We start from the raw sequence: 56,138 nt of genomic DNA on the forward strand, positions 1-56,138 counted from the left end.
TCGTAGCCCCCCGGATCGACCGGGGGGACATCGTCGTCCGTGTCGGTTCCGCCCTCGCGGTCGGGGTCGCCGTCGGCGGCGGGCGTCTCAGTCATCGATCTCGCTGTCGGGGACGACCACCACTTTCCCGAACCCCTCCCGGTCCTCCAGCAGTTCGTGGGCGCGGGCGGTCTCGCTCATCGGCAGGCGGTCGCGCACGCGCACCTCGAAGGTGCCGTCCCACACCTTCGCGAGGACGTCGTCGACCTCGCCCGGGGTGGCCATCGTCGAGCCGATAACCGACAGCTGGTTCCAGAACACCCGGTTGACGTTCGTCTGGGGGCGGCCACCGGCCGTCGCGCCGCAGGTGACCAGCCGGCCGCCCTTGGCGAGGCTCTTCAGCGAGTCGTCCCACGTCTCGCCGGCGACGTGGTCGACCACCACGTCGACGCCGCGTCCGTCGGTCAGCTCGCGGACCCGCGCGGCGAAGTCCTCGTCGGTGTAGTCGATGGCGTGGTCGGCGCCGATCTCCCGCGCGAAGTCGATCTTCTCGTCGGTGCTGGCCGTCGCGAACACCTCGGCGCCGGCGAAGTCGGCGATCTGGACGGCCGCGTGACCGACGCCGCCCGAGGCGCCGAGCACGAGCACGGATTCGCCGGGCTCGATATCGGCGCGGGTGACGAGCATCCGCCAGGCGGTCTGGAAGACCAGCGGCGCCGCGGCGGCGGTCGCCCAGTCGACGCCCTCGGGGACGGCGACGAGGTTGTCCTCGGGGACCGCGGCGAGTTCGCCGTGGACGCCGCTGACGTGTTCGCCGATGATGTGGAAGTCGACGCACATCGACGCCTCGCCGTCGCGGCAGAACTCGCACTCGCCGCAGCTGACGCCCGCCGTGACCGCGACGCGGTCGCCGGGTTCGAAGCGGGTCACGTCTTCGCCGACCGACTCGACGACGCCAGCGGCGTCGCAGCCGGGGACGTGGGGCATCTCCAGGTCGACGCCGGGCAGGCCCTTCCGGGTCCACACGTCGAGGTGGTTCAGCGCGCCCGCCTTCACGTCGACGAGCACGTCCGCGCGACCAGCCTCGGGGTCGGGCCGCTCGGCGTACTCGACGACGTCGCGGTCGCCGTGGTCCGCGTACTGGACTGCGTACATACTCTTATCCACTCGCGGGGTGTGCAAAACGGTGACGAACCGGCCGAGCCGAGCGAGCCCGCCGGACCGACCGAGCCGAGCGAGCGGGTCACTCCCGTCCGTCCGAACCGATTCTCAGTTCGGATAACTCGGGGACAAGGTCATTATGGGGGTCGGACGGACGGTATCGTATGTCAACGGCCGTGGGCGGACAGCGCGAGATAGAGATCCACCACCACTTCGTGTGGGGGAGCGAGCAGGAGGCGATGGACGCGGTGCTCTCGGAGTACGCCGACCGAAACCCGAACGTGTCGTTCGCCGAGGAGCAGACGGCGATCAACGCGCTCCGCCTGATGATCAAGAGCCGGATCCTCCGCGAGGACCCGCCGGACGTGTGGGACGAGTGGCCGGGTGCGAACCTCAGGCCCACGGTCGAGGTCGGCGCGACGGCGGATATCTCCGAGCTGTGGGAGCGGACGGGCATGGAACGGGCGTACTTCGACGGGATGGTCGACGTGGCCCGCTTCGACGGGGAGTTCCACGCCGTCCCGCTGGACATGCACCGGATCAGCAACCTCTACTACAACGTCGAGCTGTTCGAGGCGGCCGGCGTGGACCCGGCCCGCCTCTCGGGTCCCGACGAACTCGCGGAGGCGCTCCCGGCGCTGGCCGAGCACGCCGAACAGCCGATCGCCGTCTTCGGGCGGAACCCGTTCGGCCTCCTCCAGCTGTGGGAGACGCTCTTTCTCGCCCACGAGGGGCCGGACGGCTACGAGGAGGCGACCGGCGGCCGGCCGTCGCCCCATCGAGCGGGTATCCGCGCGGGGTTCGACACGCTCGAGACGTACCTTGCCGCCGGGCCGGACAACCCGGAGTTCATGGACTCCAGCGACCTCGAGTTCGCCTTCTCGGACGGCGAAGCGGCCTGTATGAACAACGGGTCGTGGTCGACGGGACACATGGCCGGGAGCGACATGGAGTTCGGCCGCGACTGGGACTGCGTCCCGTTCCCCGGCACCGACGGCACGCACATCGTCAACACGAACGCGGTCGTCCCGGCGGCTCACACTGAGGGCGACGACGCCGTCTCGGCGTTCGTCGAGTACCTCGGGTCCGCAGAGACCATCGAGCGGTTCAACGCCATCTGCGGGTCCGTCCCGCCGCGCAGCGACGTGTCGGTCGCCGAGTTGCACCCGATGAGCCGCGGGCTCCACGAGGCGTTCGACGGCCGTGCGACCCAGCTCCCGTCGATGTGTCACGGCCTGGCCGTCCGACCCGAACAGGTGGTCCAGCTCAAAGACGCCGTCGCCACCTTCCTCCAGGACCGCGACGCCGACGCCGCCACCGACGCCGTCGTCGCGACGCTCTCCTGACCGCGGTCGGCATGCTGGCCTTTTTGGTTCGCTGTCGGGTAGCGATCCCATGGTCGATTTCCAGTCCCGCGACACCAGCCGCGGGTACGGCGACGACGAGGACGAGGAGGCCGACGCCGAGGGGGGCGGGGCGGAAGCCGCCGAGGACGAGCCGGCGGACGAGCCGGTCGAGGGGGAACCGGAAGCGGGAGCGGAGCCGACCGAGCCGGAGCCCGCAGACGAACCGGCCGTCGAAACCGAGGGGGTCGACGCGGGCGAGTCCGAGAGCGGGGACGCCACCGGATCCGACCCGGGAGCGTCCGATGGCGAGAGCGATGCCGACGCGGCCGAATCGGGCGGGGACCCGCTCGCCGGTTCGTCCGGGGGCGCGAGCGGGGACCCGCTGGCCCCGGACACTGCCGCCGCCGGGGCGGCGTCCCCGGAGGCCGATACCGAGACGGATCCGTCGACCGACGACACCGAACCCGAAACGACCGACGACGGCCGCGGCGCCGACTCGCCGGCGGACGACCCGCTGTCGTCGTCGAGCGGATCGGTGCAGCCCTCCGAGGTAGCGGACGGTCCCGACGACCACCCGTTCGCCGACGACGAGACCGACGCGGAGGCCGCCGTCGAGACCGACGCGGAGACCGCCGTCGAGACCGATCCCGGCGCGGCGGCCGAGCACGCTCCGAGTGAGACCGACCGTCGGGAGGTCGAGAACAGCGGGGGCGCTCGCACGGACGACCGTGCCGACTCCGGCGGTCACTCCCACGACACCGACGACCCCTCGCACGACTCTGGCAGTCACTCCCACGACACCGACGACCGCTCGCACGACTCGGCCGGTCACTCCCACGACCACGCCCACGGTGCCGAGGTGGGGCTACTCGGTGTCGCGGTCGTCACGGTCTCGTCGACGCGCACACGCGAGAACGATCCGAGCGGCGACGTGATCGAGGCGCTGATCGAGGCCGCCGACCACGAGGTCGTCACTCGCGAGATCCTCAGGGACGACCTCGACGGCGTCCAGACCGCGCTGTTGAACCTCACGGGTCGCGACGACGTCGACGTGGTCGTCACGACCGGCGGGACGGGCGTCACGCCGGACGACGTGACCGTCGAGGGCGCCCGCCCGCTGTTCGACCGCGAACTCCCGGGCTTCGGCGAACTGTTCCGCATCCTCTCCTACGAGGAGATCGGCACCCGCGCGATGGTCTCCCGCGCCACCGCGGGGATGGTCGACGGCGTCCCCGTGTTCTGCCTCCCCGGCAGCGAGGCCGCCGCCCGGCTGGGCACCGAGGAGCTCGTCGTCGAGGAGATGGCCCATCTCGTCTCGCTGGCGCGGCGCGACGACTGACTACCGAGTCGCCACCGCCACCACCCTCCGTCGCGCCCGTACCACAGTATTTCGGTACCCGACCGCCGCCGTGAGACGAACGTATTCGGGCCGCTCCGGGCCGCTCTCGCGGGAGCGTCTCTTTCACTTCAATCTTTCGTCGTTTCACGTCGGTTAAGTCGAGTTGGCGGCGGGCTCCGCTCGGACCGAAATCGGTCTGTTCGGCCGAACGAATACCGAGATATTCGGAGTTTCGGGCCGTTAAACGGCGTAAATCGGCGGTAAAGGCGACCCCCGATTAAGTGCAACCGGTCGCATGTCCCGGATGCAATGTCCGAACGCACCGACACTCGACGCAACGTGCTGAAAGCAGCGGGCGCGGCGCTCGGCGCGGCGGCCGTCCCGTCCGTCGCGTCCGCGTCGTCCGCCGACTCGGAGTGGACCGCGGTGAAGTCCCCCGTCGGTGGCACCCTCTACGACGTCGAGGAGACGAGCGAGGGCGCGTACGCGGTGGGTGACGCGGGAGTCGTCCTCGAACGGACCGCGAAGGGCTGGCGGAAGATCCTCGACGGCGGCCCGACCGGCAACGGCAACAACCTCTACGGCGCGGACGTGACCGACGACGGCGAGCGCCTCTGGTTCGTCGGCTCCTCGGGCGCTATCGGCGAGTACGACGTGACGACCGGCAATCTCGTCGACCACTCGGCGCCGATGGACGTGACCAACAACTTCAACGACGTGTCGGTCACGGGCGAGGCCGGCGAGGCCAACGTCTACGTCGCCGGCGACTCCGGGAAGATGTACTACAGCTTCGAGAACGGCGCGACCCAGACCTGGGACTACGTCACGCCGGGGTCGGGCTCGGCCATCAACGCCGTCGACTTCTACGACGACCGCGAGGGCCACATCGTCGACGGCAACAAGTCCGTCTTCTACACGGGCGACGGTTCGACCTGGGACAAGATCGGGCTGGCCGACGCCAACGTCAACTTCTACGGCGTCGACTCGGACGGGGCCGACGACGTGTGGGTCTCCGGCGGCGGCGGGATGGTCTTCCACTGGACCGGCTCGCGGTGGGTCCCGCGAGACACCGGCGACGCCGGCCTGCGCGACATCGAGGTCGAGGACGGCGTCGGCTACGCCGTCGGCGGCGGCGGCGCGGTCTACGACCGCGAGGACGAGGAGTGGAAGCCCGACGCCACCCCGACCGGCCAGAACCTGAAGGCCGTCTGCCGCGAGAGCGAGGTCGAGATCGCCGTCGGCGCCGGCGGCACCATCCTCGAACACTGACCGCCCCCGCCGGCGTCCACCCGGCGTTCGACCCTCCACCGCTCCCATCCGTTGCTCCGTCGAACCCACCCGACCTCCGCTGTCGGGCTGGCCCCCGCTCTCGCGACCGCCCGTCCTGCTGTCGGGCACCCTCCTCGCCTCGGACGGTGACGGGACTTCGAAGGCTGTGGAAACGGTTAAGTCTGTCCTGACTGAACGTCCAATCAACGATGACCGATACGGTCGACCGGCTCCTCTCGGAGCTCACACTGGCGGAGAAGGTACGACTCACGCACGGCGCGACGGACACCGAAGGGACGGCGACGGGGTTCGTCCCCGGCGTCGAGCGGCTGGACGTCCCGCCGGTCAGGTTCTCGGACGGGCCGCTGGGCGTCCGGACGGACGAACCGGCGACGGCGTTCCCCGCCTCAACGGCGCTGTCGGCGTCGTTCGACCCCGAACTCGCTCGCGAGTTCGGCCGGGCGCTGGGTCGCGAGGCGCTGGCGCGGGACCAGGACGTGCTGCTCGGTCCGGGGCTGAACCTGATCCGGGTGCCCCACTGCGGGCGTAACTTCGAGTACTACGCCGAGGACCCGGTCGTGACGGGGCGGTTCGCGGCGGGCGTCGTCGACGGTATCGAGTCGACCGGCGTTATCGCGACGCCGAAACACTTCGTCGCGAACAACCAGGAGACCGCCCGCGCGTCCGTCAGCGCCGAGGTCGACGAGCGCGTCCTCCGCGAGCTGTACCTGCCGGGCTTCCGCGACGCCGTCGACGCCGGTGCCGGCGCCGTGATGTCCTCGTACAACCGCGTGAACGGCACGTACACGAGCGAACACGGGGAGTTGCTGACGGACACCCTCAAAGACGAGTGGGGCTTCGACGGCGTGGTCATGTCCGACTGGTTCGGCACCGAGAGCGTCGTCGGCACCGCCAACGGCGGGCTGGACCTGCAGATGCCCGGTATCTCGGCCGAGGAGCTGTTCGAGTCGATGGGCGCACCCGGCGATGACGGCGACGGGCACGGAGACGACCGGGAAGCGCAAGCGGCCGACGACGACGCCGGCCCCGACGACCCGACCGACGGGTTCGACTACGCCGACGGGATGCCGGACCCGACGACGGGCGGCCTCTACAGCGAGGAGTTGGCCGGCGCCGTCGAAGCCGGCGACGTGCCCGAGTCGCGGCTCGACGACATGGTCCGCCGGCTGCTCACCCAGTTGGACCGCCACGGCCTGCTCGGCGGGAGCGGTGACGCGGACGAACCCGAGGGCGCGGTCGACACGCCGGAACACCGCGACCTCGCCGAGCGGGTCGCGGTCCGCGGGACCGTCCTGCTGGACAACGACGGCGTCCTGCCGCTGGCCGACGGCGCCGACGTGGCCGTGGTCGGGCCGAACGTCGACGAGGCGATCCTCGGCGGTGGCGGCTCCTCGGAGACGACGCCGTTCACCGAGACGAGCCCCGTCGAGGGGATCGAGGCCCGCGCCGAGGGGTCGGGCTCGGTCGCCCAGGGGGTCCCGCGGATCGAGGACATCTCACTGTTCGACGCGTTCGAGCCCGACGACGGGGGCGAGGAGGGCGACGAGGATGCGTCCGACGCGTCACTCGACGCGGCGGTCGCGGCCGCCGAGGACGCGGACGTGGCGCTGGTCTTCGTCCGCGACCAGGCGACGGAGGCCGCCGACCGCGAGACGCTCGCGCTCCCCGGCGACCAGGACGACCTGATCGAGGCGGTCGCGGCCGCGAACGACCGGACGGTCGTGGTCGCGAACACGAGCGGCCCCTTCGAGACGCCCTGGCGCGAGGACGTTGCGGCCGTCGTCGCCGGCTGGTACCCCGGCCAGTCCCACGGCTCCGCCGCCGCGGCCGTCCTCTACGGCGACAGCGACCCCGGCGGGAGGCTCCCCGTCACGTTCGCCCCCGAGGCGGCGTACCCCACCGCCGACGAGCGACGCTTCCCCGGCGTCGACGGCGAGGCACACTACGACGAGGGGCTGCTCGTCGGCTACCGGCACTTCGACGTGACCGACGCCGAGCCGACCTACCCGTTCGGTCACGGCCGCTCGTACGCGACCTTCGAGTACCGCGACGCCGAGGCGGTCGACGACTCGACGGTCGAACTGACCGTCGAGAACACCGCCGACCGCTCCGGCCGGGCGGTCGTCCAGGCGTACGTCGACTCGCCGGCGGCGCCCGACGACCTCGACCGACCGCCGCGGGAGCTCGGCGGGTTCGCCTCGCTGGCGCTGGACGCCGGCGAGTCCCGTCGCGTCACCGTCGACCTCGACGAGCGCGCGTTCGGCCGCTACGACGCCGAGTCGGGCTGGACCGTGGATTCGGGCGACCACGTCGTCTCGATCGGCCCGTCCTCGCGGGACCGCCCGCTCGACGTGACGATCGGACGGTAGGGCCCGATTCGACGGTCGGTCTTCGGTCGCGACCGCCGGTTTATGCCCTCGACGACCGTACGCGGACGTATGGTCACGAGACTCTCCGACGAGGTGTGGTGGATCGAACTCGGCGGCGTCAACGCGTACCTCGTCGACGACGGGGGGACGCTGACGCTCGTCGACGCGGGGATGCCCTGGCACGGCGGTCGCGTGCTCGACGCCGTCGTCGACGCGGAGTTCGCGCTCGACGACCTCGACCGGGTGCTGGTCACCCACTACGACCTGGACCACGTCGGCGGCCTCGCGCGCCTCGACGGTCTCGACCTCACGATATACGCCGGTCGGGGGGACGCCCCGCTGGTGACGGGTCGCGAGGCGCCGCCGTTCTCGGTCCCCAAGGGCGCGTTCCAGCGACTGGTCGGCCCGCTGGTCACGCCACCGGAGACCGAGGTCGTCCCGCTGGTCGACGGCGACGAAGTCGGCTCGTTCACCGCCTACGAGACGCCCGGCCACACCCCGGGTCACGTCGCCTACGTCAGCGAGGAGCTGGGGTTGGCGGCGCTGGGCGATCTGGTTCGCGAGTCCGACGGCGATCTGGACACGACGCCGTGGGTCATCACCGACGACACGGCGGCGGCCCGCGAGAGCGTGGCTCGGCTGGCGGCCGACGCGCCGGGGTTCGAAATCGCGGCGCCGGGCCACGGCGTGCCCTTCGAGCGCGGCGGGCGCGACCGGCTGGCCGCCCTCGCGGCGCGGTTCGGTCAGGTCCGCGAGCCCGCGCGGCCCCCGCAGTGACGGTCACCACCCGCCGTCGCTCATGTCGGTGGCCTCGTCGCTCCCGACGTTGGGCTCCGTGCCGCGCTCGTTCGACGCGTGGCCGGGCGAGTGACGGGCCGAGCCGCCGGTGAAGTCGGCGTCCCCGCCTCCCCCGCCGCCGGGGAACGTCCCGTTCTCGAAGTCGGTCGCGGTGACGCCGGACGGGCGGGCGTCCTCGGCGCGGGTCACCTCCGGCCCTTCGATCTCTTCCCCGGCGTGCAGCCGCTCGACCAGATCGGGGTCCGTCACGACCGCCGAGCGGGGCAGCGGTTCGTCGTCGGGCCAGCGCCGCCAGGCGACCCGTCGCTGCTGGAGCGCCGCGCGGGCCTCCGCCTCGTCGACCACTTCGACCCGGTCCCGGGGCGCCGGCACCCGCCCGCCGAGCGCGCGCTCGACCCCGTCGGTGTCCGCGAGGTGATAGAGCCTGACCGTCGGCTCGCCGGAGCGGATCAGGTCGTAACTTCCGGCACCGAGCAGCCGGTCGAGCCGTCCGTCGCGGCGGACGACGAGATCGATCGCCGCGATGTCGACGGTCTTCGGCCTCCCGACGAGGCCGCGCAGTCCGCCCGGGTCGTACTCCAGCCGGTCGCGATGGACGCGCAGCTCTGATCCGAGCGCGGGAACGGCGCCGGCGAACCGTTCGCTCGGGATCGGACCGGTCATCGCTCCAACTATTCGGGGGCCGCATATAAGCTTCGTGGCGCTGGGCCGACGGACGCCGCTCCGGTTCCGGTGTCACGGACGCTACTCGGCGACGCCGTCGCCCGCGGTCCCTCCGGTGAAGTTCTCGACCTCGCTACCACTTCCGTCGCGAGTGATCCCGTCGAGGGTGGCCGGTCGGTCCGGGCCGGGCGAGGAGCGACGCGGTCGTTCGTCGTCGTCTCCGCCTGTCGGCGTCACGTCCCCTTGTCCGTCGAGTTTTTCGACGAGCGCCTCGTCGCTCACGACCGCCGACCGGGGGAGCGACTCGTCGCTCGGCCAGCCCCGCCAGAAGACGCGGCTCCGCTGGAGCGCCTCGCGAACCGTCGCCTCGTCGACGGCGTCGATCCGCTCGCGGGGAGTCGGCACGCGGGCGTCGAGCGCGCGCTCGAACTCGTCGGGGTCGCGCAGGTTGCCGAGGAAACGGCTCGACTCCCCCGACCGGGCCAGTTCGTAGCTCGCCGTCCCGATCCGTCGGTCGCCCGCCGTCTCACGGCGGATCGCGAGGTCGAGGTCGTCGTACTCGACGGCGGTCGAACCGGGTCGGAGTCCGCCCTCGACGGTGAGGGAGTCGCGGTCGAACCGGACGGTCCGCCGGGCCGCGCCGACCGCGATCAGGCCGAGGACGCAGACGAGCGCAGCGAGGGCACCGCCGCCGACGAGCGCGGCCGTCGACGGTCCCGAGACGCCGTTGACCGCCAGCAGCGACCGGGCGACGGCCCCGAGCAGGGCGCCGCCGGCCAGCGCTCCAAGCCCCTCGCGCCAGGCCGAGAGGACCGCCGCGGCCGCCGACGCACTAGCCGTCGGGTCGGTCGACAGTTCGGTCATACTGTGTGAATTTCGTCCCTGGGAACAATAGTGTTGCCCCGGGTCCGACGCGGTCGCGGCGGTCGGGGTGGTCGAGGTAGCCGGCCCGGGCGTCAGTCGTCCGCGTCGGCCTCCGCGGTCAGTTCCTCGGCGACGGTGTCGGCGTCGAACAGCGCGGGGTCCATCCCGAGGACCTGCTGGCCGCTGACGAACTCCGGCAGGGAGTCGTCGGTGTACGTGACGACCCGCACGTCGGGGTTGAGGTCGCGCGCGACGACGATGGAGGTCGCCTGGCCCACGTCGGTCAGGACGAACAGGTCGGCGTCGTGGACGCCCGCCTCTTCGAGTGCCGGCCGGTTGGCGACGCCGTCGACGACCGTCACCGTCGCCCCCCGGTCGCGCAACTCGTCGGCCAGCCCCTCGGTGTCGCTGCCTGCGAACACTGCGTTCATACGGACACGGACGACGCCCGGGGGCTTGTGTCTCACGTTTCCGGCGGGCGGCTCACCGCTCCGCGTTCCCGGGCGCTCGACCGGGACGGCTCCGGAACTGATACGTCGATATCGCGTCTCCGCTCGGACGATGATCGAGTGGCTCGGCGGTCCGACGCACGTCGTCGATATCGCGATCCCCGCGTCGGGGCTGGTCCTGCTCCTCGTCCTCTCGAAGACGGCGGAGACGAACCGCAGCCGGCGGTACTTCGTCCCGGCCTTCGGCTGTTGGCTCGGCTCCGAACTCCTCCTCGGGCTCTACGCGGGGACCCTCCTCGCCGTTCCCCGCCCGGTCGGGATCGGCGGCGCGCTCGCGCTGCTGGTCGGGTTCCTCGGGCTGTTCGTCCAGGGGCTCCGATCCGTGTGGAACGCGCGGGGCTCGGCGTCCGCGTCGCCGTAGACCGGCGAGACGTCGCCGGCTGTGCTTACTCGTACTCGATGGTCGCCGGCGGCTTGTGGGTCACGTCGTACAGCACTCGGGAGACGTTGTCGTTCTCGCCAGTGATTCTGGACTGAATGCGCTGGAGGGTGTCCCAGTCCACGTCTTGGGCGCGGGCGGTCATGCCGTCGCGGCTCTCGACCGAGCGGACGGCGACGACCCAGCCGTGGACGCGGTTGTCGCCCTTGACGCCGGTGGCCTTCCCCAGCACCGCGGCCAGCGCCTGCCACGGGTCGTGGTCTTCGAGTTCCTCCTCGACGACGTGGTTGGCCTCGCGGGCGACTTCGAGTTTCTCCTCGGTGACCTCGCCGATGATACGGACGGCGAGACCGGGCCCGGGGAACGGCATCCGCTCGGCGGTGATCTCCTCGAGGTCGAGCGCGCGGGCGACCTCGCGCACCTCGTCCTTGTAGAGGTCCCGCATCGGCTCGACGATGCCGTCGAAGTCGATGCGCTCGGGGAGCCCACCGACGTTGTGGTGGGACTTGATCGTCCCCTCGCTCTCGATGCGGTCGGGGTAGATGGTCCCCTGGACGAGGTAGTCGGCGTCGACCTCGCGGGCGACCTCCTCGAACTCCCGGATGAACTGCTCGCCGATGATGTGGCGTTTCTCCTCGGGGTCGGTCTCGCCTTCGAGCGCCTCGACGAAGCGGTCCTGGGCCTCGACGATACGCAGCGAGTCCATGTAGTCGAAGGTCTCGCGGATCTGGTCGGTCTCGCCCTTGCGCATGAGACCGGTGTCGACGTAGACGGCGGTGAGCTGGTCGCCGATGGCCTCGTAGGCCAGCGCCGCGGCCGTCGAGGAGTCGACGCCGCCCGAGAGCCCGATGACGGCGTTCGCGTCGCCGACCTCGGTCGCGATCTCGTCGAGCTTCTCGTCGATGAAGGAGTCGACGTCGACCATCAGGCCTCCACCTCCTCGGTGTCCGCCACGGCTTCATCGTCCGTCGACCCCTGCAGCTCCAGCGCCGCGTCGAGCAGGCCGACGAACGGCGGGCTGGCGCGGCCGGGTCGAGAGCGGAACTCGGGGTGGAACTGCGTCCCGACGAAGTAGGGGTGGTCGGGCAGTTCGAGGATCTCCATCCGGCGGCCGGACTGTCCCGAGAAGCGCAGACCCGCGGCTTCCAGGTCGTCGATGTACTCCGGGTTGACCTCGTAGCGGTGGCGGTGGCGCTCCGTGCAGCTGTCGTCGTCGTAGATCTCGTGGGCGAGGGTGCCGTCCTCGATCTCGGTGACGTGGGCGCCCAGCCGCATCGTCCCGCCCATGTCGTCGACGCCCTCCTGCTCGGGCAGGATGTCGATGACCGGGTAGGGGGTGTCCTCGTCGAGTTCCGCGGAGTGGGCGCCCTCCAGGCCGAGGACGTTGCGGGCGTACTCGACGACCGCGAGCTGGAAGCCCAGACAGAGACCGAGGTAGGGGAGGCCGTTCTCGCGGGCGTAGCGGATGGCTTCCATCTTGCCCTCGGTGCCTCGCGAACCGAAGCCGCCGGGGACGACGACGGCGTCCATGCCGTCGAGTTGCCCGTCCGTGCCGTCGGCGAGTTCCTCGGCGTGGATCCACTCGGTCTCGACGTTGACGTTGTGGGCGAGGCCGGCGTGTTTCAGCGACTCGTAGATAGAGAGGTAGGCGTCTTCGAGCCCGTACTTGCCGACCAGCGCGACGTCGACGGTGCCCGTCTGCTCCTGGGTGACCAGCTTGCGCCAGCCGTTGTGCCGTTCGTCCTCGGGCAGGGCGTCGTCGGCCAGGTCGAGTCGCTCCATGACGTACTCGTCGAGGCCCTCGTCTTCGACCATCAGCGGCACCTGATAGATGTCGGGCACGTCGGGGTTCGAGAAGACCGCTTCCGTGGGTACGTCGCAAAAGAGGGCGATCTTCTCCTTGGTCTCGGGGTCGAGCCGGTCGTCGGCGCGACCGACCAGGATGTCGGGCTGGAGGCCGATCGAGCGCAGTTCCTTGACGCTGTGCTGGGTCGGCTTGGTCTTCTGCTCGCCGTTTTTCGAGTAGGGGACCAGCGTGACGTGGACGAACTGGATGTCGTCCTCGTCTTCCTCGTGGGCGAACTGCCGGAGCGCTTCGAGGTAGGGCATCCCCTCGATGTCACCGACGGTGCCGCCGACTTCGATGATACAGACGTCGCTGCCCTCGGCGACCTCGCGGATGCGCCGCTTGATGTCGTCGGTGACGTGCGGGATGACCTGGACGGTCTTGCCCAGGTAGTCGCCCGAGCGCTCCTTCTCGATGACGGACTGGTAGACCTTGCCCGTGGTCACGTTGTGCTTCGAGGTCATGTCGATGTCGAGGAAGCGCTCGTAGTTCCCGAGATCGAGGTCGACCTCGCCGCCGTCCTTGAGGACGTACACCTCCCCGTGCTGGAAGGGGTTCATCGTCCCGGCGTCGACGTTGAGATACGGGTCGACCTTGACCGCGGTCACGTCGAAGCCGGCGTTCGAGAGGAGCCGGCCGGTGCTGGCGGCCGTGATACCCTTGCCCAGCCCGGACATGACGCCCCCGGTGACGAAAACGAACTTGTTCCCCAGAGTTTCGTCGTACTCTCGCTCCGGTTCCGTCGGCATACCGACCGTGCGCGGTGTGCCCTGAAAACCGTTTCGGGAGCCACTGCAAATCCGTGTGTTTGTCAACGTGTGACGGCCGTGGACCGCCGATCCGGTCGGTCCAGCGACCGGTGCGCGGTCCCGGCTCAGACGCGACCCGCGAGAAAGTCCGCGACGACCTGCGCGACCGTCTCGGTCTGCCCGACGAAGTGGTGGTCGGCCGCCAGTTCCGTCACCGAGAACCCTCGTTCGCGCGCCCGCTCGACGATCGGCCGAGCGTCGACCGTGCCGTCGCGACTCCCGTAGACGACTTGGCCGGGGCAGTCGATCCGTTCGACGGCCGCGACGGCGTCGACCGCGTCCGCCCCGTCGCCGACCCGGGGAGCGGGCGCGAGGGCGGAGACGGCCGCGGGCGATGCCCCATCGTCGTCCGTCCCGTCGGCCGCCGCGGCGAACGCGAGACAGCCGCCGAAGCTGTAGCCGAACAGGCCGACCGCGTCGTAGCGCTCGTCCGCCCAGTCGAGCGCCCCGCCGATGTCGCGCAGTTCTCCGGGTCCGCCGCCCCACTCGCCGTAGTCGAATCGGAGCGCGGCGATCCCGCGGTCGGTCAGCGCGTCGGCGACCGCGGTCAGCCGGCGGTCCGAGCGCGACCCGCCCAGCTGCGGGTGGGGCGGACAGGCGACGACGCAGGCGGTCGGGTCGGTGCCGTCCGGTTCGTCCAGCGACCCGCGCACGTCGCGACCGCCCGGGACCACCACTGGCTCGCTCACGTTCGAAACTGGTCGGTCGCCCCCTCGAAGCTTTCGGCGACCGGTCGGTCGGCCGGCGCTCTCGGTCGACAGTCGCTCACTCGACGGTCTCGACACCGGTGACCTCGAACCGCGCGCCGCCGGCGTCACTCTCGGTCACGTCGACGGTCCAGCCGTGAGCCTCGGCGATCCGTTCGACGATGGCCAGACCGAAGCCGGTGTTGTCCGCCCGCGTCGAGAATCCCGAGTCGAACACGTCGCCGCGCAGGTCCTCGGGGATCCCCAGCCCGTCGTCCTCGACGTAGAACCCGCCGTCGCAGTCGCCGACGCGGACGACCAGGCCGCCCTCGTCCGGCGCGCCCACTGCCGTGCGGTCGGTGGCGCCGTGCTCCACCGAGTTGCCGAACAGGTTCTCCAGCAGTCGAGCGAGGCGCTCGGGGTCGGCCCGGACCGTCAGGTCGGTCTCGACGGCGAGCCGTTCGGCGTCGGTCTCGACGGTCCCCCAGGCGCGGCTGGCCGCCCGCGCGAGGTCGACCGGTTCCGGCTCGGAGATCGCTTCCCCGTGCCGGGACAGCGCGAGGAGGTTCTCGATCATCGCGTCCATCCGGTCGACGGCGTTCCGGCAGCGCTCGAACTGTTCGGGGTCGCCGGTCGCCTCGGCCGCGTCGACCGCGCCGTTCAGCACCGTCAGCGGGTTCCGGAGGTCGTGGCTGACGACGCTCGTGAACTCCTCGAGGCGCTCGTTCTTCCGCTCGAGTTCGTCCCGCCGGCGTCGTAGTTCCGCCCGGCGCTCGGTGCGGTCGAGCGCGGCTTCGAGCGTCGTCGCCAGGATTTCGACGAGCACCTCGTCGGTCCCCGAGAAGGCGTGGGTCCGCTCGGCGGAGACGACGAACACGCCGTGGTCGCCCATCGGATGGAAGATCACGCTCCGCGAGGGGGTCGGTTCGTCGACCCCCTCGTCGGCGGGGACGTCGTCGATCCGAACCGGATCGCCCCTCTCGAAGACATCCCAGACCAGCGCTGCTCGCGACCCCTCGGGGGCGTCACGCGGGTAGACCGGAACCTCGTCGAACGCCTCGCGGACCGCGTCGACGACCGCGGTCGGTTCGAGCCGCTCGCCGGCGTCGTCGAGCAGGAAGACGCCGCTCAGGCGGGCTTCGAGGACGGCGTCGGCGGCCTCGGTCGCCACCTGCGCGGTCTCCTCGCGGGTCTCGGTGTGCATCAGCGCGCTGGTCCGGCGTTGCAGCCGTTCGAGCTTCCGCTCGCGGTCCGCTCGCTCGGTCACGTCGCGAGTCACGCCCAGCACCGCGCGCTCCTCGCTCTCCCCGATGTCGTAGGGGAACACCTGCGGCTCGAAGACGTGGTGCTCCCCCTCGGCATCGGTCACTTCGACCCCCGAGAGTCGCTTCGGTTCCCCTGTCGCGATGACCGACCGGAAGTCCTGCAGGAACTGCGCGGCCGCCCGGTCGTCCAGGACCTCCTCGACGGTCGACCCCTCGATCGCATCGACGGTGGTGCCGTGGAACGCCGCCAGCACCTGGTTGACCAGCCGGTAGGTGCCCGTCTCGTCGACGACGTAGACCAGGTGGGGCAGCGAGTCGACGATCTTCCGGAGGCGGCGCTCGCTGTGTTCGACCCGTCGGCGCGAGCGGGCGTGTTCGACCGCGTTCGCGATCCGGTTCGCCAGGACGGTGTACTGGTCGGTCCCGGTCTCCTTCTGGAGGTAGTCGGTCACGCCGGCGGAGATCGCCTCGCTCGCCACCGCCTCCGAGCCCTTCCCGGTGAAGAGGATGAAGGGGAGCTCCGGGAACCGCTCTCGCACCCGTTCGAGGAACTCGATCCCGTCCGCTCCCGGCATCTCGTAGTCGGAGACGACACAGTCGAACGGGTAGCCGTCGAGGCGGTCCAGCCCCTCGGTGACGTCGGTGGCCGTCTCGACGCTAAACCGCTCGTCGGCCCGTTCCAGGAACGTGGCAGTCAGGTCGGACACGTCCGGGTCGTCGTCGACGTGGAGGACCCGAATCTCGTCCCGCGACACCGCGCTCATGGTACTTTCCAACCGTCTCCGGGCAATAACAGTTGGGACGCGAGTATCGCGCCTGAGAGTCGTCCTCCCGAACGGGACGGAATTTACACCGCTGTGACAACACGTCCGGTCGGCGGTCCCGCTCGCCGACTCCGGGGGAACAACCGGGGATTCGGCCCGGACGCCCAGGCCCGAAACGAGCCGCTGTGTGGCTGAAAAACAATTAAAGGCTCGGGCACAAAGCGGGGGGTATGGGAATCATCTCGCGCGCCTCGTACGTCGTCCGGTCGAAGATCAACGCGGTCCTCAACCGGGCCGAAGACCCCTCCGAGACGCTCGACTACTCCTACGAGCAACTGCGCGACCAGCTGCAGGACGTCAAGCAGGGCATCGCCGACCTGACCACCCAGAAGAAGCGACTCGAGATCCAGAAGCGCCGGCTGGAGGAGAACGTCGAGAAGCACAACGAACAGGCCCGCGAGGCCGTCCAGCAGGACCGCGACGACCTGGCGCGCAAGGCCCTGGAGAAGAAAAAGCAGAAGATGAGCCAGATCGAGGGGCTGGAGACCCAGATCGCCGAGCTACAGAACCAGCAGGACCGGCTCGTCGAGCAGAAGAACACCCTCCAGAGCCGCATCGAGGAGTTCCGCACGAAAAAGGAGACGATGAAGGCCCGCTACGAGGCGGCCGAGGCCAGCACCAAGGTCTCGGAGGCGATGACAGGCGCCGGCGACGAGTTCGATGACGTGGGTCGGGCCATCGAGCGCGCCGAGGAGCGCACGGAGGACATGGAGGCCCGCTCGCAGGCGATGGACGAACTGCAGGAGAGCGGCGCGTTCGACGACGTGCTCTCGGACAAGGACGACATCGACCGCGAGCTCGAACAGCTCAGCACCGACAGCTCCGTCGACGCCGAACTCGACACGCTGAAAGGGGAGATGGGCAAGGGGACGACTGAGACCAGCGAGGAGACCGCGAGCGCGAGCGCGTCGGGCGGCGGCTCCGACGGCGAGAGCGATTCGACCGAGACCGCGAGCGAGGACGCCGAGGTCGACATGGATGTCGACACCGACGTGGACGCCAACGGCGAGGAGGCTTCCGTCGACGACTCGGAGGTCGAGGCCGAGCTGGAAGAGCTCAAGGAAGACGAGAAGTAGCGCGGTCGGTCCGCGCGGCGGTCCCCGCAGGTGTTTTCAGGGCGGCCACATCGTCGCGATCGCGAGCGTCGTCACCACGGTCAGTAGCAACTGGAGGGGCGCGCCCACGCGGGCGTAATCGGTGAACTTGTAGCCGCCGGGGCCGTACACCATCAGGTTCGTCTGGTAGCCGATGGGGGTGACGAACGCGTTCGCGGCGGCGAACGTGGCCGCGATCAGGAAGGGGAACCCGTCGAACCCGAGCTGTTGCGCGGTACTCACCGCGATCGGGATCATCAGGACGACCGTGGCGACGGGCGTGATGATCGCGGCGACGACGGCGGTGAGGAGGTAGACGATCCCCAGCAGGACGACCGGGGGGAGCGCCTCGCCGGCGCCGACGAGCGCTCCCGCGATCGCGGCGGCGCCCCCCGTCGCCTGCATCGCGACGCCGAGCGGCAACAGGCCCGCGAGGAGGAAGACGACGCTCCAGTTGACGGCGTCGTAGGTCTGGTTGGCGGTGATCGTTCCGGTGGCCACGAGCGCGAAGACGCCGCCGAGCGCGCCGATCGTGATCGGGACGAGATCGGTGGCGGCCAGCGTGATGACGGTCGCGAGCACGCCGATAGCGACGGGTGCGCGGGGACCGAGCCCCGGGCCCGTCGCGTCGGCGGCCGGCGGTCCGGTTTCGCCGCCCGGGGCGACCGTCGCTTCGTCGTCCGGAGCGTCCGATCCCTCGGTCCCGTCGCCGTCCGCCGAGACTGCGCGTTCGGTGACGACGAGGTAGTCCGCCTCCTCGAAGTAGTCGACCGCGGTCGCGGTCGTCTGGACCAGGAGGGCGTCGCCGGACTGGAGTTCGACCGCCTCGAGGTCCTCGCGCCTGAGGTCGTCGCCGCGCCGGAGCGCCAGGACGGTCGTGTCGAACCGCTCGCGCAACTGCAGGTCGCCGACCGTCCGGCCGGCGATACGGGACTCGGGGTGGACGACGGCCTCGACGAGCGTCGCGCCGTGGGGCGCGGCGGCGAGGCGCTGTTCGGTGACGTCCTCGCGGGACCGCTGGGCGAGCCCGTAGCGGTCCGCGAAGTCGTTGACGGCCTGGAGACTCCCGCGCACGGTGAGGAGGTCGCCGGCTGCGACCGCCTGGTCGCTCGCGCTGGCGACGTAGGCCTCGCCGTCGCGCTCGACCTGGAGCACGTCCACGTCGTCCGCGCGGTCGTCCCTCGCGTCGGCGTCGACCGCGGCCGCGGTCGCATCGGCCGGTTCCCGTCCCGATGCGGACGCCGCGTCGCCGGTCGCGTCGGCTTCGGCGATCGCTCCGTCGTCGCCGATACCGTCCAGCGCCCCGTCATCGAGCGCCTCGGCGACGGTGCGGTCGATCAGTCGCGAGTCCTCGCGGACGACCAGCACGCTGAGGTGGCGGTCGAGGCCGAACTCGTCGGTGAAGTCCGCGCCGGCGGGAACGCGCTCGGGGACGAGCCAGCGGCCGACGGTCATCAGGTACGCGAGGCCGACCGCGAGGACCACGACGCCGACCGGGGTGATCTCGAACATCGAGATGGGGCGGCCCAGGAGGTCCCGGGAGAGGTCGCTCGCGAGGAGCGTCGTCGACGTGCCGATGAGCGTCAGCGTCCCGCCGAGCATCGCCGCGAACGACAGCGGCATCAGCAGCTTCGACGGCGAGATGCCCGCTCGCTCGGAGAGGCCGGTGATCATCGGGATGAACACCGCGACCACGGGCGTGTTGTTGACGATGCCCGCCGAGAGACCGGTCACGCCGACGGTCGCGCCGAGCAGGCGCGTCTCGTCGCCGCCGGTCACCTCCTCGAGGACGGCGCCGAGGTAGTCGACGACGCCGGTGTGCTCGACGCCGGCGCTGAGAATGTACATCGCCAGAATCGTCACCGTCGCGCGGCTGGCGAAGCCCTGGATGGCCTCGCCCGCCGTGACGCCGGTGTACGGTTCGAGGACGGCCAGCGCGACGAGGACGCCGATAGCGGTGATGTCGGGCGGTAACCACTCGGAGACGAACAGCCCGAGCGCGACGGCGATCAGCGCGAAGACGACCAGCGCACCCGTCGACAGCCCGAGGACCATGTCACCCGACTCTCGCGGTCGCTCATAAAACGGGGTGACCGTCGCGGGATCGAGCGGGCACCGGGCGACCGCCGGGGGACTCGAAGTGATCCCGCCAGCACACTTTTGCCCGCAGGTCGCCACCGTTCGGTATGCGACTCCTGTTCGTCCACTCGGACCACCTGGAGTTCGAGGCCCGCGAGGAGGCCGGTCCCGACGACCTCGCGGAGACGGAGGGCGTCCCGATGGAGGGACGCATGGAGGAGTGCGTGACGGCGTTCGTCAGCGTCGAGTCCGACGACGAGGCCGACCTCGACGGCGTCGTCGCGAACGCGACCGACGAACTCCGGGACGTGACGGGACAACTCAACACGAACCGGGTGGTGCTGTACCCCTACGCCCACCTCAGCGACGACCTGGCGAGCCCCGACGCCGCCAAGGCCGTCATGCGGGATCTGGAGTCCGAACTCGAAGGCGAGGGCTACGAGGTCCTGCGGGCGCCGTTCGGCTGGTACAAGGCCTTCGAGGTGGCCTGCAAGGGCCACCCGCTCTCCGAACTCTCCCGACACGTCTCGGCCCACCGAGACGAGGCCGGCGGTGCCGCCGGAGCGGGGGACGGCGAGGGAGAGCCCGACCGCGAACCCAGCGAGTGGCGGATGCTGTGGCCCGACGGCACCGCGGAGGACGCGGTCGCGGCCAAGTCGGCGGTGAGCGAGGACATGCGGGCGTTCGTCGAGAGCGAGGTCGAGGGCGTGACCGCTTCGCCCGGCGAGGAGCCGCCCCACGTCGAACTCATGCGCGAGAAGTCGCTGGCGGGCTACGACGAGCTGTCGGACGTGGGGAACCTGCGGTGGTACCCCCGGGGGAAGCTGGTCCGGGACTCGCTCGTCGAGTACGTGAACGACCTCGTCGTCGACTACGGCGGGATGCCCGTCGAGACGCCGGTCATGTACGACCTGGGCGCCCGCGCCATCGACGAACACGCCGGGAAGTTCGGGGAACGCCAGTACCGCTTCGAGTCGGGCGACCGCCGGATGATGCTCCGGTTCGCGGCCTGCTTCGGCCAGTTCTCGATCATGCGGGACATGCACATCGCAGAGAGTGACCTGCCGCTGCGGATCTACGAGCTGTCGACCTACTCCTTCCGGCGCGAACAGAAGGGCGAGGTCACGGGGCTCAAGCGGCTGCGGTCGTTCACGATGCCGGACATGCACACCGCGACGGCGGATATGGACGGCGCTCGCCGGGAACTACTGCGGCAGGCGAAGCTCTCGCTGCGCACGAGCGACGACCTCGGGCTGGAGTACCAGCCCGCGCTGCGAGTGACCCGCGAGTTCTACGAAGCCAACGAGGCGTGGGTCGCCGAGGTCGTCGCCCAACTCGACAAGCCCACCCTCCTGGAGATCATCCCCGAGCGACACCACTACTGGTCGGCGAAGATCGACTTCGCGGCCATCGACGGGCTCGGCCGTCCCATCGAGAACCCGACCGTCCAGATCGACGTGGAGAGCGCCGAGCGGTTCGACATCACCTACACCGACGCCGAGGGGAGCCACCATCCGCCGATCCTCCACTACTCGCCGTCGGGCGGGATCGAGCGGGTCGTCGCCGCGCTGCTGGAGGAGACGGCGACGATGGACACGCCGCGGTTGCCGACGTGGCTCTCGCCGACGCAGGTCCGGTTCGTCCCGGTCGGCGAGGAACACGTCGACTACTGCGACGAACTGGTCGACGAGTTGGCGGCGGCGGACCTGCGGGCGGACGTGGACGACCGCTCGGAGACGGTCGGCAAGCGCATCGCTCGCGCCGAGACCGACTGGGTGCCCTACTACGCCGTCGTCGGCGACCGCGAGGTCGACAGCGGGCGGTTAGACGTGAACGTCCGCGCCGACGATACCGAGGTCGAGCTGACGCCCGAGGCGCTGCGCGAGCGCGTCCGCGAGGAGACCGCGGGACTCCCCCGAAAGCGGCGCTACCTTCCGCAACACGTCGGCGACCACCCGAACTTCACGGGGCGGTGAGGCGTCGCCGACCGAGACCGCGGGAGCGCTCGGGCGTTTCCATCCGCGAGAACCGCCACCCACCACTATTTACCCCGGCGACTAACGCTCGCGTATGTACGACGATATCCTGTTGCCGACGGACGGGAGCAAGGGGACGACCGAGACGGTGGAACACGCGATCGCCATCGCGCGGGACAACGACGCGACGGTCCACGTCCTGTACGTCGTCGACAGCCGCCGCTACCGCGCGGCCGAGGCGGACACGAAAGACGAGATCGTCCGCTCGCTGGAGGTCGAGGGCGAGCGCGCCGTCGAGGACCTGGAGGTCGACCTCGAAGACGAGGGTCTCGCCGTCGAGACCGAGATGCGTGACGGCATCCCCCACCGCGAAATCGTCGAGTACGTCGACGAGGCGGGCATCGATCTCGTGGTGATGGGCACCCACGGCCGCACCGGCCGCGACCGCGTGCAGAACCTCGGGAGCGTCACCGACCGCGTCGTCGAGGACGTACACACGCCCGTTCTCGTCGTCGACATCGGCGACTGAGCCGATGCTCGTTCGAGAGCTGATGACGTCCGACGTGGTGACCGTCGGCATCGACGCGACGCTCGACGACGCCGTGGGGAAACTCGTCACGGAAGGCGTCGGGAGCGTCGTCGTGGTCGACGGCGAGACGCCCACCGGGATCGTCACCGAGACGGACGCGCTCGAAGCGGCCCACGAGCGGGGGCAGTCCCTCGGCGAGATCGCCGTCCGCGACCTGGCCCATCCGCCGCTCGTGACGACCGACCCCGACCGGACCGTCCAGCGCGTCGCGCGGACGATGGCCGAGGAGGGAGTGAAGAAGGTGGTCGTGACCGAGGGGCTGTCGGTCGCCGGGATCGTCACACTGACCGACGTGGTGTATCACGTCGCCGACCTCCGGAAGGAGGCCGCCGCGGCCGCGGAGGACCTCGCCGACCGGGACTGGCAGCGCGGCGGCTGAGCCGGTTCGAGCGGCGGAGAGGCGAGACGGTTACTCCCCGTCGTCGGGGCCGCGGCCGGTCTCCAGACTGCCCTGGCGTCCCTTCGTCTGGCGGTAGTCCGTCCCCAGCAGATCGGCGAAGTGCTCGACGAACGCCTCGGTCTGTTCGGGCGTCTGGTCGGACGGGTCGAGCATGGGGACGAGTTCGAAGCCGCGACCGCGCATCGTCGTCGCGTGCAGTTCCCGCACGTCCAGTTCGTCTTCGCTCTTGGTGGTGTACTGGAAGGCCAGCGCCTCGATGGCGCGCTGGCCGACGGGCACGATGATCTCGGGGTTGATCATCCGGAGCTCGCTGGAGCGATACGCCTCGCAGGCGGTGACCTCCTCGTCGGTGGCCGCCCGATCGGGCTGACGGCAGCGGGTCACGTAGGTGAGAAAGACCTCGTCCGGTTCGGGTTCGGCGGCGCCGGGGTCGCCCTCGACTAGACCGACGCGGTCGAGGATGTCCCACACGAGCGACCCCTCGCCGGCGAAGGGGACGCCGGTCTCGTCGGCCGCCGCGCTGGGCTGGTCGCCGATGACGACGAAGTCGGCGCCCACGTCGCCGTAGCCGTGGACGATCCGCTCGCGCGTCTCGACCAGTTTCGGGCAGTTCGTGCAGTCTTCGTCCATCCCGAAGGGGTTGGACAGTTCGTCCTGGCGCGCGTCCATCAGTCGTCGCTCCCTAGTCGCTGGACCCGCATCAGTCCTCGTCGACCGTCTCGGTCATCGTGTCGGCGTCGTCGGGGTCGTTCTGCGGGCTCTCCGGATGGTAGGCGGTGTCGTACTCACCTGGCCGGTCGTCGAGGCGGTCGGGGTTGATGCGGCCGCCGAGCAGCATGAAGTCGAGGATCGTCACGCGGAGCATCGCCTCGACGACGGGGACGGCGCGGGGCGGCAGGCTCGGGTCGTGGCGGCCGACGACCTGGGCCTCCTTCGTCTCGCCGGTCTCCCAGTCGACGGTCTCCTGTTTCTTCGGGATGGAGACGGGCGCGTGCCAGGTGACCTCGCCGTAGACGGGTTCGCCGGTGGTGATCCCGCCCTGGAGGCCGCCGTGGTCGTTGCCGACGGGGACGGGGTCGCCCGCCTCGCTGACCACGTCGTCGCGGGTGCCGTCGTCGAACTCCCAGTCCTCGTTGCGGTCGATGCCGCGAGTCTCGCGGGCCTCGCGGCCCTGACCGTACTCGACGGCCGTCGTCGCCGGGATGGAGAACATCGCCTTGCCCATCCGGGCGGCGAACGAGTCGAAGCGGGGGGCGCCCAGGCCGCGGGGGACGCCGCGACACTCGAAGTAGACCGAGCCGCCGATGGAGTCGCCCTCGTTCTGGTAGCGGTCGATGGCGTCGCGCATCTCCTCGGCGACCTCGGGGTCGGCACAGCGGACCTCGTTCTCCTCGGTGTGTTCGAGCATGTCCGCCCAGGTCACGTCCTCGGCGGTGATATCGCCGATCTGGTTGACGTGCGCCTTGACCTGCACGTCGTGGTCGGACTGGTCGAGAACCTGCTTGGCGACGGCGCCCGCGGCGACCCAGTTGACGGTCTCGCGGGCCGAGGAGCGACCGCCGCCGCCCCAGTTGCGCGTGCCGAACTTCGCGGAGTAGGTGTAGTCGCCGTGGGACGGACGGGGCGCCGTGATGAACGGCTCGTACTTGCCCGAGCGGGCGTCCTTGTTCTGGATGACCATGCCGATCGGCGTCCCGGTCGTGTAGCCCTCCAGGGTCCCCGACTTGATGGAGACCTCGTCGGGCTCGCCCCGGGAGGTCGTGATCATCGACTGGCCGGGTTTGCGCCGGTCGAGTTCCTTCTGTACCTCCTCCTCGGAGATCTCGACCCCAGCCGGACAGCCCGACACCGTACAGCCCATCGCCTCCCCGTGGCTCTCGCCGAACGTCGTGAACCGGAAGAGCCGGCCGAACTCGTTACCGTTCATTACCTCGGGGTGAGTGACCCTGGCATATAGTTCTGAAGATGTGGGCGAGCGTGGCCGCGCCGTTCGCTGGCCGGGGCGACGCCGGGGCGGCTACTCGGCGTCGACTCGATACCAGGGGGACTCCCCGGCGTCTCCCCCACCGAGAACGCTCTCCGCGGCGTAGCGGTCGGCCGCCGCCGCCGTCAGTTCGCTCGCCCAGGACGCTCGCTCGTCCGGATCCGCCGAACCGGGGCCGTCGTTCTCGTACTCGACGTACGTGGCGGTCTCCCGGGCTTCCGGGCGCGACCAGTCGTGCCAGCCGTCGGGGCGGACGTGCGACCCCAGGTGCGAGCGGATAACGGCGACGTGGGCGTGGTCCCGCCAGGGCCGGCCCAGGTACACCTCGGAGACGTCCGATTCGGCGGTGAACGCACAGTCGTCGAAGACGTAGCCGAACGGCTCGCGTCGCGGCGTCGAGGCCGCCGTGACGTACGAGTCGGCCTTCGAGCGGATCTCGCAGTCCTCGAAGACGGCGGTGGCGGCCCCGAACACGAAGTCGGTCGTCCCCTCGACGCGGCAGTCGCGGAAGTACTGTCGCGACCCCTCGCCGGCGGCGTAGACCGTGTCCTGGTTCCCCTCGAATCGGCACCGCTCGAATGCGGCCCGGTCGGCCTCGACGTGGAGCGCGACGGCCTGGTCGGCGTCCGGCCCGGCCGCGTTCCGCACGGTCAGGTTCCGGGCGGTGAAGTCGTTCCCGTCGACCTTCAGCGTGTAGGTGAAGAACGTGCTGTTGCGCCCGCGGTCGATCCGGTCGAAGTGGTCGTCGTGCGTGAGTATCGTGCCCTCCGGGCTCTCGCCGACCAGGTCGACCTTCGTGTTCCAGGCGTGGACTCGCACCTTCTCCTCGTACACCCCGTCCCTGACGAAGATCGAGACGCGGTCGGACGGGAACGACTTCGCGCCGTCGATCGCCGCCTGCAGGCGTTCGTAGTCCCCGTTCCCGTCCGCGTCGACGACGTAGTCGTATCCCTCGGCTGCTTCGGAGGCCATACACCCGACTACGCACCTCGCTCGCATGTATGTGCTTCGGCCCGGTCGGGACGGCTCCTCCCCGCGACCGCCGCGGTCGCGAGCAGTCGCGCGGGCCGTCGCTGGGTTCAAACGGTTCCGTCACGTATCCCCGACAATGACCGACACGGAGACCGCGACACTGGCCGGCGGCTGTTTCTGGTGTATCGAGGCGGCGTTCGAGGAACTCGACGGCGTCGGCGACGTCACCTCCGGCTACGCCGGGGGGGACACCGAGGATCCCACCTACAGGCAGGTCTGCTCGGGCTCGACGGGTCACGCCGAGGTCGTCCAGGTTGAGTACGATCCCGATACCATCGCCTACGAGGACCTGCTGGAGGTGTTCTTCCGCATCCACGACCCGACGACGGAGGACCGCCAGGGGCCGGACGTGGGGTCGCAGTACCGCTCGGCCGTCTACTACCACGACGACGAGCAGAAGGCGGTCGTCGAACGGTTCGTCCACAACCTCCAGAGCGGCGGCGAGTTCGACAGCTACGAGAACGACGAGATCGTCACCGAGATCGCGCCGCTGGACACCTTCTGGGTCGCCGAGGAGAAACACCAGAACTACTACGAGAAGAACCCGGGCGACCGCTACTGCCAGTTCCACGCCGAGCCGAAGGTGAAGAAGGTCCGCGAGCAGTTCGGCTCGAAGGCCGCCCAGTCCGACGACTGAGGTCCCGTTGGTAGCCGTTGCGCGATGCGCTGGCTCTACACCTGATGCAGCGTCGCTTCTTCGCCCTGGTACTCCTCCGGGCAGTCGCCGATGCCCCACCCTTCGGCGGTGGACTCGATGTACGAATACGTCCGTCCGTCGAGTTCCCAGTACCATCCTTCGGGCTCCTCCTGATAGATCCCACAGGCCATGTGACCGGGTGGCTGGATGAGTATCATGTCGTAGTTGAACGGTTCCGCCTGGAGTATCGAGGCCAGCATGACCGCCGTGTCCTCGCAGTCGCCCGCCGCTTCGGTGAGCGTTTCGACGACGAACTTCGTGTAGTCGTCGAACCCCTTGCTCACGTCGTCGGTCACGTACGGGAGGCGCTGAACGTAGTCGATGACGAAGTCGATTTTCTCCCGCGAGTCGGTGAACCCGTGTTCCTCCGCGTGCCCGTCGAGGAGATCCGCCAACTCGCCACCGATACCGTCAGTGAGTTCGAACGAGACGTACTCGGACCGCGACCGCCCTCGGGAGCGCCCGACGCCCCGGACGTACGCTGCTTTCCAGATGATGAGCCCCGAAGACCAGTTTTCACCGGCCGTTCGTCCGGAAACCTCCAGTTGATAGGCGCCCTCGATCAGCGTCCGGTCGAAGGCGTCCCCCGAATCGGATTCCAGCCGTTCGGGGTGGGGGTCGCGGGACATCCCGTAATCGGGGCTCCGCAACGAGAACGGATCGGTCGACATGAGATACGCCACCTCGTCGTCCGATATCTCATCTTCGGGTTTGTCCGGAATCAGATACGCGGAGACCTCCAGCCGCGTCTCGGTGGGGAGCGCATCCCGCTCCACCGGCACCGTCAGTGCCGTCCCGTCGGTCGAGAGCGTGAACGGGTCGCTGCGTTCGCTCACGACGGTCGTCTCCCGGGGGAACTCGTCTACGTCCATCACGACCCGTGCGTCGGAATAGTCGACCCCTACGTCGGACCCGAATACCTCGACGGTGACCTCGTCGACACCGTACTCGGTGACCGAAGAGACTCCCTGCCAGTATTCGTCGCTCACCTCGAACGAGTGGACGGGTTCCGAAAGCGTCGGCGTCGGTTCCGGCGTCGAAGTCGGAGTGGGGGTCGGTGTCGGCGTTCTCGTCGGGGTCGATGTCGGAGTGGCCGTCGGGGTCGATGTCGGCGTTCTCGTCGGGGACGCTGTCGGAGTCGGTCGCGGAGTCGAATCGCTCGGTGGCTCGGTTTCGGCCTCCGATCGGTCTCCGGATCCGGATTTCGCCGTCGATCCGTTAATATCGCTCTTCTGTTGAACGTCCGGATCGTTCGGTGCGTAGTCTTCGGAATCTATCACTCCGTCACCGTCGGAGTCACTGATGTCGTCCTCGTCGTCTCCGAGTGCGGAACAGCCCGCAACGGGGAGTGTCAGACCCGCGCAGAACGCCCCGAGATACTGGCGTCGATTCATACCTACCTAATACGTAATATCCTTGAAAAGTATTGCCCTTGGAGCCGTCACGGACCGACCGGACGCCGAGAGGTCTGCGACGGCACGTACAACTCCTGGTCCGTCTCTCCCCTGACGCGGTTGCGACGAGGCGGATGCGATCGCGGGACTTCGACGGGACGACGGTCGCGGTGTCGGTCAACCCGGGGGGATCGAGCGCAGCGAGTACGAGCGGGCGACCGCGGCGCTTCCCCGACGACGCGGTGACCTTCGACGATGCGCGACATCGGAAGGGGCGGCGCGACGTGGGGTCGATACGCCCGGAACCGGGCGTGTCCGCGGACGGGCGGTCGGCGACCGGCCGGTCGACGGCGTGACCGTCAGTCGGAGTTCGAGACGATCGCGCCGAGGGATTCGAGCGTGTCGAAGAAGCCGGGGAAGGACACGTCGACGTCCTCGGCCTCGGTGATCGTCGTCTCGCCGTCGGCGACCAGGCCGGCGACGGCCAGCGACATGATGATCCGGTGGTCGTCGCGGCCCGGGAGCGTGGCGCCGCGGAGGTCGGTCTCGGCGCCGCGGATCGAGAGCCGGTCGCGTTCCTCGACGACGGCGGCGCCCATCTCCGTCAGCGAGTCGGCCATGACGCTGACGCGGTCGGTCTCCTTGTAGCGGACGTGTTCGCAGTCGACGATGGAGGTGGTGCCGTCGGCGGCCGCGCCGAGGACGGCGATGGTCGGGAGGAGGTCGGGCGTGTCGGCGACGCTCACCTCGACGCCGGTCAGGTCGGACCGGGAGACCGCGATCTCGCCGGCCTCGCGGTCCCAGTCGATGTCGGCGCCCATCCGTTCGAGCACGTCGACGATGGCGGCGTCGCCCTGTGCGCTGGGGTAGGCGCCCTCGATGACGAGGCCGTCGGGCGCGGCGAGCGCGCCGGCGGCGAGGAGATAGGACATCGAGGAGAAGTCGCCGGGGACGTGGTACTCGCCGCCCTCGGGCGCGTAGGTCTGGCCGCCCTCGACGCGGTACCCCGCTTCGGTCTCGGTGGCCTCGACGCCGAAGGCCTCCAGCACCTCGATCGTGATGTCGACGTACGGCGCGGACTTGAGTTCGGTCTCGAGGTCGACGGTGATCCCGTCCTCGGAGACGGCGCCGGCCATCAGCAGCGCGGTGACGAACTGCGAGGACACGTCGCCCGGAATGGCGGCCGTACCGCCGTCGACGGGACCGCCGATCACGAGCGGCGCCTGGCCGTTGGCGCGGGTGCTCTCCGCCCGCCCGCCGAGCTGTTCGATGGCGTCCAGCAGGGGGCGCTGGGGGCGCGAGCGCAGCGACCCGTCGCCGGTGAGGACGGTCAGGCCGTCGGCGAGGGCGGCCGTGGCGGTGGTGAGCCGCATCGTCGTCCCGCTGTTGGCGCAGTCGACCACGTCGGCGGGCACGTCGGGGAGTCCGTCGAATCCGGCGACTTCGAGGGTCGACCGGTCCTCGGCGAGGGCGGTCTCGCCGCCGTAGGCCTCGACGGCGCGGCGCGTGGCCTGCGTGTCGGCGCTGACGAGCGGGTCCCGGACCGTGGCGTCGGTCCCGTAGCCCGCGGCGAGGATCGCCCGGTGCGTGTAGCTCTTCGACGGCGGGGCGCGCGCCCGGCCCTCGACCGTCGACCGCTCGATGGTAGCGTCCATGTGACCCGGGTCGGTCCCCCGGTGCATCAGGCTACCGGAGGCGGCGAGGCTGGCGTCCCCTCGCGGGCCGTCTGTCGCGGGTCGCGACGCGCCCGCCGATCCGCGGCGCTGCTGTCGGATCGTTTGCAGGCGGCGTACCCTATTTACCCCGGGCGATGCTTTCTGGGGGTATGGACCCGGATCTGTCCGCGCTCGACGAGTCCCTCGACGAACAGGGCGTCGACGGCTACCTCATCCACGCGGACTCGACGGACTCGACGCAGTACTACCTCTCGGGGTTCGACGCGCCGGACCCGTTCGTCACCCTCTACGACGGCGAGGTGCGGCTGTTCTTCGGGCGCAGCCTGGAGTTCGGCCGCGCCAAGCGCGAGGCCCGCGCCGCGAGCGTCGAGCGCGCCATCGACTACGACTACGGCGCCTACAGCGAGGAGTACGGCCCTCGCGAGGCCACGTACCGCTCGCTCGCGGACTTCCTCGAGGCCCACGGCGTCGACAGCGTGGCCGCGCCGCCGCGGTTCCCGCTCCACACCGCCGACGGCCTGCGCGATCTCGGCGTCTCGGTGACCGTCGACCGCGAGGACACCGTCACCGGCATCCGCGCGGTCAAGACCGACGAGGAGATCGAGAACGTTCGAGAGGCGCAGAAAGCGAACGAAGCCGCGATGCACGCCGCCGAGGACCTGATCGCCGGCGCCGACGTGGTCGACGGCACACTCCATCACGAGGGCGAACCGCTGACGAGCGAGGCCGTCAAGACGGAGATCGAGGTGACGCTGCTCCGACACGGCTGTGCGCTCGACGAGACCATCGTCGCCTGTGGCACCGACGCCGCCGACCCCCACGACCGCGGCAGCGGCCCGCTGGCGGCCGACGAGCCGATCATTATCGACATCTTCCCGCAGGACAAGGCGACGAAGTACCACGCCGACATGACCCGGACCTTCTGCAGGGGCGAGCCGACGGAGGCGGTCCGTGAGTGGTACGACCTGACCGAGGACGCCTATCGCGCCGCCCTCGACGCCGTCGAACCCGGAGCCACTGGTGCGGACGTACACGCGGCCGCCTGCGACGTGTACGAGGACGCCGGCGAGCCGACGCTCCGCAGCGACGAGGGGACCGAGACGGGGTTCATCCACTCGACCGGCCACGGCGTCGGCCTCGACGTCCACGAGGGGCCGAGCCTGGCCCCCAGCGGGGAGGAGCTACAGCCGGGCCACGTCATCACGATCGAGCCGGGGCTGTACGACCCAGAAGTCGGCGGCGTCCGCATCGAGGACCTCGTGGTCGTCACCGAGGACGGCTACGAGAACCTGACCGACTACCGGGTCGAACTGGAGGTCTGAGACGGGCGGAGAGCCGGCGTTCGCCGGCCGCCGATCACGCCGTCTCGCCCGCGAGCCGGTGGAAGGCGTAGCGGCTGGCGAGCCCGCTGAACAACAGGCCGAGGAGGGCGCCCGCGACGACCGCCGCGCCCTCGCCGCCGTCGAGCGCCAGCGTGAGCGCGACCACACCGGCCGTCACGACGGCGGTCGCGAGCGCCATCGCGGTCCCGACCTTCGCGGCGGTGCCCATCGGGACCTCGATCCGGATGCCGCGCCAGTAGCCGAGGCTCGGCCCGGCGGCGGTCGCGAACCAGACCGGGTAGAGCGCGGCGGCGCCGACGACGACCGCGGCGGCGAGGCCGACGGGGATCGCCACCGCGACGGCGACCGCCGCGACCACGGTGTCGGCGGAGAACAGTTCCTCTTTCCAGCGCCGGACGATGTCCGCGCGGAGCGATTGGGGTTCGTCGTTGGAGGGCATCGCTCGTCCGATTCGGCTGTGAGCGGTGTAGTTCTTGCGACGACGCGGTCGAGACGGGGATCGGTGCGTGTTGCGTATTGATCATCAGAGTTTCTACCATTTCAGAAAGGTGTTCTAATAGCCGTACAAAATACATAGCGCGAGTGTATCCTGATACAACCAGCACATTTTTTATCTATGCCGAGAATACTAAGGATAAGGAGTAGACCGCTATGCCAACCGAATTCATCGTTTCACGGGACAAGCTAAAATCTTTCTTGCCTCTTCTGGGTGCTGAAGTCACAGAAGACGACCATATTCGGGATATAGAATCGCAAGACCTTGTCGGCAATGATGATGAGGCCTTGACGACCGATGAAATTGGTTATCTAGGTGAGGGTTCAATTGAACCTGTTGAGGACGACTTCTCATCTATAGTTGCGCATCTCAGTGACCGCGATCTCCGAGATGAGGACTGACCGTGGACCGCGGGATGAAGGCGCTTGTAGAAGCACTTGGGAAACTTTCCGATGCTGCTTCTACCCACTTGGCTGAGATTACTGAGACGAAATACGGGGCAGTAGCGAAAAACGCGAAGAATCTTGGTCGCGTCGCAAAGCGGTCTAGAGTTTGCCTCTGGTGCTCTCAATTGAGAGGTCACAGCTCATTGCTGTTTTGGTCGATCGCTGGAGCAGTTCGTCGAGGAACGACTGGTAGTGCTCTGGATCGGCGTACTTCACCAGCCGAAGCTGGAGTATCGCCTCTAACCCCTCCGTTGTCCAGCGCATCCACTGGTTCTTGCACCGCTTGCTGACTTCGCCCATCAGCCGTTCGACGGGGTTCGAGGTCCACGGCACCTCGAACCCCTCGACAGCCTGCTCGGCAAACGTCACGATCGACGGCAGCCACCGCTGTAGATACCCCGCAGCTTTCTCTGACCCGAACTGATCCAACTGCCACGCTGTCTTCTCGATACGCTCGGTCGTTCGCGCGATCCGCTCGCGGATCGCCGCGAACTCCTCGTTTGGACGGTGCTTGGCGACCGAATTCTTCAGATGGAACACCTCGTCGATCACCTCCGAGACGATCTCGTTCCGCCGATCCAAGGAGAACACGCCGTCGTCCCAGAGGTTGTAGTCCAGCGTTCGGCCGACGTGGACGAGATCAAGTTGATGATTACGGTTTTCGTCGGTAAATGCCGTGACGATACCCTCATCAGCGTCACTGACGACCGTCGCGTCGTCAGTGACTGCGTCCATGTCATCGAGTTTGGCGGCTGTCTCGTCCCAGTCAGCGTTGATCGAGAGATCCAGCAGAGAGCGTGATTCCTTGGCAGTATCTTCGCCGAGCGTGGCCTGGACGGAGTGGTACGCGCGGTCGTCGTCTTGGCTGTGACACTTCGTGCCGTCAGGAATAACGGCGTCAGCGTCTGTGTCAGCGACACAGTCTGGAAGGAACTGCTTGAGCTTGTTGCCGTACTCTTTGGCGCGACGATTGATGGTGGTCGGCGACGGCATCTTCGAGAGGATGCCGTCGCCGTGGTCAGCAGCGTCACGATAGCTGACCGAAGTAGCGAGATCGACGCTCTTGGCGGCGATGTCCTGCTGATAGCGGTTTTGCCCGTCGAAGCTGAGAACATCTTCGACGGGCCGGAAGTAGCTGGATTCGTCGTGGTCAGCGGCGGTGTCTTCGACGTAGTGAAGGTCGAATTCGTGCTCACCGGCGGTTGTGACGGCTGTGCGGGTGTCAGTACCGGCGCGTTGGAATCGCTGATCACCATTGCCGTGAGCGTGTTTCTCACCACAGAGCGCCTCGACGCGGCTCGCGTCGAGGCTCTCGACCATCGATTCGAGCAGTACAGATTCGACGTTCTGCTCGGTAACGAATTCGGCAAGCGTGGCGAGCGGTACCGTTTTGTCCTCGTCGATGCTAATCGTGAACCGCACGTCGATTGTGGCGTGCATGGGACACCTCTTGGGTGGACACCAGAGGCGTCCCGTTCCTCACGGGAGCCAGTTGCTACTGAACTCTAGAGGACTTTGCGACACGACCAATCTTCTGCTGCTGATCCTGAAACACCTGAATCGACGGATGAGGAGGTGGCGTCTCCTGGCACGTCACAAATGACCTTCGAAAACGGATCAGATTCCGCTGATTCGTCTCAAGAAGCAACTAATGGCGACGGTGGCGGCATCTCAATTCGTGATCGGCTCCAAACCGAGTCGTCCGGTGGCGTTTTCGCGAACAAAGACCTCGTCCGGTCAGATACCATCATCGACGAAGATCGTATCGTCGGTCGCGACGACCAGCTAGGCCGTGTCGTCGACAACCTAAAACCAGTCCTCCAGAATGAGGGGATCCCCGATATGCTTCTGAGTGGTCCTTCTGGAACAGGGAAGTCGCTCATCATTCATGCGGTCTGCAAACAGATCGTCGAACTGTGTGAATCCCAAGGCAAGACCTTCGGGGTCATTTCAATCAACTGCGAGGGGCCGAAGACTGCAGATCGGGCTGTCTATCGGTTAGTCAAAGCTGCTGCCGACGACCTCGGCGTTGATCCTGGTGTTCCCCAAACCGGCGTCTCAACGGATCAGAAGCTGGAGCGACTGTACGAACTCATGCGAGAGTATTACGACGGTGTCCTCTTCATTCTCGATGAGATCGATATGCTCGAGGGACCGTATCAGGAAGCAGAGTACAATTCTCTCATCTACCAGCTTTCACGGGCTCGCAAACTCGCCGACTTTGATGGTCCCATCTCGCTCACGACGATCACGAACTACGCCGACTTTATGAAGGACCTCAACAGCCGCGCACAGAGCTCTTACAACCCTGACGACATCTTCTTCGACGATTACGATGCGAACCAGCTCCGTAGTATTCTCCGCAACCGGCGGGACGCCTTCAAGCCAGACTCACTTGCAGATGACGTTGTTCCGCTTGTTGCTGCGTTCGGTTCCCAAACGCACGGGGATGCGCGGAAAGCGATTGATCTCCTCAGATGGGCTGGCGAATTAGCCGAGCGGCGTGGGGCTGACACGGTTATTGAGACTGATGTCCGTGATGCTCAGGAAAAATACACCGAAAACCGCAAGCTCCGCCATATCAGCGGCATTTCGACTCAAAAGAAACTCTCCATCTACGCTGTGGCGGCCACTGCCCACTACGCAAGAGAACATCCTGAGTGGATCCCTGCTGGACCTGCGTTCAAGACGTATCAATTCATTGCCGATACGATGGATGCGGACCAGTACAGTCGCGAGACGTTCGTAAATCACGTCACAGAGCAGAGTACGTACGGTGTACTGGACTTCGAGCGTCGGGGCAAGGGGCGAGGCAGAGGAGTGCATATGTATTTCTCCCTCTCCGAAGATCCGGAAACGATCATGGAGACGATCCGTGAGGATTCCCGGTTCGAAGATCTAGCTCACGAAGAGGCGACTATCAGAGCGGTTGTCCGCGAACGGCTGAAGCAGTTCCGGAGTAAGAACTGATCTCGCCCGTATTCTCCCCGCACTTACTACTCGAAAACGGGGGGTGTTCGTATCCCGCGTGATGTGTTACAACTCGAAAATGGGGAGTGTCATTCGTCGGGATGTCTCGTTACTACTCGAAAACGGGGGGTGGGTGAGCCAAGAGATTTGACGTGCCGGTCGATGTACTGTACTTTCCCCTTTCCCTCTCCCATTTACAACTCGAAAACGGGGGGTGTGTCCTACGATTTCTTTGTCGTCGATACCATCGATGATGCGGAGACGGTGGAGAAACGACGGAAACGCGGGGGGTGTGGTCCCTTCGAAATTAGCTTCACCCCCTCCACCGACATCCAGTTACGACGGAAACGTGGGGTGGGTGACCCCCTCTTCGAGTTTTACTCGTCCGGGTTGACCGGACCCATTCACACTGAGGGGTGTTGGGCAAATCGATCCCATTCACACTCTGGGGGGGTGTCATCTGCTACGCTACGAATCACGTTGAAACGAACATCAGGCTACGTTCCATCTTGTCTACTCGTCGGGATTCACCGGCCCTTTGTACTTCGACGTCACCGAATCTCCTTCCCGCCACTGCCAGTAGTAGTAGCGGTTGTCGTTGATTTCCTTGATCGTGATCGTCGCCTTCGCCGGCACGTCGTCCGGGAGGTCATCGGGGCGCTCCTCAACGTCGGCGTCATCCGCTTCTTCTTCGAGACGAGCTTCACGCTCCTTGTGTTCGGCCAACGCCTCGGAGTAGCTGGCAGCGTCCCGAAGATGCTCCGGTGTGGCTTCGTTGAGGGCGTCGACGATCTCCGTCGGGAGGTTTGCCGGTGGGGACGGTGGTTCGTAGGACATCGACTCTCTCCGTGTTAACCAACACGGCCCACGAATCCATAGTTTTGTTGGTTAAGATGATGGAGACGACTCTCGTGCCTGCTGACTGTAACACTACTCGAAACTTCTTTATATACAAGTTTCGTACTATGTTACATCGTGCTCCGGCGTATCGAACTCGAGGTCCTCGCCACGGTCGACCGTGGCGACACGATCTCCGAACTCGCGACGAAGCTCGACCACAGCGAGAGTTACCTCTCTCGTGCCGTCGCCGACCTCGTCGAGAAGGGACTCGTCTACACGGAACGCGACGGCCGCCGAAAACGAGTCATCCCGTCAGACGCTCGTGCCGTCGAGCTCTACCAGGACCTCGTCCGCCAGCACTCCCACATCGACTTCCCCGAACTGCTGACCGGGAAGGCACTCGAGGTGCTGTACTACCTCGACCAGCCGCGAACCGTCTCCGAGATCGCCGACCGGAGCGACAACTACCGCAACACGGTCAACCGGGTCCTCAAGCGGTTTCGCGACCGTGGGCTCGTCGGGACGGCCGACGGCCACTACAAGTTCAACGCCGACTTCGACCGCCTCCACGAGTTCGCCCGTGAACTCGCACACCATCTGCATCGCCAACGCCTCGAAGCCGTCGCCCCGAAGGGCACGATTCTCTGGGAGGACTACGACGAATTCCTCGCGCAGGCCGAGAAGGAGATCAACGCAGAGGGGTTCCACGAAACCGGCCTCGCACGGTTTGCGGCCTTCGACCTTCAGTTCCTGCTCACCGGCCACCGCTACTATCTCTACTCCGAGGAGCTCGACGCAGTCTCGCCCGCGGAGCTGTGTTGTCACACGCTGCTAATCGACGACGGCAGCCGCCACCGCTCGTACTGTCTCCTCCTGCTCAGCCACGTTGACGTCGACGAGGAGGACCTCCGAGAGCGAGCGGCGAAGTATGACCTCGAAGACGAAATCGACGCCTTGCTCCGCTATCTCGAAACGCACGGAGAGGTCGACGACGACCGGCTCCCGGAGTGGGGCGAGTTCCAGGAGCTGGCGGCTGACTACGAGGTGCCACTACCACAATGAGACCAAGATTCGGACGCGAGTACATCGAGAACGAGTTCCAGCGCATCGCAGATGGCCTCTCAGCCCCGCTTACGGTCTACTTGATCGGTGGCGGCGCGATGTCGCTGCGCGACCTCAAGGGGGCGACGAAAGATATCGACCTGGTCGTCCCGGATGGCGACGCGTACGGTCAACTGTGGGCCGTCCTGATGGACCTCGGGTATGCGGAGGTCCAGTCGCTGGATCCAGATTACCGGGCGCTGGGGGCAACGAGCTGCGTCGAGAACGACGATGGGTGTCGCCTCGACATCTTCAACCAGCAGGTCGCGAACAAGCTCGTGCTCACCGACAGCATGCAAGAGCGCAGCGAGCCGTTCCTCGACACGGATCGACTGACGGTCCGGCTAGTCAGCAACGAGGATATCTTCCTGTTCAAGGCGATCGCAGGCCGCGACGACGACATCGAGGACATGAATATGCTCGTGCAGGCCGGCCTCGATTACGACGTCGTCCGGGATGAACTCGAAGCCCAGATCGAACGCCTGGGGGACGATCAGTTCGCCACGTTCGCGAACGAGGCCCTGGTCGAACTCGAGGAGCGGTACGGAGTGACCACGCCGATCGAGGGTCGCGTCCAAGAGCTCACGAATAGGTACTACCGGGGGCTCGAAGTCCTCCAGGCACTCGACAAGCCGATGACCGTCGATGAACTGGCCGCCGAACTGGAGTTGGATACTGACGAGGTTCACGACCGGCTCGCGTATCTCTCAACGTTCGACCGGGTCCAACGAGATGGCGACACAGTCCGTCTCGTGGAGTAGGTTACTCCCAATATCGTTACTTAAAACGGCACCTGATGGCGGCTGTCGTCACCAGTTGATTCACGGGTTGCGTCAAGCAGGTTTTATCCAGCAAGCCCGAACGGCCGGTATCATGCGGGAGTTCGTCTTCACAGTCGAATACGAGAAGGGGGCTGACGGGGTGATGGATCTCTTCATCGACAATCCGGATCTGTATGCCCGGTCGATGGAGATCAGTGCGACCAACGAGGCGGTGTGGGGTATTGAGAAGATCGTCGGCCCCGCTGCTGTCCTCGACGAGGTCGAGGACGCACTGGAACGCGTCGCTGATTCTCCGGGCACAACCGGAATGTGTGGGGCACCCGTGACTGAATACGAATACACAATCCTCTCGTCGAATGCGGAATCACGGAAGATTCACTGGCTTCGCCGGGAAGGTGATGGTGCACGGTCGATTCCCTTGGTCGCGGCGAAGCACATCGGCGAGGGATTGATAATGCGCACGGAACGGCGTGGCGACCAATACCGGTGGCGGATGCTTATTGACGGGACAGTATCAGGGATTCACGAGGACGTCCGAGCGAACCTCCGAGAGGGGCTGTCGCTTACTGTTGAACGACTCGGCACGCCGCCGTGCTTGCTCGAAGACGGTCGCGTCCAGCAAACGCTTACGCCCGAACAGAAGGCAGCACTCGAGGCTGCAATCAAACGTGGGTACTACGAAGAGCCACGGCAGCAATCGGTAGCGGAAATCGCCGAAGATGTCGGTGTGTCACGTTCGACGTTCCAGTACCGTCTCAACCGAGCGGAGGCGTGGCTGGCACAACAGTTCGCCTCCGATTCGCTCGACGTCGACCTCGACGTAGATCTCGATCCTGAGGACATCGAGTTCATCCAGTAGACAGCACGTCGAACTCCTCGACGGTTGGAATATGTCGAAGTAAATCCCACCCCGATGTCTCTCGTAGGCCCGGGTATGGCAACGACTGGTGCTAGTGTTCAGCTGATTCGTAACGCGACTATCCTCCTGGACGTCGGTGACACGACGTTCCTAGTGGATCCGATGTTCACGCCGGAGGGCGAGATGCCGACGGTGACAGACAACCCGGCAGTTCCAGAGTTCCTCACCACGGCGAATCAGGACCGGAACCCGCTTGTTCCGCTGCCTGACGTTGATCTCACCTACGACGCTGTGGTAGTCACGCACCGTCACCCCGATCACTGGGACGAGGCGGCCAGAGAGGAATTCGATGCCGGCGTTCCGCTGTTCTGTCAGCCCGAGGAGGCTGACGCCTTCACTGACGAGGGCTTCACTGACGTTCGGCCCGTCGACGACGAAACCTCCTTTGAAAGCATCACTATCCACCGGACGCCGGGCCAGCACGGGCACGGCGAACTCGCCGAGGGAATGGGCCCGGTCTCGGGCTTCGTCTTCGAGGCCGACGAGACAGTGTATGTCGCCGGGGACACGATCTGGTACGAGCCGGTCGAAGAGACACTCGACCAGTACGAACCCGATCTGGTCGTTCTCAACGGCGGCGAAGCGCAGTTCGATCAAGGCGAACCCATAACGATGGGTGTCGAGGACGTCACCGCGGTCCGCGAAGCCACTGATGCCGAGATAGTGGTCGTCCATATGGAGGCGATCAACCATTGCTTGCTGTCGCGCGAGGAACTGCGGGCAGAGACAGCGGATGTACACGTTCCCGAGGACGGCGGGCGGTTCAGTCTATAACGTGGGACGCCCATCTGCAACTGTCCCGTGTCGTAACCACTGGTTCCGGGTGGTTACCTCGCTAGCTCAGCTGGGAGTCGGCCATCCGGACGCGGAACGCGACTCCGTTTGATCTCGTGATCGACGCGACGCAGGTGCTTGCAGCCGCCTTCGGGTGAACGCTGCTGCCAGTCGGGACAGGTACACGATTCGTCGACGACGTCGACTTCGTACCTGTTGCCGGACGCGGACTGCACCTCGTAGCGGCCACCTTTCGAGAGGAGTGAGACGTCCATCGCTTCGGCGACAGCACGCTTCGTGCGGGGCTCGAGATCGTCCTCCGACTGTGCGTTCTCGTCGACGACCAGTCGGTCGCGAACGTCGCCCGTTCGGCCACCGTCGGGAGCGACGGCTTCCGCAGGCCCCCTGAGCCGCTCGTGGAGCACTTCCTCCACCGGATGGCCTTCCGGCCACAGATGACATCCTCCCGGGCGTGAATGCCGGGGTTTCCTCCGTGGGAGTCTCAGCCGGTCTAGGACTCGCCGGAGGCAACATTCCCGTCACGGTGGACGGTACTCGGGTTTGTGCGCTGTTCTTTGGGACTTTCGTGAGGGTGTGGTGTCCCCGACCAGTTGTGGTCGTCCCACTGGAACCGCACGGGCCGTGCCATCGACCTGACTGCCTGCTCTGTGTGCCGCTTCAAGAACGTCTCTGACGCTGTGAGGTCGGCGTGCCCCTCGAATCCACACGGACACGTTAGTGTGTCCTGATGTCGTTTCGTTCGGTCTGTTGAACCGCACTGCGGGCACTCTTGGCTGGTCCACGCTTCCGACCGGACTTCGACCGAGATACCGTATTCCTCAGCAGTACATGTTAGCCGCTCAGTAAACTGCTTGAACGCCCAGAAGTTGTGGGTCTTGGCGTTGGTTTCGACCGACCAATGTGTGTCCAGCACGTCGGTCAGTCCACCGATATACACCGTGTCTACGCCGTCCTCATACAGCCGTTCGATTAGGTCACGACACAACGCTTCCTGTGCGTGGTCGCGGCGGCGGGTTCGCTTCCGATACAGCCGTCGGATACGCTCGCTACTGTATTGGCCGTCCTGTAGCTTGGACTGTAACCGGGCGATTTCTCGCGTTGTCTCACGGAAGCGGTTGAACAGGTCCCGACCTTCGTACAGGTATTGGTCGCCGGTCGTGGTGGTACAGGCGACGAGATTGTTCGCACCAATATCCAGAGCGGCCTTCTCGTCGGCCAGTGGAGTCTCCCGTGCATCTGTAACAGTCACGGGTTGGGAAGCTCGGAAGATGCTGTCAGTCTCGTCATACCACAGGTCCAATCGTCCTTGTTTCTCGTAGTCGGGCCAATTCGGGTCGCCAGCGATTTCGAGTCGGAGACGCCCGGTGTGATCGTATCGGTCTTTCAACTCGCTCCCAACAAGTATCTCAAGCCGGGATCGCTCGCCCCACTCAACAGTGTATGCGTCGTTGCGAATGACGCCTTTGAGGACACGCCCATCGTCTTTGTTACCACGGAAGCCCGGCGGTTCCGGGTGTTCCGTAACGGATGTGTTCGACTCGTCGTGATACGCCTTCTTTGTATCGAAGAACCCGCGCCACGCTTCGCTGTTTTTGCGTATTACCTGTTGGGCAGTGGATGCGCCGAGCACACCTTTGTACTTGCCTTCGAGACTGCCGGTGTCGGCGTTCCACACGTCCTCGTCCTCAAAGCCGTCTTCGTCGTTGTAGCGCATGAGGCGCTGATAATTGACCTCATTCCAGAGAGCGGCGGAAGCGTCCAACAGGTCCCGTAGCAGTTGCTCTCCCGTATCGGAGAGGGAACGCACGGCGAACGTGTTGGTGCGCTTCATCAGCCATTTCCAGATATGTTCGTTTGGAACTTGAACGTCAGCCAACCACGGTGAAAGTAGAACCCAATCATCTCGTTGGAGACTCAAGACCAACATTGATGCAGTTATTCTCATCGGAGCTTACGTGATTCACGCCCGCCGTGAACGGCAGGACTCTCTCGCTGTCAAAGGTGAACCTCGCGGCGCTCGCGATGGTCGTAGGAGCCGCACGCCGCTGCGCTCCCGGTCCAGACGCGCCAGGCACCCAGCGCGGCCATCACGTCGACGATGTCACGGGGAACCGTCTGGTGGTCGTCCGGGAAGAACACCCGGAAGCGGGTACACGCCTCCTGCGGCGGGACGGTCTCCCACCAGTCTTCGCTGGAGCCCCAGCTGTCGTACATCGCGTCGTCGCTCCCGTAGCCGACGGTCACGCCGTTGATCGGCGTCCAGTTTGCTGGGAGGTGGTCCGCTTCGCCTTCAAGCACCCGAAGAACGGCGTATCGGAGGTACTCGTGGGCTTGGTTGTCTGTCGTTCGGGCGACCTGGTCGTGTTGCTTGGCAACGTGCTCGGCTTCCTCGAGGACCGTCGTGAGATTGGGTTCAGTCATCATTCGACGGAGGTCTGAATGCGCCTCCGCCCCTCCGCGGGCGCTGAAAAACTCCCAGTAGCTGATGGATTGGCTTTCACCCACAATGACTGGAGACCGGTGATTGACACGAAGGATGTAGCGTTCGCGTCGGCGGTGCTATTTACAGATATGGGGACGCTACACTAGGTATGGTTGCCACGTACTCAATACTGTCACTACTGATCATCTTCGCGCTGTCGTTGTTGATTGTTCGTACCGGCTCGATTGCGCTGGAGATGACGGGCCTTTCACCAGATGTGGCCTCCTTCCAAGCCACGTCTGCGTTCTCTGGAGCCGGATATACGACCGAAGAGGCAGAACAGGCTATCACCACCGTCGGCCGCCGAAAAACCGTGAAGGCGCTCATTCGGCTCGGCAGTATTGGACTGCTCGGTGCGATTTCGTCACTTATCCTTTCGTTCACGCGAACTGGTGGCGACGACCTATTGAACTTGCTGTATATTCTCGGGGGCGCCGGTGTGATCATTCTGTTCGCACGAAGTCGGTGGTTCAACCGCCTCGTGACGCCGCTTATTGAGTGGGCGCTGAGTGAGACGACAGAGCTGGAGATCTCGGATTACGCCCAGTTACTCGGTCTGCAACGCGAATATCGTGTGGCGGAGGTGGAAATCAGCGCGGGTGATTGGTTGGCAGGGGAGTCGATTTCGGAGCTGGATTTACCACGCGAAGGGGTGTTGATACTCGGCATCTGTCGTGGTGATTCATATATTGGTGCGCCACAACCAGATACGGAGACGAAACCGGACGACACGCTCGTCCTCTATGGGAAACAAGACCGTCTCAAAGAATTGTCAGACCGGCTCAGTGATGATGCTGAGGCTCGAGAAGATGCTGTTGAAGACCACGAGGAAACGCTCGAAGAGCAAAAACAGCTCATTGAACAATAATAGGAATCACACCCCGAATTTGACCTCCTGATTAGGACGTAGAATTGACTGAAAGAGTGGCGACATCACATTCGGATTAACCAACAATACAAAACTACGCATCCCTCTGTTGGTTAATCGAATGGGCGAGAGAATTATTCCTCGAGCACGTCGATGAGCTCTTCTGCTGTGGAACTGATCCGGCCGAGTCGGTCGCGAACGACCTCGGGATCGTCCGACTCCCACGTAGCGAGGTAGAACGCCGACCCACTAGTGTCGATCCCGCAGTACCGCCCGACGACGTACGCGACGGCTTCGGCCTCAACTTCGCGTTTCGCCCGCTCGGTGTCGTCGTCGACGTCGAAGTGGAGCAGAGCGTGGGCATACTCGTGAATTAGCGTCCGCGCGAGGTCGGCCTCGTTCTCCCGATCACGCACCTCGACGAGCGGCTGGACGTCGACGAGGCTCAGCTGCTCGCAGATGCCTTTCGCCTCGCCGTGGGTCCACGCCTCGGCTGGAACGATCCGCACCGTCACGCCGAGGTCGTCAGCGGCGGCAGTCAACCGCTCGACGAGGTCGCCGGCGTCCCCGGTTGCTTCTGTGTCCAGGTCGGGAAGCGGCTCGCCCTCGGTCTGGGCGACGTCGAACACCGGCGCGGGCTTGAACCCGACAAGGCCCTCGGACCACTCCTCGGGCGGCGTCTCGTCGTACTCACAGTCGCTGTCCTCATGGTAGCTCGGCGAGTTCTCGCACTCCGGGCACTGCATGGTGATGATTGGTGCCCAGATCCAGATGGCCGACTCGCCCTCCTTGACATGGCGGTCGAACTCCTCCTGCCACGTCCGGTAGCCCGCCACCCGGCTCGCCTCGGGACACTGCCGCTTGATGAGGAGCGTGTTCCGGTAGGAGTAGTCGTGGAAACGACTCTGGACGTCCAGCCACTCCTGGAACTCCGCGCTGGCTTGCGCGTCGTCGACGCCGGCGACGAGCTCGTCGATCCACTGTTCGATGGTACTGTTCATCTCGTCTGATCGCGTGTCGGTCTCCTCGAAGGAGACCGACGAGTCTCTGGTCGTAGACATCGTGTTCACCGAATCGAGTTCACGGCGACTGCGTCTGTTCAGATCGCGCCGCACCCCTCCGGGGCGTTCAAAAACCGCTCTGTCGGTCAGCGGAGCTCGTGGCGTTCGTCCGCGAAGCCGACCGTGACGAGGTACTCGAGGAACTCGTCGAACCGCTCGACGTCACTGGGCGTGTCGGTCGCAAGGTGACGTGCCCACTCGATGGCCCACTGGAAGGCGGGATCCGTGCCGCCCTTGCCGTGAATGTACCACCACCGGGCCGCCTTGAGAACCACTATGGGATTCGTCGGCGGCTGCTCACCGGCGAGCCCACGGGTGATGGATTCGATTTCGTCGGGGACGTCGGCGGGATCGACCTCCGCTGATTGCGTGTTGTCGATATCGACCGGGATCTCGTCGATCGAGACGTTGACGGGACTCTGTTGTTGACTCACTGGAAGTCACCTCTGAGAGCTTTCGAAGGAGCCCTCGCCCTCTCTGGGGGCACGAAAAACAGGTCGCGAAGTCACGCCGGCGGGAGGTAGACGCTCTGCTCGCCGGCAGATACCTTTGTGCTGAACGTGGGACTTCGCTTGTTAGTCAACTACTGGTTGGACTGGCAGCCGTTCGAGTCGGCGATGGCACGGGATACAGAGAGTCAGCAGGTTACTCGGTACATCTGCATCGTCGACCGACTGGTCTGGGTCGTCGTAGAACCGGCGTCGAGGAATCCGGTGGTGAACCGGGAGATCACGTCCGAATTTCTCGCGGTGACCTTCGCGGTCCATACCGCAGCGCAGGCAGGACTCGTTGTCACGGGTGATGATCACCTCACGAATCTGTGGCCAGTTCGAGCCAAACGGAACTGTCTCAGTATCTGACTGACGGTAGTTTTCTAGATAGTCCGGGTCGGCCGCTTGAAGGGCCGTTCGCCACGTTCCGAATTCACGCTGATACGGATCGATGGTAAACTTCCCGTGTTCGTTTATTTCCGTTGTTGTCGGTGGGTGGCCCAGATCATCCGCGACAGCCCGCAGTTCGGCTAATAACTCCTCCCGTGGGATTCGCCACCGCTGATTCGGCTCGAAGCCGGCAGCTCGGAGAGCTTCATTCCACGAACCGAATCGCTCCTGATAGACTGCTGCACTCCATTTCCCTTGGTTCCGCATCTCATCCTTCCGAGGGACATGGCCTAGCTCTTCGGCGAGACTGTTGAGTTCGGATATCAGATCCTCCTCGCTCACATCCCATACGGAGTGGACTTCCAACCCCGCCTGTCGAAGCGCACGATTCCAGGTTCCAAACGCTCGCTTGTACGAATTCGAGGTGTAGGGGCCACTCCGGTCCATTTCATCTGTTGTGGGCGGTCGACCCAGTTTCTCAGCGAACCCCTGTAAGGCAGTAAGGAGTTTCCCCTGGGAGAGGTTCATCTCGACGTTCGGTTCAAAACCGGCCGCCCGTAGTGCTGAATTCCACCCTCCAAATCGCTTGCAGTATGTCTTTACCGAATACTCTCCGTGAGTACTGTATTCACGCTCTGATGGGGTTCCTCCCACGATGTCGGCAACTGATTTGAGATCAGTAAGAAGGTCCTCTTCAGGCGTCACTGGTCGTCCATTTGGATCGTTCGTACCGGTTTGAAGTCCGGCAGCCTGGAGTGCATTATTCCACGACCCGAACCGATTTCCGTACGTCTTCGAAGCGTGAGGTCCTGAATCGTCCATCTCACTCTGCGACGGGGGACGACCGAGTTTCTCAGCGAACTTCCGGAGCCGGTTGAGGAGTTCATCATTTGAGTACAGCTTCTTTCCCATGATTTCTGAGTAGTTGAGTCACTCAGTTTGGTCCCGGTTCGGTATTTGAATGTCCGTTCTAAGGTCTGCGATGCGTCATCCTATCGATGCTGGCTGCCCCGCACCCGTTCAGGGATCCGAAAAACCGAGGCACAGGGAGATTAACCAACATTAGGGAAACTCACGCGGAACCTGTTGGTTAAGAATGGGGCTTACTCTTCGTTCTCACGCAGCTCTTCAGCCTTCCACTTGAGCCGGCGCAGAATCTGCGTTCGGTTCTGGTGGGTGTTCTCGTAGGCGACACACTCCTGAAGAGTCTCCATATCGGGAATCGTCACGATACCGGCCTCGACCAGTCGGTAATTCGATGCTTCGAGACGCATTTCGGGTGGGAATTCGTCGTCACTCCCGTCGCTGATCGTGGATTGTTCCATCTCTATAGCCCTCCACCCGTCGAGGGCGAGAAAGACAGAACAGATGACTACGTCGCCGACGCGGCGTCAAGCCATCGCGTCTGGGAACCGATCTCGGAGTGTACCCTCTCGCTCTTCGACCCGCTCGACTTTCTCCCGCAGCTCGTCGCTGACACGCTCAATACTTGCCAGCGCTCGCTCGCCGCCTAACGAACCTTGTGAATCGTCGTCGCTGTCAGCTTCCAGCTGTTACTATAGTATTTGGAACAATAGGCTCGAACAGATACTCTCCTCTTCCCAAAAAGAGAGAAATTACGTCGGATTTGGAATTTGACTCTCTGAGAGTTTTTGTATTACATCACGTCCGGATAGTAGCTGTACCTCTACACCCTCTGTTTCCATAGCAGCTCGCCTCGCGTCCTGCGTAAATCCAGACGATGTTGCGACAACACAGACATCTGCGCCCTCTTGTACTGTCGAGCCGATTGCGTTTCGGACTTCTGGACCAGACACGTTGCCAGCTCCATTAGGATCGTAGCGTTTGGCCTGAATAGCGATTGTTCGCTGGCCCTTACGTGCAATAGCGTCAATTCCCCGATCTCCCGATTGCTGTGTAACTTGGACGTCGTATCCTTTCTTTTGATAGAGCTGCCCCAGAACCTCTTCAAACTGCGTTGGCGTTAACGAAAGCAGATCCGATGGCTGCCACGTCGAATCAAGTTGAGCCATTACTTCATCTCTGATAGATTTGATGTGAGTGTAGTCGTCAGTGGCGCGGGCTTGGTCGAGACGATTCTGCACCTCAGTCGGATCGATAGAACTGTGCGTCAGGTCAGTAGTTGTGAACGTCTCTGCTAATTCCTGCTCGGCGACCCACGCTTCGGCCTTCACCATCGCCTTCTCGATGCCATCTATATCTGCTTCCTGAACCGCATTACGGGCGTTCTCGATGGTTGTCGCCTGGGCTTGGCCAGCTGATAAGGGATGAGACGACCCACTGTTGCTTCGAAGTGGTTCGGTCTGGGCTGCGAAATCTTCAACCGCCTTTGCTTGCTCGCAGAATTGATTGAGAGTTCCTACAGTCAAGATGGTATCAAGACGTTCCCAGATCGCTGTTGGCTCAACCACTTGGCTATCGACACGAACAGCCAGCTTACTTTTCCCCGAATCTGGCGGATTACTACTGGGCTGACTCCATCGTTCGACGGTGGTTCGTGCTTCCTCAAATCGATTAATCTCTGTAGCAGCCTGTTCAAGCTGGTCGTCTTTCGAGGATGGGAAGTTAGCAAGGGGTTTGTCAAGCAGCTTGGCTCCATCATAGCTTTGGCCACGAATTCTAACATCAAAGCCGCTGTCAATCCCCGTAAGCACGTCATTTAGGTCGTTTGCGGTTGCGGTATCGTTGTCAGTCCACGTCTGGGCTGCGAGTGATTGAACCTCTGTTCTTGTAACCGGTAACTCCCCAAAGGATAATCTCGAGAGCGTTTGGTTCAATACCGCGAACTGTTCAAGCCGTTGGCTCCAATCCTGGAGATTCTCACGTTGGGCTGTTTGAATAGACTGTACAACTGGTGATTCTCCCTCGGCTGAAGCATCTATGTCGAACTCGTTGTCGAGCGTCTGTGCTCTTGAACAGAGATCTTGGCGCCATTGTCGATCAGCGTAGCTTTTCACCGGTTCAGCGAGACGATTACGAACCGGCTGGCTGAACGTCGGTAGTGTTGTACCTAAGAGAACTATTGCGGCGAACAATCCCCATGCCCGTGGCCGTTCCCAGAATGGTCGATAGACGGTGTAGGTCCGAAGTGTTTCAAAACGAGTGGTTCCGGCATTTGACGCCGCGTAATAGTATAACGTCGCCTCCGTAGGTCCAATCCCGTTCGGTGCGATTGACGCTGGCAAGTCTAGAACTCGTTCGAACGTCGCATATTCTCCTTGGTCGTATGTGGAACTGTTCGCAAAGAGGACTGTCCCCTCTCTAGCCGCCCGTTCGGGCCGCCAAGATGTAGGTGCGGCGACAACGGCGACCTCAAGTGGCGCCCTTGGTGGGCTCTCTGTGTTGGCATATGGATTCCCCCAACCGGTCTGCATCCGTATCCGGACGCTTCCGTTTGTGGCAATGCCAGTTGTTGGAGTCGTGATTTGGATATCGAAAGCGCCGTACTCCGTTTCACCACCTGTAGTCGTATACTCTAGCGGCACTGTCGTTGAACGCGTTACAGGATCGACTTGGTCGAACGCTCCTGTGACAGGAACTGAATAGACAAGTAGACATACTCCGAGGATGACGAGGATGGCCCGTGTCGCTTTGAAAGGAAAATCGGGTAGGTATTCGGAACGGTCCGTGGGGATCTCCATATTAGATTGCTATTTGATTACCAGAACAGTCTGGTAATTCTGACGGTTACTGTGTTGGGGTCACGAGTCGGTGTCGTCGGTGCGCTCCTGTCGGTCGTTGTATCGCTCCAGTTCACGCCCGATTTTCTCGAGCGCCTCGACACCTCGTTCGAGGAGCTGGTGGGTGGCTCGCGCCAGCCGAAGTGTCTCCATCAGTGCTCCCCCTCCCGGGGCTCGATGAGGCCGTTGCTTTCTTCGGCGAGTTCCCGGATTACCCGTTCCACGTCAGCCTCTTCGGCAACCGTCCGATGTGCGAGCGGGGCATGATATGCCCGGTCGCCTTGGCTGCAGAGTACGACCAGCCACTCGTCGCTCCCATCCCCGAGTACGATGTAGTGGTCGCGATCAGCGCGCTGGAAGACCCGCCGGTCCGGGCGAGAGACGGCTCGCCAGTTCTCGGGGAGCGTCGGTGACGGCCGTCCACCGTCGGCGAGGGCGACGACGTCGTCGGTAAGGGTCGCCATCGCGGCGTCGATCTCCTCGCCGGGGAGGTGCCAGCACGCCGCGGCACCGTCGCACTCCAGCTGCGAAACCACCTGATTCCGGAACGCGATGTAGTGCTCACGGGCGAACTGCTCATCGTCGTAGTAGTCGAGGAGGAGCGCGCACGCGAGCTGGGCGGGCCCGCTACCACTGTACCCCCACTCGAATCCGCTTGGACTGTGGTTAACGAGGTCGAGACTGCGCTCGAGGGAGAGTCGCCGATGCTCCGAGAGGTTCAGCACGACGGCTTGGCCGTCGACGCGGAAGCCGACGTATTCGACTGCGTCTCGGTGAGCCTGACCTGGCGATGCGACTGAAACGGATTCCGAACTGGCCATAGGTACATTCCCGTTCATCGTTGCTCGCGGGTGGTTCGGTGACCCCCGCACCCCCTCTCGGGGGTAATAAACACCACCAGCCCAGAATTGTCCTTGAGTTACAACGGATCCGCTGATTTGCTCTACGAGGGTGGAGCTGCTCAGACCATCTCCTGTTGGAGTAATCCCTGTAAACACGGGAGTCCCGAACGTTAACTACCGGGGAAGCATACGTCTATGTATGACAATTACGACTGAGTTTTCCCTCAGTTCACCGTCTCTCCCGCTGGTCAGTATTACTGAGAGACTCCCACCGGACCAAATTGAGTGCGTCCATGGGCTCTGTTTCGAACAGGACGCCCGGATGTTCATCGTCAAAATCGATTCCGAAGTCAACGTTTCAGAAGCCGACTTGGAATCGCTGGACGAAGTCCAAGAGGCGACAACGATCGGCTACGCGGGCGAGCAAACCGTCCACAACCTTACGATAGACCTCGACGACGCGATCTCGGACGTATTCAGTGGGGGCAGTTCCGTAGCCGCAAAGCTCGAACCGACCGTCGTCACACCGGACGGATGGTACGAGAGGAAAGTGTACAAGGATCGTGATGCGTTCATGGAGTCCCGGACTCGCTGTGAGAACCACGGGATCTCGCTCGACCTTATCTCGATGACCTCCACTTCCGCTGCATCGGACGATTCTATCCCGTTTGGGTTGACTGAACGGCAATACGAGGCGCTGACACTCGCGCTCTCTCGTGGCTACTACGAGAGCCCACGCCAGACCTCGACTGAGGAGCTCGCTACGGAACTCGGCATCTCACAACCCTCGCTCTCGAGACTCCTCAGGCGGGGTGAGCGTCAGCTACTCTCTTCGGCACTCCAAACACAGGAGCACTTAAACACAGTTTCCAATTAGCACCGTCACTATCTGACCGTAGGCCCTCGGATTTGGTAGACAGAGACCTACGATGAAGACAGTTGAACTCAACAACGGTGTGGAGATGCCGATTCTCGGATTCGGCACGTATCAAATCGAGGACCTCGACGAGTGCGAACGAAGTGTCTCGGAAGCCCTCGAAACAGGGTATCGACTCATCGATACTGCGGCGTCGTATGAGAACGAGGAGGCGGTCGGGCGGGCAATCGAAAAGAGCGACGTGCCGCGAGACGAGGTGTTCGTGACGTCAAAACTCTGGGTACAGGACACCGGCTACGAGGCTACGTTGGACGCGTTCGAGCGGTCGTTGGACCGACTGGGCCTCGACTACCTCGACCTGTTTCTGATTCATCAGCCCTACGGCGACGTCCACTGTTCGTGGCAGGCTATGGAAGACCTCTACGAGGACGGCAAAATCAGGGCCATTGGGGTCAGCAACTTCCACCCCAACCGGGTGATGGACCTCATGGTCCACAACGACGTCGTCCCGGCAGTGAATCAGATCGAGACGCATCCCTTCTACCAGCGAACCGAGGATGCAGCATTCCTCGAGGAACACGGCATCCAACACGAGTCGTGGGGGCCGTTCGCCGAAGGCCAGAACAACATCTTCGAGCACGACGTGCTGACCACGATTGGGGACCGCCACGGTAAATCCGCTGCACAGGTGACACTGCGATGGCTCATTCAGCGCGACATCGTCGCTATTCCGAAGTCGGTCCACGCCGACCGGATCGCCGAGAACTTCGAGGTCTTCGACTTCGAACTCACCGACGATGAAATGGAGACGATCGCCGAACTAAACGAGGGCGAAAGCCAGTTCTTCGACCACCGAGATCCGGAGATGGTGAAGTGGCTGGGGGAAGCTGAGCGCGAGACCTAAGTCTCGATTACAGAGCGATTCCCTTCGGCCAGAACTAAACATGACTGCGGTACGCGTCGGTCACAGTTACTTAAACGCGGTATTTCGTTAGCATCACACCCAAGCGATTCACGTCCTTTGTTCAAACCGAGTACGACGATGGAATACACGACTCTTGGTTCGACCGGAATGGAGGTCAGCCGCATCTGTCTCGGCGGGATGAGTTTTGGCGTGAGCGACTTGCACGACTGGACGCTCGACGAGGAGGGCTCGCGCGAGATCATCGAACGCGCGATTGATCTCGGTATCAACTTCTTCGACACGGCGAACGCGTACTCGAACGGGGAGTCCGAGGAGATCATCGGGGACGTTCTCGGAGAGTACGACCGCGACGAACACGTCGTCGCCACGAAATGCTATTTCCCCACGAACCTCTTCTCCGATGCGGACGAACCACACCCGAACGCGTCGGGACTCTCCCGGAAGACTATCGAACAGGAACTGGAGAATTCGCTAGACCGACTGGGGATGGATACCGTTGACCTCTACCAGATCCACCGGTGGGACTACGAGACACCCATCGAGCAAACGCTGCGTGCCCTTGATGACGCAGTACGACGCGGGAAGGTTCGATACATCGGCGCGTCGTCGATGTGGACTCACCAGTTCGCCGAGGCACTGTACACCAGCGAGCACCTAGATATTGAACAGTTCGTGACGATGCAGGACCACTACAACCTCGTCTACCGCGAAGGCGAGCGGGAGATGTTCCCCTTCTGCGAGAAAGAAGACATCGGCGTCATCCCGTGGAGTCCGCTCGCACAAGGATACCTCACCCGCCCCCACGAAGAGATGACGGCAACGACCCGCGGCGAAGAACTCACCGAGACGCACGAGGAATACCGGATGGGCGGCGGACCGGCCGTCAACGAGCGAGTTGAGGAACTCGCTGCGGAGAAGGGGGTGACGATGGCACAGCTCTCGCTGGCGTGGTTACTCCACCAGGACGTCGTTGATGCGCCGATCGTCGGCACCACGAGCGTCGAACATCTCGAACAAGCCGTCGAAGCACTCGATATCGACCTGACGGATTCAGAGCTAGAGTACTTGGAAGAACCGTACGAGCCCCTGCCGATTGCTGGCGCTCCTGTCCCTGGGTCGGAAGCCAACTAGCGCCTCAGTAATCTGAGGACTCAGTCACTCCACAATGAGAGAGAATACCCTAAGCACTTCGAACGATTCAGAGATCGATAGAACGAGTCGGCGTAAACTGCTAGGGGCAGCTGCAGTGGCAGGAGGGGGCTTCCTTGCGGGATGTATACACCAGAGCGGGTCCGAGACGGAAGAGCAGAATACCCCCTCCCAAACTGCGGATGAGGACAGCGTACTGATCGTGTTTTTCTCTCGTACGGAAAACACCCAAGCTGTCGCTGAAATCATTCAGCAAGAAGTGGGTGGAGAGCTGTTCAAAGTGTTGCCGGCAGACCCGTACCCCGTCGATTACGACACGCTCGTCTCACAGGTAGACCAAGAAAACGAAGAGGGCTACACCCCGCCTCTCCAATGTAACGTGGAGAATATCGAGGCGTATGACACCGTATTTTTCGGTGCCCCGACGTGGGATATGCAGTTGCCACCGCCGATGAAGACCTTTCTGAGTGAACACGATTTGGGCGGGAAGACTGTGGTCCCGTTCAATACGAATGGTGGGTATGGCGTCGGGAGTAGCTTTCAAACGATAGAAGACCGCTGTCCAGATGCCGACGTACGGGAGGGCTTCTCCACGAGGGGTGGGTTGGAGAGAGATGGTGTCTACCTGGCGATCAAGGATGATCGGAGAGCGGAGGTCAGGGCCGAAGTGACTGACTGGTTGCAGAGAATTCAGATGTAAGCTCAGTCTTGCCAGTGTTGCGGCCGCACCCTCTCAGGGATTCACCAAACAGGACGGCGTAGCGTTCGGCAACGTATTTGGCAGTTGCAACGTACTGTCCACATAATTGAGGATGGCTGTACTGGACGATCTCTCGGGGTTCGAGTTCGAGGACGTGATGGAGGACGTGTTCCGCAACCTCGGCTACGAGAACGTCCGCCAGGCCGACCGCACGGCTGACGAGGGACGCGACGTCATCATGGAGGAGGTCGTCGACGGCACGCGGCGTGCGATCATCGTCGAGTGCAAGCACACGGGGACAGTCGGGCGGCCGGTCGTCCAGAAGCTTCACTCGGCGATCGCGACGTTCGACTTCGACGGCCCGAAACGCGGAATGGTCGTCACGACCGGCCGGTTTACGAACCCTGCTCAGGAGTACGCCGCCCGCCTCCAGCAGAACGACGACCCACATCCAATCGAGCTGCTCGACGGCGAGGACCTCCGGGAGATCGCCGACGAGATCGGCCTCGACCTCTACAACGGTCGCATCGAGATTCTCTGCGACGAGACCCTGCGCCCGTACGACCCGGCTGTCGACGTCGACGCGCCAGTCACGGAGGCGTTCCGCGACATTGAGAACATCGAGGCCGCCGACCTCCCAGAACCCCACTCATCGGTGACGTTCCGCCCGGTGGTCGCGGTCACCGCGGACACGAACGCTGTCTTCGAGACGTCGGTTGGCGTCGTCCACCGGATCAACGACCGGACCCGATTCGTTGCTCACGCCGAACGCGGGCAGCCGCAGGTCGTCGACGAAGACGTCGCGACGCTGGTCACCGAGAACCTCCACGCGACGGTCGAGCTCGACACCGAGCAGTTCGGAGCGGTGTTCGACGACGTCGAGGAGCGCCGGTTCGGGCAGACGCAAACGGAGTACAAGGAATGGGCCGTCGAGCGCCTCCAGCAGCATCACACGACGACGGTCACCTACACCGGCGACAACAACGTCACCTACAACAAGACCTGCGAGCCGAACCGCTCGGACATCTCCATCCAGTCGATCGAACCAGTGTACCTCCCGGAAGCTCGGCACACCACCGACATCCAGGAGTACACCTACCTCTATGAGTACTACGCGGCAGGCCCGTCACGAGTAACAGCCGAGGACGGCATCCACCGCTGCGTCCACTGTGACACGAGCGGCGGCGACGAGACGTACACCTACTGTTCGAACTGCGGGGCAATCGCCTGCTCCAGCCACATCAAAACGGAGCGGCTGGAAGGCGAGCCGGTCTGTACGGGGTGTGCGGTGACGGAACGGTTCGCGCTGAAGACGAAGTACTTCTACGACGAGGAGAATCTCGAAGCGTTCCGCGAGGAGTACGCCGCGATGCCGCTTCACGAGAAGGCGATGGAGAACAAGTGGCTGGCCGGGGGAAGCGTTGTCGCGACGCTGCTGGTCGTCGTCGGACTACTCGTCATCGGCGGCATCATCTGAGCGGGCTGAGCGTTCACGCCGGCTCGGCGACGATCTCTTCGAGCGCGTGCTCAAGCGGGCCGTGGAACTGCCAGCTGGCCCGCTCGAAGGCTTCCTCGGTCGGACCATCCCAGCGCGGGAAGGCGGAGTGACCGCTCACCTTGACGGTCCACTCGGAGGGGTCGTCGAACGGGTTTCGGGTCGGAAGTTCGACGACGTAGAGGTACTCTTCGTCGCCGTGAATCCCGTCGGCCGGATTCTCGACACCGTGTCCGAGCAGGAACATCGGCTGGTCGAGGTGCTCCATATTGTCCGGCTCGAGGAGATCCGCTGGCTGCGCTGCGTCGATTGTTCGTTCTGGATCACCATCCAGATACAGGTCGATTGTCGAGAGCTTGTCGAGGAACATGAACGACGCTGCCGTGTACCCCGGTCCTCGCTCGGCGCGGGTCGAGTCGAGAAGTTCCTTCAACTGCGCAAGATCGCGAAGCACACTCTCCGGGTAGCCGTCCGAATGTCGGTACACTTGCGCGACGCGGTCGTTATCGGTTGGTTTGCCGTCCTGGTCCACTCGTTCGACGAATCTGAGTTGACTCCGTGTCGACATCGATCATCGCCGGCACGTGTGCGCCGGCACCCCTCACCGGCGCAAAAACAACTCGCTCCGTTCACTCGGGCGGTGGAAGTGGTTGAATCGGGAGCTGTTCGAGTTGTCTGTGACAACCCGCGCAGACCGTCAGTAAATTCTGCTGTACGTCGGCGTCTTCGAGTTCTTGATCGGAAGCTTCGGCGAACTCTGACCGCGGGATTCGATGATGGACGTGGAGATCCATCCCGTATTCGTCCTGATGCCGTTCGCGAGCCATCCCACACCAAACGCACTGTTCATTGTCCCGGTGGATGACCTCTTCGCGCTTGCTGTGCCAATTCTCGCCGAACCGTTGCGTGGGGCGGAGGGTCTTTCGCAGGAGGTACTCCTCCAGTACTTGTTGATCAGTCGCTCGGAGTGCTGCTTCCCACGATGAGAAGATTCGAAGGATTGGAACAGGCGTACAGGACCCATGTTTCCGAACGTCTGTTGTCGTTGGTGGGCGCCCCAATCGCTTGTAGAGGGTCCGTAGCTCCTTACAGGCTTCCTCCTCGGTGACGGGATTCGGTTGGTTTAGCGAGGCTCCAACCGATTGAAGCGCAGCATTCCACGACCCAAATCTCCGCCTGTAGGGTTCGGGGCTGTATTCCCCATGCTCGATCATATCCCGCTTGCGAGGGGTTCGATCCAATTCATCAATCAGGCGTTCGAGTTCCGTCTGAAGTTCGGATCGGGACAGCGCATCCGGCTGGTTTGGGCCATATCCCGCGGCCTCCAGCGCCTCGTTCCAGCTACCGAACTCCGATAGGTACACCCAGCTACTGAACGTCCCTTCCTCATCCATTTCGGCAGCGGTCGGCGACGAACCAAGTCGGCTTCCGAGACGCCGTAACTCGGCAAGGAGGTCGTCACGGTCTACTTTCCACTGCTTTGTAGGCTGATGATCCGCTTTCCGCAGAGCGTCGTTCCAGCTGCCGAATCGATTCTGATACGTCGTTACGCTGTACTTCCCGTGCTGTTCCATATCTCGCTGGCGCGGTGTCCGATCCAGGTTTTCGGCTAGTCGGTCAAGTTCCTCCAGTAACTCTCGGTCTTCGATATTCGCTGTGCTACTGTGCCTCGGTTCCAGCCCTGCTTCCTCTACTGCGTCGTTCCAGCTCCCGAACCGGTCTTGATATGTTGATCTCGAATAGGAGCTCAATTCGTCTATTTCACGGAGTGAGGGCGGCCGACCGAGTTGATCCGCTATGGATTGTAGTTCCTCAATGAGTTTCTCAGCAGGAATACGACTCGGACTCATGTTCTCACTGGCGGCGTCGCCAATCGCGGACGGGTTCACCCATCTTGGTATATGAAATTCAGGACCCGAACTGGCTCGCCGGCACCCCTCACCGGCGCAGAAACAACATCACGAGTTGGCGATATTCGAACTTCGCTATGCGAGATGCGCCACCTCGTTTGGTTCCTCGACGTCGTCGAATTCGCCGCGCTCGACAGGTTCCCAATCCTCACCTGGCTCCGGACTCCACCAGTCGACCTCGTAGGCGCCCGGTGCGCCGAAGATCTTCACGCGCGCCGACCCATCAGGCAGGTCGCGGCGCAGTTTTTCGTCGACGTGGAGGTTCCAGGTCGTGGTTGAATCGAAGCAGGCGAGCACGGCCTCCTCGTAGCCGCGCGTCTCTCGGGATTCCTGGAGTTCGACCTGGGTGTTGCAGTTCTTGCAGAACACGCCCTCGAACGGGATGTGAGTGAAGACCTCCTGCCCGCAGACGGGACACCAGAGGAACTCGAACAGTGCCTCGCTGTGTCGGTCAAGTACTTCGAGACTCATTGGTTGACTCACCCGGTCGTACCGGGCCAACACCTC

55 protein-coding genes and 2 pseudogenes (1 of these 57 cut by a window edge) are annotated in these 56,138 nt (G+C 64.8%); 26 read left to right on the top strand and 31 right to left on the bottom strand.

Features of this window, described 5'->3' with window-relative positions; translation table 11 throughout:
• Window positions 1-95, bottom strand: partial view of a hypothetical protein gene (locus tag HZS55_RS13355; RefSeq protein WP_246308255.1) — the beginning only. Its footprint begins 235 nt before the window's first position; the window shows 95 of its 330 coding nt (coding positions 1-95); it begins with the start codon at window positions 93-95; its stop codon lies beyond the left edge, outside the window.
• Window positions 88-1,134, bottom strand: a complete 1,047-nt coding sequence (locus HZS55_RS13360; RefSeq protein WP_179908156.1) for a zinc-binding dehydrogenase — start codon at window positions 1,132-1,134, stop codon at window positions 88-90. The genes HZS55_RS13355 and HZS55_RS13360 overlap by 8 nt, the downstream gene beginning before the upstream one ends.
• Window positions 1,135-1,304: 170 nt before the next feature.
• On the opposite strand from HZS55_RS13360, the gene HZS55_RS13365 reads away from it, so the two are divergent.
• From HZS55_RS13365 to HZS55_RS13385, 5 genes are all read left to right on the top strand, one after another.
• Entirely contained in the window at window positions 1,305-2,486 is a 1,182-nt protein-coding gene (locus tag HZS55_RS13365; protein ID WP_179908157.1) for an ABC transporter substrate-binding protein, read from the top strand.
• 49 nt (window positions 2,487-2,535) lie between these two features.
• Window positions 2,536-3,825 (top strand): molybdopterin-binding protein, encoded by a 1,290-nt coding sequence (locus tag HZS55_RS23015; RefSeq protein ID WP_218927220.1) that lies wholly within the window; start codon window positions 2,536-2,538, stop codon window positions 3,823-3,825.
• A 309-nt stretch (window positions 3,826-4,134) separates the two neighbouring features.
• Complete coding sequence (locus tag HZS55_RS13375) at window positions 4,135-5,094, top strand: WD40/YVTN/BNR-like repeat-containing protein (RefSeq protein WP_179908158.1); 960 nt, start codon at window positions 4,135-4,137, stop codon at window positions 5,092-5,094.
• A 209-nt stretch (window positions 5,095-5,303) separates the two neighbouring features.
• On the top strand, window positions 5,304-7,484 hold the full coding sequence (locus tag HZS55_RS13380) for a beta-glucosidase (protein WP_179908159.1): 2,181 nt from the start codon (window positions 5,304-5,306) through the stop codon (window positions 7,482-7,484).
• Between the two features lie 69 nt (window positions 7,485-7,553).
• Window positions 7,554-8,261 carry an MBL fold metallo-hydrolase gene (locus HZS55_RS13385; RefSeq protein ID WP_179908160.1) on the top strand — a complete coding sequence of 236 codons (708 nt, stop codon included), beginning with the start codon at window positions 7,554-7,556 and terminating at the stop codon, window positions 8,259-8,261.
• Between the two features lie 3 nt (window positions 8,262-8,264).
• On the opposite strand, the gene HZS55_RS13390 is transcribed toward HZS55_RS13385, so the two are convergent.
• The 3 genes from HZS55_RS13390 to HZS55_RS13400 all read right to left on the bottom strand — a co-directional run bounded on the left by HZS55_RS13390 (window position 8,265) and on the right by HZS55_RS13400 (window position 10,240).
• Entirely contained in the window at window positions 8,265-8,945 is a 681-nt protein-coding gene (locus tag HZS55_RS13390) for a hypothetical protein (RefSeq protein ID WP_179908161.1), read from the bottom strand.
• Between the two features lie 81 nt (window positions 8,946-9,026).
• A complete protein-coding gene (locus HZS55_RS13395; RefSeq protein ID WP_179908162.1) occupies window positions 9,027-9,809 on the bottom strand; it encodes a hypothetical protein in 783 nt (260 codons plus the stop codon).
• Window positions 9,810-9,901: 92 nt separating this feature from the next.
• Window positions 9,902-10,240: a DUF7126 family protein gene (locus HZS55_RS13400; protein WP_179908163.1), complete on the bottom strand. Its 339-nt coding sequence runs from the start codon at window positions 10,238-10,240 to the stop codon at window positions 9,902-9,904.
• A gap of 130 nt (window positions 10,241-10,370) precedes the next feature.
• Here HZS55_RS13400 and HZS55_RS13405 point away from each other — a divergent pair, with 130 nt between their 5' ends.
• Complete coding sequence (locus tag HZS55_RS13405) at window positions 10,371-10,679, top strand: hypothetical protein (protein ID WP_179908164.1); 309 nt, start codon at window positions 10,371-10,373, stop codon at window positions 10,677-10,679.
• 25 nt (window positions 10,680-10,704) lie between these two features.
• On the opposite strand, the gene guaA is transcribed toward HZS55_RS13405, so the two are convergent.
• The 4 genes from guaA to HZS55_RS13425 form a co-directional block, all read right to left on the bottom strand.
• Window positions 10,705-11,622, bottom strand: a complete 918-nt coding sequence (gene guaA, locus HZS55_RS13410) for a glutamine-hydrolyzing GMP synthase (protein ID WP_179908165.1) — start codon at window positions 11,620-11,622, stop codon at window positions 10,705-10,707.
• Complete coding sequence (locus tag HZS55_RS13415) at window positions 11,622-13,292, bottom strand: CTP synthase (protein WP_179908166.1); 1,671 nt, start codon at window positions 13,290-13,292, stop codon at window positions 11,622-11,624. Before HZS55_RS13415 ends, guaA begins: the two co-directional genes overlap by 1 nt.
• Window positions 13,293-13,417: 125 nt before the next feature.
• Window positions 13,418-14,041 (bottom strand): alpha/beta hydrolase, encoded by a 624-nt coding sequence (locus tag HZS55_RS13420; RefSeq protein ID WP_179908167.1) that lies wholly within the window; start codon window positions 14,039-14,041, stop codon window positions 13,418-13,420.
• A 76-nt stretch (window positions 14,042-14,117) separates the two neighbouring features.
• A complete protein-coding gene (locus tag HZS55_RS13425) occupies window positions 14,118-16,067 on the bottom strand; it encodes a hybrid sensor histidine kinase/response regulator (protein WP_179908168.1) in 1,950 nt (649 codons plus the stop codon).
• Between the two features lie 230 nt (window positions 16,068-16,297).
• Here HZS55_RS13425 and HZS55_RS13430 point away from each other — a divergent pair, with 230 nt between their 5' ends.
• Window positions 16,298-17,203 (top strand): PspA/IM30 family protein, encoded by a 906-nt coding sequence (locus HZS55_RS13430; RefSeq protein ID WP_179908169.1) that lies wholly within the window; start codon window positions 16,298-16,300, stop codon window positions 17,201-17,203.
• A gap of 36 nt (window positions 17,204-17,239) precedes the next feature.
• On the opposite strand, the gene HZS55_RS13435 is transcribed toward HZS55_RS13430, so the two are convergent.
• The gene (locus tag HZS55_RS13435; protein ID WP_179908170.1) at window positions 17,240-19,276 is read right to left on the bottom strand and encodes an SLC13 family permease; all 2,037 of its coding nucleotides are present in this window, start codon (window positions 19,274-19,276) and stop codon (window positions 17,240-17,242) included.
• Between the two features lie 131 nt (window positions 19,277-19,407).
• Between HZS55_RS13435 and HZS55_RS13440 the strand changes: the two genes are divergently transcribed.
• From HZS55_RS13440 to HZS55_RS13450, 3 genes are all read left to right on the top strand, one after another.
• The gene (locus HZS55_RS13440; RefSeq protein WP_179908171.1) at window positions 19,408-21,276 is read left to right on the top strand and encodes a threonine--tRNA ligase; all 1,869 of its coding nucleotides are present in this window, start codon (window positions 19,408-19,410) and stop codon (window positions 21,274-21,276) included.
• A 94-nt stretch (window positions 21,277-21,370) separates the two neighbouring features.
• Complete coding sequence (locus HZS55_RS13445) at window positions 21,371-21,805, top strand: universal stress protein (protein ID WP_179908172.1); 435 nt, start codon at window positions 21,371-21,373, stop codon at window positions 21,803-21,805.
• A 22-nt stretch (window positions 21,806-21,827) separates the two neighbouring features.
• Window positions 21,828-22,244, top strand: coding sequence for a CBS domain-containing protein (locus tag HZS55_RS13450; protein ID WP_246308256.1), 417 nt, complete (start codon window positions 21,828-21,830; stop codon window positions 22,242-22,244).
• Between the two features lie 30 nt (window positions 22,245-22,274).
• Here HZS55_RS13450 and HZS55_RS13455 read toward each other — a convergent pair whose 3' ends face one another.
• The 3 genes from HZS55_RS13455 to HZS55_RS13465 all read right to left on the bottom strand — a co-directional run bounded on the left by HZS55_RS13455 (window position 22,275) and on the right by HZS55_RS13465 (window position 25,221).
• A complete protein-coding gene (locus HZS55_RS13455; protein WP_179908174.1) occupies window positions 22,275-22,934 on the bottom strand; it encodes a uracil-DNA glycosylase in 660 nt (219 codons plus the stop codon).
• A 31-nt stretch (window positions 22,935-22,965) separates the two neighbouring features.
• Window positions 22,966-24,192, bottom strand: a complete 1,227-nt coding sequence (gene aroC, locus HZS55_RS13460) for a chorismate synthase (protein ID WP_179908175.1) — start codon at window positions 24,190-24,192, stop codon at window positions 22,966-22,968.
• A gap of 90 nt (window positions 24,193-24,282) precedes the next feature.
• A complete protein-coding gene (locus HZS55_RS13465) occupies window positions 24,283-25,221 on the bottom strand; it encodes a pectinesterase family protein (RefSeq protein WP_179908176.1) in 939 nt (312 codons plus the stop codon).
• Between the two features lie 136 nt (window positions 25,222-25,357).
• Here HZS55_RS13465 and msrA point away from each other — a divergent pair, with 136 nt between their 5' ends.
• Window positions 25,358-25,918 (top strand): peptide-methionine (S)-S-oxide reductase MsrA, encoded by a 561-nt coding sequence (gene msrA / locus HZS55_RS13470; RefSeq protein WP_179908177.1) that lies wholly within the window; start codon window positions 25,358-25,360, stop codon window positions 25,916-25,918.
• 35 nt (window positions 25,919-25,953) lie between these two features.
• Here the strand turns inward: msrA and HZS55_RS13475 are convergent, their stop codons facing one another.
• Entirely contained in the window at window positions 25,954-26,850 is an 897-nt protein-coding gene (locus HZS55_RS13475; RefSeq protein ID WP_179908178.1) for a hypothetical protein, read from the bottom strand.
• Between the two features lie 79 nt (window positions 26,851-26,929).
• Between HZS55_RS13475 and HZS55_RS13480 the strand changes: the two genes are divergently transcribed.
• On the top strand, window positions 26,930-27,217 hold the full coding sequence (locus tag HZS55_RS13480) for a hypothetical protein (protein WP_179908179.1): 288 nt from the start codon (window positions 26,930-26,932) through the stop codon (window positions 27,215-27,217).
• A 289-nt stretch (window positions 27,218-27,506) separates the two neighbouring features.
• The gene (locus HZS55_RS13485) at window positions 27,507-27,728 is read left to right on the top strand and encodes a hypothetical protein (protein WP_179908180.1); all 222 of its coding nucleotides are present in this window, start codon (window positions 27,507-27,509) and stop codon (window positions 27,726-27,728) included.
• A gap of 3 nt (window positions 27,729-27,731) precedes the next feature.
• Here HZS55_RS13485 and aroA read toward each other — a convergent pair whose 3' ends face one another.
• The gene (aroA, locus tag HZS55_RS13490; RefSeq protein ID WP_179908181.1) at window positions 27,732-29,027 is read right to left on the bottom strand and encodes a 3-phosphoshikimate 1-carboxyvinyltransferase; all 1,296 of its coding nucleotides are present in this window, start codon (window positions 29,025-29,027) and stop codon (window positions 27,732-27,734) included.
• 170 nt (window positions 29,028-29,197) lie between these two features.
• On the opposite strand from aroA, the gene HZS55_RS13495 reads away from it, so the two are divergent.
• Complete coding sequence (locus HZS55_RS13495) at window positions 29,198-30,370, top strand: M24 family metallopeptidase (protein ID WP_179908182.1); 1,173 nt, start codon at window positions 29,198-29,200, stop codon at window positions 30,368-30,370.
• Window positions 30,371-30,404: 34 nt separating this feature from the next.
• Here HZS55_RS13495 and HZS55_RS13500 read toward each other — a convergent pair whose 3' ends face one another.
• Complete coding sequence (locus tag HZS55_RS13500) at window positions 30,405-30,830, bottom strand: hypothetical protein (RefSeq protein ID WP_179908183.1); 426 nt, start codon at window positions 30,828-30,830, stop codon at window positions 30,405-30,407.
• Between the two features lie 212 nt (window positions 30,831-31,042).
• Between HZS55_RS13500 and HZS55_RS13505 the strand changes: the two genes are divergently transcribed.
• Window positions 31,043-31,288: a hypothetical protein gene (locus HZS55_RS13505; protein WP_179908184.1), complete on the top strand. Its 246-nt coding sequence runs from the start codon at window positions 31,043-31,045 to the stop codon at window positions 31,286-31,288.
• 144 nt (window positions 31,289-31,432) lie between these two features.
• Here HZS55_RS13505 and HZS55_RS13510 read toward each other — a convergent pair whose 3' ends face one another.
• On the bottom strand, window positions 31,433-32,773 hold the full coding sequence (locus HZS55_RS13510) for an ISH6 family transposase (RefSeq protein ID WP_179908185.1): 1,341 nt from the start codon (window positions 32,771-32,773) through the stop codon (window positions 31,433-31,435).
• A 159-nt stretch (window positions 32,774-32,932) separates the two neighbouring features.
• Between HZS55_RS13510 and HZS55_RS13515 the strand changes: the two genes are divergently transcribed.
• Window positions 32,933-34,303: a Cdc6/Cdc18 family protein gene (locus tag HZS55_RS13515; protein WP_179908186.1), complete on the top strand. Its 1,371-nt coding sequence runs from the start codon at window positions 32,933-32,935 to the stop codon at window positions 34,301-34,303.
• Between the two features lie 513 nt (window positions 34,304-34,816).
• Here the strand turns inward: HZS55_RS13515 and HZS55_RS13520 are convergent.
• Complete coding sequence (locus HZS55_RS13520) at window positions 34,817-35,140, bottom strand: hypothetical protein (RefSeq protein ID WP_179908187.1); 324 nt, start codon at window positions 35,138-35,140, stop codon at window positions 34,817-34,819.
• 138 nt (window positions 35,141-35,278) lie between these two features.
• Between HZS55_RS13520 and HZS55_RS13525 the strand changes: the two genes are divergently transcribed.
• The 4 genes from HZS55_RS13525 (at window position 35,279) to HZS55_RS13540 (ending at window position 38,719) form a co-directional block, all read left to right on the top strand.
• Complete coding sequence (locus tag HZS55_RS13525; protein ID WP_115864274.1) at window positions 35,279-36,205, top strand: helix-turn-helix transcriptional regulator; 927 nt, start codon at window positions 35,279-35,281, stop codon at window positions 36,203-36,205.
• On the top strand, window positions 36,202-37,005 hold the full coding sequence (locus HZS55_RS13530; protein ID WP_179908188.1) for a DUF6036 family nucleotidyltransferase: 804 nt from the start codon (window positions 36,202-36,204) through the stop codon (window positions 37,003-37,005). Before HZS55_RS13525 ends, HZS55_RS13530 begins: the two co-directional genes overlap by 4 nt.
• Before the next feature lie 112 nt (window positions 37,006-37,117).
• On the top strand, window positions 37,118-37,885 hold the full coding sequence (locus HZS55_RS13535) for a helix-turn-helix domain-containing protein (protein WP_179908189.1): 768 nt from the start codon (window positions 37,118-37,120) through the stop codon (window positions 37,883-37,885).
• Between the two features lie 75 nt (window positions 37,886-37,960).
• Window positions 37,961-38,719, top strand: coding sequence for an MBL fold metallo-hydrolase (locus tag HZS55_RS13540; RefSeq protein WP_179908190.1), 759 nt, complete (start codon window positions 37,961-37,963; stop codon window positions 38,717-38,719).
• 53 nt (window positions 38,720-38,772) lie between these two features.
• On the opposite strand, the pseudogene HZS55_RS13545 reads toward HZS55_RS13540, so the two are convergent.
• From HZS55_RS13545 to HZS55_RS13555, 3 genes and pseudogenes are all read right to left on the bottom strand, one after another.
• A pseudogene (locus HZS55_RS13545) lies at window positions 38,773-39,177 on the bottom strand (hypothetical protein); the annotation flags it as partial.
• Window positions 39,178-39,230: 53 nt separating this feature from the next.
• Window positions 39,231-40,571 carry an RNA-guided endonuclease InsQ/TnpB family protein gene (locus HZS55_RS13550; protein WP_179908191.1) on the bottom strand — a complete coding sequence of 447 codons (1,341 nt, stop codon included), beginning with the start codon at window positions 40,569-40,571 and terminating at the stop codon, window positions 39,231-39,233.
• Window positions 40,572-40,741: 170 nt separating this feature from the next.
• Window positions 40,742-41,161, bottom strand: a pseudogene (locus HZS55_RS13555) (hypothetical protein); the annotation flags it as partial.
• A 170-nt stretch (window positions 41,162-41,331) separates the two neighbouring features.
• Between HZS55_RS13555 and HZS55_RS13560 the strand changes: the two are divergent.
• Complete coding sequence (locus tag HZS55_RS13560; protein WP_179908192.1) at window positions 41,332-42,090, top strand: TrkA C-terminal domain-containing protein; 759 nt, start codon at window positions 41,332-41,334, stop codon at window positions 42,088-42,090.
• Between the two features lie 134 nt (window positions 42,091-42,224).
• Here the strand turns inward: HZS55_RS13560 and HZS55_RS13565 are convergent, their stop codons facing one another.
• The 7 genes from HZS55_RS13565 to HZS55_RS13590 form a co-directional block, all read right to left on the bottom strand.
• Entirely contained in the window at window positions 42,225-43,151 is a 927-nt protein-coding gene (locus HZS55_RS13565; protein ID WP_179908193.1) for an ArdC-like ssDNA-binding domain-containing protein, read from the bottom strand.
• Between the two features lie 86 nt (window positions 43,152-43,237).
• Window positions 43,238-43,585 (bottom strand): hypothetical protein, encoded by a 348-nt coding sequence (locus tag HZS55_RS13570; protein WP_179908194.1) that lies wholly within the window; start codon window positions 43,583-43,585, stop codon window positions 43,238-43,240.
• Between the two features lie 141 nt (window positions 43,586-43,726).
• The gene (locus HZS55_RS13575; RefSeq protein WP_179908195.1) at window positions 43,727-44,944 is read right to left on the bottom strand and encodes a homing endonuclease associated repeat-containing protein; all 1,218 of its coding nucleotides are present in this window, start codon (window positions 44,942-44,944) and stop codon (window positions 43,727-43,729) included.
• 191 nt (window positions 44,945-45,135) lie between these two features.
• Window positions 45,136-45,357, bottom strand: a complete 222-nt coding sequence (locus HZS55_RS13580) for a hypothetical protein (protein ID WP_179908196.1) — start codon at window positions 45,355-45,357, stop codon at window positions 45,136-45,138.
• Window positions 45,358-45,648: 291 nt separating this feature from the next.
• A complete protein-coding gene (locus tag HZS55_RS13585; protein ID WP_179908197.1) occupies window positions 45,649-47,694 on the bottom strand; it encodes a restriction endonuclease in 2,046 nt (681 codons plus the stop codon).
• A gap of 60 nt (window positions 47,695-47,754) precedes the next feature.
• Window positions 47,755-47,886: a hypothetical protein gene (locus HZS55_RS22820; protein ID WP_008458061.1), complete on the bottom strand. Its 132-nt coding sequence runs from the start codon at window positions 47,884-47,886 to the stop codon at window positions 47,755-47,757.
• On the bottom strand, window positions 47,886-48,554 hold the full coding sequence (locus tag HZS55_RS13590) for a DUF6166 domain-containing protein (RefSeq protein WP_246308257.1): 669 nt from the start codon (window positions 48,552-48,554) through the stop codon (window positions 47,886-47,888). Before HZS55_RS13590 ends, HZS55_RS22820 begins: the two co-directional genes overlap by 1 nt.
• 220 nt (window positions 48,555-48,774) lie before the next feature.
• On the opposite strand from HZS55_RS13590, the gene HZS55_RS13595 reads away from it, so the two are divergent.
• The 5 genes from HZS55_RS13595 to HZS55_RS13615 all read left to right on the top strand — a co-directional run bounded on the left by HZS55_RS13595 (window position 48,775) and on the right by HZS55_RS13615 (window position 53,703).
• Window positions 48,775-49,452, top strand: coding sequence for a helix-turn-helix domain-containing protein (locus HZS55_RS13595; protein WP_179908199.1), 678 nt, complete (start codon window positions 48,775-48,777; stop codon window positions 49,450-49,452).
• 52 nt (window positions 49,453-49,504) lie between these two features.
• A complete protein-coding gene (locus HZS55_RS13600) occupies window positions 49,505-50,356 on the top strand; it encodes an aldo/keto reductase (RefSeq protein WP_179908200.1) in 852 nt (283 codons plus the stop codon).
• Window positions 50,357-50,494: 138 nt separating this feature from the next.
• Window positions 50,495-51,508: an aldo/keto reductase gene (locus tag HZS55_RS13605; RefSeq protein WP_179908201.1), complete on the top strand. Its 1,014-nt coding sequence runs from the start codon at window positions 50,495-50,497 to the stop codon at window positions 51,506-51,508.
• 34 nt (window positions 51,509-51,542) lie between these two features.
• Entirely contained in the window at window positions 51,543-52,226 is a 684-nt protein-coding gene (locus HZS55_RS13610) for a flavodoxin (RefSeq protein ID WP_246308258.1), read from the top strand.
• Window positions 52,227-52,338: 112 nt separating this feature from the next.
• Window positions 52,339-53,703: a restriction endonuclease gene (locus HZS55_RS13615; protein WP_179908202.1), complete on the top strand. Its 1,365-nt coding sequence runs from the start codon at window positions 52,339-52,341 to the stop codon at window positions 53,701-53,703.
• Window positions 53,704-53,716: 13 nt separating this feature from the next.
• On the opposite strand, the gene HZS55_RS13620 is transcribed toward HZS55_RS13615, so the two are convergent.
• From HZS55_RS13620 to HZS55_RS13630, 3 genes are all read right to left on the bottom strand, one after another.
• Window positions 53,717-54,289, bottom strand: coding sequence for a hypothetical protein (locus HZS55_RS13620; RefSeq protein ID WP_136361157.1), 573 nt, complete (start codon window positions 54,287-54,289; stop codon window positions 53,717-53,719).
• Window positions 54,290-54,350: 61 nt separating this feature from the next.
• Window positions 54,351-55,571, bottom strand: a complete 1,221-nt coding sequence (locus tag HZS55_RS13625; protein WP_179908203.1) for a homing endonuclease associated repeat-containing protein — start codon at window positions 55,569-55,571, stop codon at window positions 54,351-54,353.
• Between the two features lie 135 nt (window positions 55,572-55,706).
• Window positions 55,707-56,102: a DUF7567 family protein gene (locus HZS55_RS13630; RefSeq protein ID WP_179908204.1), complete on the bottom strand. Its 396-nt coding sequence runs from the start codon at window positions 56,100-56,102 to the stop codon at window positions 55,707-55,709.
• Between the last annotated feature and the right edge of the window lie 36 nt (window positions 56,103-56,138).

Origin of the sequence: Halosimplex rubrum, from assembly GCF_013415885.1 — an archaeon.
In the GTDB taxonomy this organism is placed as follows: domain Archaea; phylum Halobacteriota; class Halobacteria; order Halobacteriales; family Haloarculaceae; genus Halosimplex; species Halosimplex rubrum.

Coding starts and splice junctions, on each gene's coding strand:
- HZS55_RS13565 (WP_179908193.1), bottom strand. CDS start 43,151: ATGTCTACGACCAGAGACTCGTCGGTCTCCTTCGAGGAGACCGACACG.
- HZS55_RS13405 (WP_179908164.1), top strand. CDS start 10,371: ATGATCGAGTGGCTCGGCGGTCCGACGCACGTCGTCGATATCGCGATC.
- HZS55_RS13535 (WP_179908189.1), top strand. CDS start 37,118: ATGCGGGAGTTCGTCTTCACAGTCGAATACGAGAAGGGGGCTGACGGG.
- HZS55_RS13380 (WP_179908159.1), top strand. CDS start 5,304: ATGACCGATACGGTCGACCGGCTCCTCTCGGAGCTCACACTGGCGGAG.
- HZS55_RS13625 (WP_179908203.1), bottom strand. CDS start 55,571: ATGAGTCCGAGTCGTATTCCTGCTGAGAAACTCATTGAGGAACTACAA.
- HZS55_RS13585 (WP_179908197.1), bottom strand. CDS start 47,694: ATGGAGATCCCCACGGACCGTTCCGAATACCTACCCGATTTTCCTTTC.
- HZS55_RS13465 (WP_179908176.1), bottom strand. CDS start 25,221: ATGGCCTCCGAAGCAGCCGAGGGATACGACTACGTCGTCGACGCGGAC.
- HZS55_RS22820 (WP_008458061.1), bottom strand. CDS start 47,886: ATGGAGACACTTCGGCTGGCGCGAGCCACCCACCAGCTCCTCGAACGA.
- HZS55_RS13500 (WP_179908183.1), bottom strand. CDS start 30,830: ATGCCCTCCAACGACGAACCCCAATCGCTCCGCGCGGACATCGTCCGG.
- HZS55_RS23015 (WP_218927220.1), top strand. CDS start 2,536: ATGGTCGATTTCCAGTCCCGCGACACCAGCCGCGGGTACGGCGACGAC.
- HZS55_RS13455 (WP_179908174.1), bottom strand. CDS start 22,934: ATGGACGCGCGCCAGGACGAACTGTCCAACCCCTTCGGGATGGACGAA.
- HZS55_RS13445 (WP_179908172.1), top strand. CDS start 21,371: ATGTACGACGATATCCTGTTGCCGACGGACGGGAGCAAGGGGACGACC.
- guaA (WP_179908165.1), bottom strand. CDS start 11,622: ATGGTCGACGTCGACTCCTTCATCGACGAGAAGCTCGACGAGATCGCG.
- HZS55_RS13610 (WP_246308258.1), top strand. CDS start 51,543: ATGAGAGAGAATACCCTAAGCACTTCGAACGATTCAGAGATCGATAGA.
- HZS55_RS13550 (WP_179908191.1), bottom strand. CDS start 40,571: ATGAAGCGCACCAACACGTTCGCCGTGCGTTCCCTCTCCGATACGGGA.
- HZS55_RS13440 (WP_179908171.1), top strand. CDS start 19,408: ATGCGACTCCTGTTCGTCCACTCGGACCACCTGGAGTTCGAGGCCCGC.
- HZS55_RS13400 (WP_179908163.1), bottom strand. CDS start 10,240: ATGAACGCAGTGTTCGCAGGCAGCGACACCGAGGGGCTGGCCGACGAG.
- HZS55_RS13590 (WP_246308257.1), bottom strand. CDS start 48,554: ATGGCCAGTTCGGAATCCGTTTCAGTCGCATCGCCAGGTCAGGCTCAC.
- HZS55_RS13495 (WP_179908182.1), top strand. CDS start 29,198: ATGGACCCGGATCTGTCCGCGCTCGACGAGTCCCTCGACGAACAGGGC.
- HZS55_RS13620 (WP_136361157.1), bottom strand. CDS start 54,289: ATGTCGACACGGAGTCAACTCAGATTCGTCGAACGAGTGGACCAGGAC.
- HZS55_RS13360 (WP_179908156.1), bottom strand. CDS start 1,134: ATGTACGCAGTCCAGTACGCGGACCACGGCGACCGCGACGTCGTCGAG.
- HZS55_RS13540 (WP_179908190.1), top strand. CDS start 37,961: ATGGCAACGACTGGTGCTAGTGTTCAGCTGATTCGTAACGCGACTATC.
- HZS55_RS13475 (WP_179908178.1), bottom strand. CDS start 26,850: ATGGACGTAGACGAGTTCCCCCGGGAGACGACCGTCGTGAGCGAACGC.
- HZS55_RS13385 (WP_179908160.1), top strand. CDS start 7,554: ATGGTCACGAGACTCTCCGACGAGGTGTGGTGGATCGAACTCGGCGGC.
- HZS55_RS13595 (WP_179908199.1), top strand. CDS start 48,775: ATGACAATTACGACTGAGTTTTCCCTCAGTTCACCGTCTCTCCCGCTG.
- HZS55_RS13415 (WP_179908166.1), bottom strand. CDS start 13,292: ATGCCGACGGAACCGGAGCGAGAGTACGACGAAACTCTGGGGAACAAG.
- HZS55_RS13450 (WP_246308256.1), top strand. CDS start 21,828: ATGACGTCCGACGTGGTGACCGTCGGCATCGACGCGACGCTCGACGAC.
- aroA (WP_179908181.1), bottom strand. CDS start 29,027: ATGGACGCTACCATCGAGCGGTCGACGGTCGAGGGCCGGGCGCGCGCC.
- HZS55_RS13430 (WP_179908169.1), top strand. CDS start 16,298: ATGGGAATCATCTCGCGCGCCTCGTACGTCGTCCGGTCGAAGATCAAC.
- HZS55_RS13575 (WP_179908195.1), bottom strand. CDS start 44,944: ATGGGAAAGAAGCTGTACTCAAATGATGAACTCCTCAACCGGCTCCGG.
- msrA (WP_179908177.1), top strand. CDS start 25,358: ATGACCGACACGGAGACCGCGACACTGGCCGGCGGCTGTTTCTGGTGT.
- HZS55_RS13485 (WP_179908180.1), top strand. CDS start 27,507: ATGCGATCGCGGGACTTCGACGGGACGACGGTCGCGGTGTCGGTCAAC.
- HZS55_RS13425 (WP_179908168.1), bottom strand. CDS start 16,067: ATGAGCGCGGTGTCGCGGGACGAGATTCGGGTCCTCCACGTCGACGAC.
- HZS55_RS13600 (WP_179908200.1), top strand. CDS start 49,505: ATGAAGACAGTTGAACTCAACAACGGTGTGGAGATGCCGATTCTCGGA.
- HZS55_RS13505 (WP_179908184.1), top strand. CDS start 31,043: ATGCCAACCGAATTCATCGTTTCACGGGACAAGCTAAAATCTTTCTTG.
- HZS55_RS13365 (WP_179908157.1), top strand. CDS start 1,305: ATGTCAACGGCCGTGGGCGGACAGCGCGAGATAGAGATCCACCACCAC.
- HZS55_RS13390 (WP_179908161.1), bottom strand. CDS start 8,945: ATGACCGGTCCGATCCCGAGCGAACGGTTCGCCGGCGCCGTTCCCGCG.
- aroC (WP_179908175.1), bottom strand. CDS start 24,192: ATGAACGGTAACGAGTTCGGCCGGCTCTTCCGGTTCACGACGTTCGGC.
- HZS55_RS13560 (WP_179908192.1), top strand. CDS start 41,332: ATGGTTGCCACGTACTCAATACTGTCACTACTGATCATCTTCGCGCTG.
- HZS55_RS13515 (WP_179908186.1), top strand. CDS start 32,933: ATGACCTTCGAAAACGGATCAGATTCCGCTGATTCGTCTCAAGAAGCA.
- HZS55_RS13510 (WP_179908185.1), bottom strand. CDS start 32,773: ATGCACGCCACAATCGACGTGCGGTTCACGATTAGCATCGACGAGGAC.
- HZS55_RS13435 (WP_179908170.1), bottom strand. CDS start 19,276: ATGGTCCTCGGGCTGTCGACGGGTGCGCTGGTCGTCTTCGCGCTGATC.
- HZS55_RS13615 (WP_179908202.1), top strand. CDS start 52,339: ATGGCTGTACTGGACGATCTCTCGGGGTTCGAGTTCGAGGACGTGATG.
- HZS55_RS13530 (WP_179908188.1), top strand. CDS start 36,202: ATGAGACCAAGATTCGGACGCGAGTACATCGAGAACGAGTTCCAGCGC.
- HZS55_RS13630 (WP_179908204.1), bottom strand. CDS start 56,102: ATGAGTCTCGAAGTACTTGACCGACACAGCGAGGCACTGTTCGAGTTC.
- HZS55_RS13520 (WP_179908187.1), bottom strand. CDS start 35,140: ATGTCCTACGAACCACCGTCCCCACCGGCAAACCTCCCGACGGAGATC.
- HZS55_RS13580 (WP_179908196.1), bottom strand. CDS start 45,357: ATGGAACAATCCACGATCAGCGACGGGAGTGACGACGAATTCCCACCC.
- HZS55_RS13375 (WP_179908158.1), top strand. CDS start 4,135: ATGTCCGAACGCACCGACACTCGACGCAACGTGCTGAAAGCAGCGGGC.
- HZS55_RS13605 (WP_179908201.1), top strand. CDS start 50,495: ATGGAATACACGACTCTTGGTTCGACCGGAATGGAGGTCAGCCGCATC.
- HZS55_RS13395 (WP_179908162.1), bottom strand. CDS start 9,809: ATGACCGAACTGTCGACCGACCCGACGGCTAGTGCGTCGGCGGCCGCG.